Origin of the sequence: Lentzea sp. NPDC004782 (genome assembly GCF_040609115.1) — a bacterium.
In the GTDB taxonomy this organism is placed as follows: domain Bacteria; phylum Actinomycetota; class Actinomycetes; order Mycobacteriales; family Pseudonocardiaceae; genus Lentzea.
Window position 1 is genome coordinate 1 of record NZ_JBEXJN010000038.1, and the last position, 54747, is coordinate 54747.

61 protein-coding genes and 3 pseudogenes (1 of these 64 only partly in view) are annotated in these 54747 nt (G+C 68.8%); 24 read left to right on the forward strand and 40 right to left on the reverse strand.

Annotation, left to right across the window (positions count from 1 at the left end; genetic code table 11):
* Positions 1-125 precede the first annotated feature (125 nt).
* The 9 genes from ABZV40_RS30085 to ABZV40_RS30125 form a co-directional block, all read right to left on the reverse strand.
* The gene (locus ABZV40_RS30085) at positions 126-989 is read right to left on the reverse strand and encodes an aldehyde dehydrogenase family protein (RefSeq protein ID WP_355448840.1); all 864 of its coding nucleotides are present in this window, start codon (positions 987-989) and stop codon (positions 126-128) included.
* Positions 982-2409 (reverse strand): aldehyde dehydrogenase family protein, encoded by a 1428-nt coding sequence (locus ABZV40_RS30090; protein ID WP_355448843.1) that lies wholly within the window; start codon positions 2407-2409, stop codon positions 982-984. The genes ABZV40_RS30085 and ABZV40_RS30090 overlap by 8 nt, the downstream gene beginning before the upstream one ends.
* Before the next feature lie 4 nt (positions 2410-2413).
* On the reverse strand, positions 2414-3370 hold the full coding sequence (gene deoC, locus ABZV40_RS30095) for a deoxyribose-phosphate aldolase (RefSeq protein WP_355448846.1): 957 nt from the start codon (positions 3368-3370) through the stop codon (positions 2414-2416).
* 56 nt (positions 3371-3426) lie between these two features.
* Positions 3427-5565, reverse strand: coding sequence for a bifunctional polysaccharide deacetylase/glycosyltransferase family 2 protein (locus ABZV40_RS30100; protein WP_355448849.1), 2139 nt, complete (start codon positions 5563-5565; stop codon positions 3427-3429).
* Entirely contained in the window at positions 5562-5915 is a 354-nt protein-coding gene (locus tag ABZV40_RS30105; RefSeq protein ID WP_355448852.1) for a hypothetical protein, read from the reverse strand. Before ABZV40_RS30105 ends, ABZV40_RS30100 begins: the two co-directional genes overlap by 4 nt.
* A 154-nt stretch (positions 5916-6069) precedes the next feature.
* Positions 6070-6714 carry a DUF1707 domain-containing protein gene (locus tag ABZV40_RS30110; protein WP_355448855.1) on the reverse strand — a complete coding sequence of 215 codons (645 nt, stop codon included), beginning with the start codon at positions 6712-6714 and terminating at the stop codon, positions 6070-6072.
* Between the two features lie 19 nt (positions 6715-6733).
* Positions 6734-6931: a hypothetical protein gene (locus ABZV40_RS30115; protein ID WP_355448857.1), complete on the reverse strand. Its 198-nt coding sequence runs from the start codon at positions 6929-6931 to the stop codon at positions 6734-6736.
* 81 nt (positions 6932-7012) lie between these two features.
* Positions 7013-8005 (reverse strand): Gfo/Idh/MocA family oxidoreductase, encoded by a 993-nt coding sequence (locus ABZV40_RS30120; RefSeq protein ID WP_355448859.1) that lies wholly within the window; start codon positions 8003-8005, stop codon positions 7013-7015.
* 34 nt (positions 8006-8039) lie between these two features.
* Positions 8040-8651, reverse strand: coding sequence for a maleylpyruvate isomerase N-terminal domain-containing protein (locus ABZV40_RS30125; RefSeq protein WP_355448862.1), 612 nt, complete (start codon positions 8649-8651; stop codon positions 8040-8042).
* A gap of 33 nt (positions 8652-8684) precedes the next feature.
* Between ABZV40_RS30125 and upp the strand changes: the two genes are divergently transcribed.
* Entirely contained in the window at positions 8685-9308 is a 624-nt protein-coding gene (upp, locus tag ABZV40_RS30130) for a uracil phosphoribosyltransferase (RefSeq protein WP_355448865.1), read from the forward strand.
* Positions 9309-9403: 95 nt separating this feature from the next.
* A complete protein-coding gene (locus tag ABZV40_RS30135) occupies positions 9404-10693 on the forward strand; it encodes a glycoside hydrolase family 18 protein (protein WP_355448868.1) in 1290 nt (429 codons plus the stop codon).
* Between the two features lie 23 nt (positions 10694-10716).
* Here the strand turns inward: ABZV40_RS30135 and ABZV40_RS30140 are convergent, their stop codons facing one another.
* The gene (locus tag ABZV40_RS30140; protein WP_355448871.1) at positions 10717-11340 is read right to left on the reverse strand and encodes a TetR-like C-terminal domain-containing protein; all 624 of its coding nucleotides are present in this window, start codon (positions 11338-11340) and stop codon (positions 10717-10719) included.
* Between the two features lie 56 nt (positions 11341-11396).
* Between ABZV40_RS30140 and ABZV40_RS30145 the strand changes: the two genes are divergently transcribed.
* From ABZV40_RS30145 to ABZV40_RS30160, 4 genes are read left to right on the forward strand one after another with little or no spacing between them, the layout of a single operon-like run.
* Positions 11397-11603: a ribbon-helix-helix protein, CopG family gene (locus ABZV40_RS30145; RefSeq protein ID WP_030470728.1), complete on the forward strand. Its 207-nt coding sequence runs from the start codon at positions 11397-11399 to the stop codon at positions 11601-11603.
* Between the two features lie 32 nt (positions 11604-11635).
* Positions 11636-12022 (forward strand): Fic family protein, encoded by a 387-nt coding sequence (locus ABZV40_RS30150; protein WP_112264858.1) that lies wholly within the window; start codon positions 11636-11638, stop codon positions 12020-12022.
* 34 nt (positions 12023-12056) lie between these two features.
* Complete coding sequence (locus ABZV40_RS30155) at positions 12057-12434, forward strand: MerR family transcriptional regulator (protein WP_355448874.1); 378 nt, start codon at positions 12057-12059, stop codon at positions 12432-12434.
* Between the two features lie 47 nt (positions 12435-12481).
* On the forward strand, positions 12482-13402 hold the full coding sequence (locus ABZV40_RS30160; protein WP_355449115.1) for an aldo/keto reductase: 921 nt from the start codon (positions 12482-12484) through the stop codon (positions 13400-13402).
* Between the two features lie 70 nt (positions 13403-13472).
* Here ABZV40_RS30160 and ABZV40_RS30165 read toward each other — a convergent pair.
* A pseudogene (locus ABZV40_RS30165) lies at positions 13473-13730 on the reverse strand (flavodoxin family protein); the annotation flags it as partial.
* A 70-nt stretch (positions 13731-13800) separates the two neighbouring features.
* Here ABZV40_RS30165 and ABZV40_RS30170 point away from each other — a divergent pair.
* From ABZV40_RS30170 to ABZV40_RS30180, 3 genes are all read left to right on the forward strand, one after another.
* The gene (locus tag ABZV40_RS30170) at positions 13801-14019 is read left to right on the forward strand and encodes a hypothetical protein (RefSeq protein WP_355448877.1); all 219 of its coding nucleotides are present in this window, start codon (positions 13801-13803) and stop codon (positions 14017-14019) included.
* Between the two features lie 219 nt (positions 14020-14238).
* On the forward strand, positions 14239-14781 hold the full coding sequence (locus ABZV40_RS30175) for an HK97 family phage prohead protease (RefSeq protein WP_355448880.1): 543 nt from the start codon (positions 14239-14241) through the stop codon (positions 14779-14781).
* A gap of 86 nt (positions 14782-14867) precedes the next feature.
* Entirely contained in the window at positions 14868-15527 is a 660-nt protein-coding gene (locus ABZV40_RS30180) for a pentapeptide repeat-containing protein (RefSeq protein ID WP_355448883.1), read from the forward strand.
* Here ABZV40_RS30180 and amcA read toward each other — a convergent pair whose 3' ends face one another.
* Genes amcA through ABZV40_RS30200 form a run of 4 tightly spaced genes read right to left on the reverse strand, consistent with a single transcriptional unit; the run spans position 15528 to position 17290 of the window.
* Positions 15528-15668, reverse strand: a complete 141-nt coding sequence (amcA, locus tag ABZV40_RS30185; RefSeq protein WP_355448886.1) for a multiple cyclophane-containing RiPP AmcA — start codon at positions 15666-15668, stop codon at positions 15528-15530. It abuts the gene before it with no gap.
* Entirely contained in the window at positions 15610-16797 is a 1188-nt protein-coding gene (gene amcB / locus ABZV40_RS30190) for a cyclophane-forming radical SAM peptide maturase AmcB (protein ID WP_355448889.1), read from the reverse strand. The genes amcA and amcB overlap by 59 nt, the downstream gene beginning before the upstream one ends.
* Positions 16798-16829: 32 nt before the next feature.
* The gene (locus ABZV40_RS30195) at positions 16830-16988 is read right to left on the reverse strand and encodes a hypothetical protein (protein ID WP_355448892.1); all 159 of its coding nucleotides are present in this window, start codon (positions 16986-16988) and stop codon (positions 16830-16832) included.
* Complete coding sequence (locus ABZV40_RS30200) at positions 16985-17290, reverse strand: hypothetical protein (protein WP_355448895.1); 306 nt, start codon at positions 17288-17290, stop codon at positions 16985-16987. Before ABZV40_RS30200 ends, ABZV40_RS30195 begins: the two co-directional genes overlap by 4 nt.
* Before the next feature lie 113 nt (positions 17291-17403).
* Between ABZV40_RS30200 and ABZV40_RS30205 the strand changes: the two genes are divergently transcribed.
* Positions 17404-18501, forward strand: a complete 1098-nt coding sequence (locus ABZV40_RS30205) for a helix-turn-helix transcriptional regulator (protein ID WP_355448897.1) — start codon at positions 17404-17406, stop codon at positions 18499-18501.
* A 29-nt stretch (positions 18502-18530) separates the two neighbouring features.
* On the opposite strand, the gene ABZV40_RS30210 is transcribed toward ABZV40_RS30205, so the two are convergent.
* From ABZV40_RS30210 to ABZV40_RS30220, 3 genes and pseudogenes are all read right to left on the reverse strand, one after another.
* A complete protein-coding gene (locus ABZV40_RS30210) occupies positions 18531-19091 on the reverse strand; it encodes a hypothetical protein (protein WP_355448900.1) in 561 nt (186 codons plus the stop codon).
* 53 nt (positions 19092-19144) lie between these two features.
* Positions 19145-19597, reverse strand: a complete 453-nt coding sequence (locus ABZV40_RS30215) for an NAD(P)H-dependent oxidoreductase (protein ID WP_355448903.1) — start codon at positions 19595-19597, stop codon at positions 19145-19147.
* Positions 19598-20078: 481 nt separating this feature from the next.
* Positions 20079-20279, reverse strand: a pseudogene (locus ABZV40_RS30220) (flavodoxin family protein); the annotation flags it as partial.
* Between the two features lie 86 nt (positions 20280-20365).
* On the opposite strand from ABZV40_RS30220, the gene ABZV40_RS30225 reads away from it, so the two are divergent.
* Together ABZV40_RS30225 and ABZV40_RS30230 are read left to right on the forward strand one after the other, a co-directional pair.
* On the forward strand, positions 20366-20992 hold the full coding sequence (locus ABZV40_RS30225; RefSeq protein WP_355448906.1) for a class I SAM-dependent methyltransferase: 627 nt from the start codon (positions 20366-20368) through the stop codon (positions 20990-20992).
* Positions 20993-21013: 21 nt separating this feature from the next.
* On the forward strand, positions 21014-21349 hold the full coding sequence (locus ABZV40_RS30230; RefSeq protein WP_355448909.1) for a hypothetical protein: 336 nt from the start codon (positions 21014-21016) through the stop codon (positions 21347-21349).
* A 4-nt stretch (positions 21350-21353) separates the two neighbouring features.
* On the opposite strand, the gene ABZV40_RS30235 is transcribed toward ABZV40_RS30230, so the two are convergent.
* Genes ABZV40_RS30235 through ABZV40_RS30245 form a run of 3 tightly spaced genes read right to left on the reverse strand, consistent with a single transcriptional unit; the run spans position 21354 to position 25390 of the window.
* Positions 21354-22955, reverse strand: coding sequence for a phospho-sugar mutase (locus ABZV40_RS30235; protein WP_355448912.1), 1602 nt, complete (start codon positions 22953-22955; stop codon positions 21354-21356).
* The gene (locus ABZV40_RS30240; protein ID WP_355448915.1) at positions 22952-23743 is read right to left on the reverse strand and encodes a purine-nucleoside phosphorylase; all 792 of its coding nucleotides are present in this window, start codon (positions 23741-23743) and stop codon (positions 22952-22954) included. Before ABZV40_RS30240 ends, ABZV40_RS30235 begins: the two co-directional genes overlap by 4 nt.
* Before the next feature lie 9 nt (positions 23744-23752).
* Positions 23753-25390, reverse strand: a complete 1638-nt coding sequence (locus ABZV40_RS30245; protein WP_355448918.1) for a serine/threonine-protein kinase — start codon at positions 25388-25390, stop codon at positions 23753-23755.
* Between the two features lie 101 nt (positions 25391-25491).
* On the opposite strand from ABZV40_RS30245, the gene ABZV40_RS30250 reads away from it, so the two are divergent.
* The 6 genes from ABZV40_RS30250 (at position 25492) to ABZV40_RS30275 (ending at position 33409) form a co-directional block, all read left to right on the forward strand.
* Positions 25492-27300, forward strand: a complete 1809-nt coding sequence (locus tag ABZV40_RS30250; RefSeq protein WP_355448921.1) for a methylmalonyl-CoA mutase family protein — start codon at positions 25492-25494, stop codon at positions 27298-27300.
* Positions 27297-29432 carry a methylmalonyl-CoA mutase gene (gene scpA / locus ABZV40_RS30255; RefSeq protein WP_355448924.1) on the forward strand — a complete coding sequence of 712 codons (2136 nt, stop codon included), beginning with the start codon at positions 27297-27299 and terminating at the stop codon, positions 29430-29432. Before ABZV40_RS30250 ends, scpA begins: the two co-directional genes overlap by 4 nt.
* Entirely contained in the window at positions 29425-30417 is a 993-nt protein-coding gene (gene meaB / locus ABZV40_RS30260; protein ID WP_355448926.1) for a methylmalonyl Co-A mutase-associated GTPase MeaB, read from the forward strand. The genes scpA and meaB overlap by 8 nt, the downstream gene beginning before the upstream one ends.
* 56 nt (positions 30418-30473) lie before the next feature.
* On the forward strand, positions 30474-30764 hold the full coding sequence (locus ABZV40_RS30265) for a hypothetical protein (protein ID WP_355448929.1): 291 nt from the start codon (positions 30474-30476) through the stop codon (positions 30762-30764).
* A gap of 198 nt (positions 30765-30962) precedes the next feature.
* Positions 30963-32135, forward strand: coding sequence for a M20 family metallopeptidase (locus ABZV40_RS30270; protein WP_355448932.1), 1173 nt, complete (start codon positions 30963-30965; stop codon positions 32133-32135).
* Positions 32132-33409 (forward strand): amidohydrolase, encoded by a 1278-nt coding sequence (locus ABZV40_RS30275; protein WP_355448935.1) that lies wholly within the window; start codon positions 32132-32134, stop codon positions 33407-33409. The genes ABZV40_RS30270 and ABZV40_RS30275 overlap by 4 nt, the downstream gene beginning before the upstream one ends.
* Here ABZV40_RS30275 and ABZV40_RS30280 read toward each other — a convergent pair.
* Positions 33382-33558: a hypothetical protein gene (locus tag ABZV40_RS30280; RefSeq protein ID WP_355448938.1), complete on the reverse strand. Its 177-nt coding sequence runs from the start codon at positions 33556-33558 to the stop codon at positions 33382-33384. The genes ABZV40_RS30275 and ABZV40_RS30280 overlap by 28 nt on opposite strands.
* Here ABZV40_RS30280 and ABZV40_RS30285 point away from each other — a divergent pair.
* Positions 33547-33945, forward strand: a complete 399-nt coding sequence (locus tag ABZV40_RS30285) for a hypothetical protein (RefSeq protein WP_355448941.1) — start codon at positions 33547-33549, stop codon at positions 33943-33945. The genes ABZV40_RS30280 and ABZV40_RS30285 overlap by 12 nt on opposite strands.
* An 89-nt stretch (positions 33946-34034) precedes the next feature.
* Here the strand turns inward: ABZV40_RS30285 and ABZV40_RS30290 are convergent, their stop codons facing one another.
* Entirely contained in the window at positions 34035-35744 is a 1710-nt protein-coding gene (locus ABZV40_RS30290; RefSeq protein WP_355449118.1) for a glycerol-3-phosphate dehydrogenase/oxidase, read from the reverse strand.
* A gap of 284 nt (positions 35745-36028) precedes the next feature.
* On the opposite strand from ABZV40_RS30290, the gene ABZV40_RS30295 reads away from it, so the two are divergent.
* Together ABZV40_RS30295 and glpK are read left to right on the forward strand one after the other, a co-directional pair.
* Entirely contained in the window at positions 36029-36772 is a 744-nt protein-coding gene (locus tag ABZV40_RS30295; RefSeq protein ID WP_355448944.1) for an MIP/aquaporin family protein, read from the forward strand.
* A 13-nt stretch (positions 36773-36785) separates the two neighbouring features.
* Positions 36786-38294 (forward strand): glycerol kinase GlpK, encoded by a 1509-nt coding sequence (gene glpK / locus ABZV40_RS30300; RefSeq protein ID WP_355448947.1) that lies wholly within the window; start codon positions 36786-36788, stop codon positions 38292-38294.
* A 124-nt stretch (positions 38295-38418) separates the two neighbouring features.
* On the opposite strand, the gene ABZV40_RS30305 is transcribed toward glpK, so the two are convergent.
* The 4 genes and pseudogenes from ABZV40_RS30305 to ABZV40_RS30320 all read right to left on the reverse strand — a co-directional run bounded on the left by ABZV40_RS30305 (position 38419) and on the right by ABZV40_RS30320 (position 41811).
* A complete protein-coding gene (locus ABZV40_RS30305) occupies positions 38419-38958 on the reverse strand; it encodes a sortase (RefSeq protein WP_355448950.1) in 540 nt (179 codons plus the stop codon).
* 379 nt (positions 38959-39337) lie between these two features.
* A pseudogene (locus tag ABZV40_RS30310) lies at positions 39338-39493 on the reverse strand (NAD(P)H-quinone dehydrogenase); the annotation flags it as partial.
* Positions 39494-39602: 109 nt separating this feature from the next.
* The gene (locus ABZV40_RS30315) at positions 39603-40070 is read right to left on the reverse strand and encodes a sortase (RefSeq protein WP_355448953.1); all 468 of its coding nucleotides are present in this window, start codon (positions 40068-40070) and stop codon (positions 39603-39605) included.
* A 337-nt stretch (positions 40071-40407) separates the two neighbouring features.
* Positions 40408-41811 (reverse strand): NAD(P)H-quinone dehydrogenase, encoded by a 1404-nt coding sequence (locus tag ABZV40_RS30320; protein ID WP_355448956.1) that lies wholly within the window; start codon positions 41809-41811, stop codon positions 40408-40410.
* Positions 41812-41920: 109 nt separating this feature from the next.
* On the opposite strand from ABZV40_RS30320, the gene ABZV40_RS30325 reads away from it, so the two are divergent.
* A complete protein-coding gene (locus ABZV40_RS30325; RefSeq protein WP_189257656.1) occupies positions 41921-42370 on the forward strand; it encodes a gamma-glutamylcyclotransferase family protein in 450 nt (149 codons plus the stop codon).
* 155 nt (positions 42371-42525) lie between these two features.
* Here ABZV40_RS30325 and ABZV40_RS30330 read toward each other — a convergent pair whose 3' ends face one another.
* The 8 genes from ABZV40_RS30330 to ABZV40_RS30365 all read right to left on the reverse strand — a co-directional run bounded on the left by ABZV40_RS30330 (position 42526) and on the right by ABZV40_RS30365 (position 49138).
* Complete coding sequence (locus ABZV40_RS30330; protein WP_355448959.1) at positions 42526-43332, reverse strand: ESX secretion-associated protein EspG; 807 nt, start codon at positions 43330-43332, stop codon at positions 42526-42528.
* Positions 43332-44537, reverse strand: coding sequence for a PPE domain-containing protein (locus tag ABZV40_RS30335; RefSeq protein ID WP_355448962.1), 1206 nt, complete (start codon positions 44535-44537; stop codon positions 43332-43334). Before ABZV40_RS30335 ends, ABZV40_RS30330 begins: the two co-directional genes overlap by 1 nt.
* 2 nt (positions 44538-44539) lie before the next feature.
* Entirely contained in the window at positions 44540-44905 is a 366-nt protein-coding gene (locus tag ABZV40_RS30340) for a transcriptional regulator (RefSeq protein WP_355448965.1), read from the reverse strand.
* A gap of 97 nt (positions 44906-45002) precedes the next feature.
* The gene (locus ABZV40_RS30345; protein WP_355448968.1) at positions 45003-45590 is read right to left on the reverse strand and encodes a DUF3558 domain-containing protein; all 588 of its coding nucleotides are present in this window, start codon (positions 45588-45590) and stop codon (positions 45003-45005) included.
* Between the two features lie 6 nt (positions 45591-45596).
* Positions 45597-46163 (reverse strand): GNAT family protein, encoded by a 567-nt coding sequence (locus ABZV40_RS30350; RefSeq protein WP_355448971.1) that lies wholly within the window; start codon positions 46161-46163, stop codon positions 45597-45599.
* A 32-nt stretch (positions 46164-46195) separates the two neighbouring features.
* Positions 46196-46972: an HAD-IA family hydrolase gene (locus ABZV40_RS30355; RefSeq protein WP_355448974.1), complete on the reverse strand. Its 777-nt coding sequence runs from the start codon at positions 46970-46972 to the stop codon at positions 46196-46198.
* A complete protein-coding gene (locus ABZV40_RS30360) occupies positions 46951-47337 on the reverse strand; it encodes a DUF1707 domain-containing protein (protein ID WP_355448977.1) in 387 nt (128 codons plus the stop codon). The genes ABZV40_RS30355 and ABZV40_RS30360 overlap by 22 nt, the downstream gene beginning before the upstream one ends.
* Positions 47338-47368: 31 nt before the next feature.
* Complete coding sequence (locus ABZV40_RS30365) at positions 47369-49138, reverse strand: acetyl/propionyl/methylcrotonyl-CoA carboxylase subunit alpha (protein ID WP_355448980.1); 1770 nt, start codon at positions 49136-49138, stop codon at positions 47369-47371.
* 151 nt (positions 49139-49289) lie between these two features.
* Here ABZV40_RS30365 and ABZV40_RS30370 point away from each other — a divergent pair, with 151 nt between their 5' ends.
* Complete coding sequence (locus ABZV40_RS30370; protein ID WP_355448983.1) at positions 49290-49928, forward strand: hypothetical protein; 639 nt, start codon at positions 49290-49292, stop codon at positions 49926-49928.
* On the opposite strand, the gene ABZV40_RS30375 is transcribed toward ABZV40_RS30370, so the two are convergent.
* From ABZV40_RS30375 to ABZV40_RS30385, 3 genes are all read right to left on the reverse strand, one after another.
* Positions 49925-51208 carry a dicarboxylate/amino acid:cation symporter gene (locus tag ABZV40_RS30375; RefSeq protein WP_355448986.1) on the reverse strand — a complete coding sequence of 428 codons (1284 nt, stop codon included), beginning with the start codon at positions 51206-51208 and terminating at the stop codon, positions 49925-49927. The genes ABZV40_RS30370 and ABZV40_RS30375 overlap by 4 nt on opposite strands.
* 180 nt (positions 51209-51388) lie before the next feature.
* Positions 51389-51988, reverse strand: a complete 600-nt coding sequence (locus ABZV40_RS30380; RefSeq protein WP_355448989.1) for a nucleoside triphosphate pyrophosphatase — start codon at positions 51986-51988, stop codon at positions 51389-51391.
* Positions 51948-53381, reverse strand: a complete 1434-nt coding sequence (locus ABZV40_RS30385) for a DHA2 family efflux MFS transporter permease subunit (RefSeq protein ID WP_355449121.1) — start codon at positions 53379-53381, stop codon at positions 51948-51950. Before ABZV40_RS30385 ends, ABZV40_RS30380 begins: the two co-directional genes overlap by 41 nt.
* A 35-nt stretch (positions 53382-53416) precedes the next feature.
* Between ABZV40_RS30385 and ABZV40_RS30390 the strand changes: the two genes are divergently transcribed.
* Positions 53417-53803, forward strand: a complete 387-nt coding sequence (locus ABZV40_RS30390) for a hypothetical protein (protein ID WP_355448991.1) — start codon at positions 53417-53419, stop codon at positions 53801-53803.
* Positions 53804-54046: 243 nt separating this feature from the next.
* On the opposite strand, the gene ABZV40_RS30395 is transcribed toward ABZV40_RS30390, so the two are convergent.
* Positions 54047-54274: an acyl-CoA carboxylase subunit epsilon gene (locus ABZV40_RS30395; RefSeq protein WP_355448994.1), complete on the reverse strand. Its 228-nt coding sequence runs from the start codon at positions 54272-54274 to the stop codon at positions 54047-54049.
* Positions 54271-54747, reverse strand: the 3' portion of a protein-coding gene (locus ABZV40_RS30400) for an acyl-CoA carboxylase subunit beta (RefSeq protein WP_355448997.1). The gene runs 1161 nt beyond the window's last position; 477 of the gene's 1638 nt are visible here — the last part of the coding sequence; its start codon lies beyond the right edge, outside the window; it ends in the stop codon at positions 54271-54273. Before ABZV40_RS30400 ends, ABZV40_RS30395 begins: the two co-directional genes overlap by 4 nt.

Sequence of the window (54747 nt, forward strand, 5' to 3'; positions counted from 1 at the left end):
CCGCAGCTCACCCAAACCCAAGACACACAACAAGAAACGGGCCGCCGCTGACACGACGGCCCGCTAAGGAAACTCACCTGACGTTAAAACACCAGGTGGACAAAAGCGCCGTTCATCGTGTCAGGCTAGACGCCCATGGGGTGCCAGACGGTCTTCGTTTCGAGGTAGGCGCGCAGGCGCGACAGGTCCGGCGTGACGGCGAAGTCCTCGCCGGCCCTGTTGCGCAGCACGCGCTTCACCGTGCCGGCCGCCGACCGCTCCAGGTCTGCGCGCAACGACTCCGGCGCACCGGTGAGGTCGAGCGCGTTCACGTCGGCGTGCGACGCGAGCCACGGTGCGATCTCCGCGGTGCGGCCGGTGATGATGTTGACGACACCTCCGGGCACGTCGCTGGTGGCGAGCACCTCGGACAGCGTGATCGCGGGCAGCGGCCGTTCCTGCGAGGTGATGACCACCGCGGTGTTGCCCGAGGCGATCACCGGCGCGATCACGGACACCAGGCCCAGCAACGACGACTGCTGCGGCGCGAGCACCGCGACGACACCCGTCGGTTCCGGCGTGGAGAACGAGAAGTACGGCCCGGCAACGGGGTTCGACGACCCCAGCACGGCCGCGATCTTGTCCGTCCAGCCCGCGTACCAGACCCAGCGGTCGATCGCGGTGTCCACAAGGGACTGCGCCTTCTTCACCGGCACGCCCTCGGAGGCCGCGACCTCGCTGATGAACTGCTCGCGGCGGCCCTCCAGCACCTCGGCCACCCGGTACAGCACCTGGCCGCGGTTGTAGGCCGTGGCACCCGACCAGCCGGGGAAAGCCTTGCGGGCGGCGGAAACCGCGTCACGGGCGTCCTTGCGGGAGCCCTGCGCGGCGTTGGCGAGGAAGGCGCCCTTCGAGTCGGTCACCGGGTAGCTGCGGCCCGACTCGGACCGCGGGAACGCGCCGCCGATGTAGAGCTTGTAGGTCTTCGCGACCGAGACGCGATCAGACATCGAGGTAGGCCTCCAGACCGGTGCGGCCGCCCTCACGGCCGAAGCCCGACTCCTGGTACCCGCCGAACGGTGCGGCCGGGTCGAAGCGGTTGAACGTGTTGGACCACACCACGCCGGCGCGCATCCGTTGCGCCATCCAGAGAATCCGCGAGCCCTTCTCCGTCCAGACGCCCGCGGACAGGCCGTACGGGGTGTTGTTCGCCTTGGCCACGGCCTCGTCGGGCGTGCGGAACGTCAGCACCGACAGCACCGGGCCGAAGATCTCCTCGCGGGCGATCCGCATCGCCTGCGACACGTTGGAGAACACCGTCGGGGCGAAGAAGAAACCCTTGTCCGGCAACGGGCACGACGACGTCCACCGCTGGGCGCCCTCGGCCTCGCCCGACTCGGCCAGCTCCTTGATCTTGGTGAGCTGCTCGCGCGAGTTGATCGCGCCGACGTCGGTGTTCTTGTCCAGCGGGTCGCCGACGCGCAGCGTGTTCACCCGCGCGTGCAGCTTCTCCAGCAGCTCGTCCGCGACGGACTCCTGCACCAGCAGGCGCGATCCGGCGCAGCAGACGTGGCCCTGGTTGAAGAAGATGCCGTTGACGATGCCCTCGACGGCCTGGTCGAGCGGCGCGTCGTCGAACACGATGTTCGCCGCCTTGCCACCCAGCTCCAGCGTGAGCTTCTTGTTCGTGCCCGCCAGCTGCCGCTGGATGATCTTGCCGACGTCGGTGGACCCGGTGAACGCCACCTTGTCGACGTCACCGTGCCCGACGAGCGCCGCGCCGACGTCACCGGCGCCGGGGATGATGTTGACGACACCCGGCGGCAGGTCGCACTGCTGGATGATCTCCGCCAGCACCAGCGCCGTCAGCGGCGTGGTCTCGGCGGGCTTGAGCACGACGGTGTTGCCGCACGCCAGCGCGGGCGCGATCTTCCACGCGGCCATCAGCAGCGGGAAGTTCCACGGGATCACCTGTCCCGCGACGCCCAGCGGCTTCGGGTCCGGCCCGTAGCCCGCGTAACCGAGCTTGTCCGCCCAGCCCGCGTGGTAGAAGAAGTGCGCCGCCGCCGTGGGCACGTCGACGTCGCGCGACTCCTTGATCGGCTTGCCGTTGTCGAGCGACTCCAGCACCGCGAGCTCACGGGCGCGCTCCTGGATCTGCCGCGCGATCCGGTAGATGTACTTGGCGCGCTCGCTGCCGGGCATCTTCGACCACACGCGGTCGTAGGCCCTGCGCGCGGCCTTGACCGCGGTGTCCACATCGGACTGCGACGCGGTCGAGACCTCCGCCAGCACCTCCTCGGTGGCCGGGTTGATGGTCTTGAGCGGCTCGCCGGTGCCCTCGACGAACTTGCCGTCGACGAACATCCGGTAGTTCGGCTTGAGGTTCGCGATGTCCCGCGACTCGGGCGCGGGGGCGTATTCCCACATGTCTTCAGTCCACCGTCACGTAGTCCGGGCCGCTGTAGTGGCCGTCCAACTGGGTCCGCCGCTGCATGAGCAGGTCGTTCAGCAACGTCGACGCGCCGAACCTGAACAGGTGCGGGTCGAGCCACTCGGGTCCGGCCACCTCGTGCACGGCCACGAGGTACTTGATCGCGTCCTTGGTGCTGCGGATGCCGCCCGCGGGCTTCACGCCGCGCAGCTCTCCGGTCTGGTTCTTCCAGTCCCTGACCGCCTGCAGCATCACGTGCGTGACCGGCAGCGTCGCGGCGGGCTGCACCTTGCCGGTCGACGTCTTGATGAAGTCGCCACCGGCCAGCAGCGCGAGCCAGGACGCCCGGCGGACGTTGTCGTACGTCACGAGCTCGCCGGTCTCCAGGATGACCTTGAGGTGCGCGTCCCCGCAGGCCTCCTTCACCTTGACGATCTCCTCGAACACCGCGCCGTAGCGGCCGCTCAGGAACGCACCCCGGTCGATCACCATGTCGACCTCGGTCGCGCCCTGCTCGACGGCGAACCGGGTGTCGGCCAGCTTGATCTCCATCGTGCTGCGGCCGCTGGGGAACGCCGTCGCGACGCTGGCGATGTTGATGCCGGTGCCCTTGAGCTCGTCCGCGGCCGTCTTGACCATGTCCGGGTAGACGCACACCGCCGCGACCCGCGGCACGTCCGGCCGCTCGGGGTCGGGACGCTTGGCCTTGGCGGCGAGCGAACGCACCTTGCCGTGCGTGTCCGCGCCTTCCAGCGTGGTCAGGTCGACCATGCTGATCGCCAGGTCGATGGCGTGCAGCTTGGCGGCCTTCTTGATGCTCCGCGTGCCGAGGCCCGCGGCTCGTTGCTCGACGCCGACCTGGTCGACGCCGGGGAGCCCGTGCAGGAACCGCCGCAGCGACGATTCGTCGCGCACGGCGTCAGCCAGGGCCGACGGCAGTGTCGTTGGAGCAGCCATGACCGCGAGTCTAAGCGGAATGGGACGCCCGTCCTAAGTGAAGCCGTTTGTGCTGGTCAGACGCCCTGTCGCCGCAGCTGGGCGCGGTACAGCGGCACCGTCGTCTCGTCCAGTTCCGGCGCGTCCTGCGTCGCGCTGCCGGTGCGCTTGAGCTTCTGCCACGGCAGCACCGCCCCGGCCAGTGCGGTGATCACGGACTGGATGACGACCAGGTACATGAGCTGCCGGTAGACGACAGGTTGCAGCGCGACGGCCCACAACGGCCGCAGCCGTTCGCCGTCGAGCCGGAACGCGATCACCGCGGGAACCAGCTGCAGCGCCAGGAAACCGAGCCAGGCGAGCGCGCCGCGGCCGGGATCGGTCCACAGGCTCAGCAGCGCGAACACGTCGATCGCGGGCGACAGCACCGGCAACGCCACCTGGTACAGGAAGAGGTACGGCAGCGCGCGGCGGCCGAGCTTGCCGCCCATGCCCCGGTCGAAGATCGCGCCGCGGTGCTTCCACATCGCCTGCAACGTGCCGTAGCACCAGCGGTAGCGCTGCCGCCACAGCTGGCCGAGGCTCGCCGGCGCCTCGGTCCACGCCCGCGCGTCCTCCTGGTAGACCACCGACCAGCCGGCCCGTTCCAGCGCCATCGTCAGGTCGGTGTCCTCGGCCAGCGTGTCCTCCGGCACGCCACCGACCTCGCGCAACGCGCTGACCCGGAACCCGCCGACCGCGCCGGGCACGGTCGGCATGCACTGCATGACGTCGTACATCCGCCGGTCGAGGTTGAATCCGATCACGTACTCGATGTGCTGCCAGCGGCCGAGGAGCCCGGACCTGTTGCCCACCTTGGCGTTGCCCGACACCGCGCCCACCGCGGGGTCGGCGAACTGCTGCACGAGGTTGGCGACGGTCTCCGGTTCCAGCACGGTGTCGCCGTCGACCATCACGACGAGCTCGGTGCGGGTGTGCCGCAGTCCGGTGTTCAACGCGGCCGCCTTGCCCGCGTTGCGCTGGCGCACCAGCGAGACGTTCGGCAGGTGCAGGCTCCTGACCACCTCGGACGTGCGGTCGGTCGAGCCGTCGTCGATCACGATCACCTGCACCGGGTTGGTGCTCGCGAGGATCGTGCGCAGTGTCGCCTCGATGCCGGCTTCCTCGTTGTAGGCGGGCACCAGCACCGTCACCAGCTGCGGGCGCAGCCGCGGCGCGTGCTTGCCGGGCTTGCGCCGCGCGTGGATCGCCGTCGTCACCAGCAGCACCGCGGCGCGGGCGAGCGCCAGCACGCTGGAGATCACGACGAGCCACGTCAGCAGCTCCGTGACGAACCTGGAGAACCGCACGGCCAGCGACACGGCCGTGCCCTCCGCGCGTTCGGTCGCGGTCGCCTGCCGGACGGCGTTGCGGACCCCGAAGGCCTCGCCGGTCGTCTGGAACGCGAACCCGCGCTCCTTCAGGCTCGGGATCAGCTTCTCCAGTGCCGCAACGGTTTGCGACCGGTCACCACCGCCGTCGTGCATCAGCACCACGGCGCCCTTGGCGTCCTTCGGCGTGGCGTTCGCGATGATCGCGTCGGTGCCGGGCCTGCGCCAGTCCTCGCTGTCGAGGTCGGAGAGCACCACCAGGTCGCCGGCCGCGGTGATCCGCTCGATGCCGACCAGGTCCTCGTCGTCGACCGCGTCCGGCTGGTTCGAGTACGGCGGCCGCACCAGCTGACTGGACTTCCCGGTGCCGCTCGCCACGACGAGTCCGGTCTGCCCGAGCTCCAGCCGGGTGCGCGTCTCGCCGACCTTGCCCAGGTCGACGTGGGTGAAGGTGTGCAGTCCCACCTCGTGGCCCTCGGCGTCGATGCGCGCCAGCACGTCCTGGTGCTGCGCCGCGGACGCGCCGGTGACGAAGAACGTGGCCTTGACACCGTTGCGCCGCAACACGTCGAGGATCTTCGGCGTCCACTCGGGATCCGGCCCGTCGTCGAACGTCAGCACCACCGTGCGGTCCGGCGTCTTCCGCGAGCTGAGCCCCGATCCGGTGTTGCCGATCAGCGGCCCGCCCTGGTGCACCGAGTCCGGCACCGTCGTCGCGGGTCCCGCGGTGGGCGCGGCGCCCTGGCCGACCCGTCCGACCACGAACGTGTCCAGCAGCAACGCGCAGAGCAGGATCACCATGCCGAGCGCCAGCAGCACCCAGTGGGCGCGCGGTTGCGGCCTCACGGCTTGCCCTGCCCGGGGCTGGTCGGCCGGTTCGACGCACCCGGCGGATCCGTGCGCTTGTTGCCGTTCTCCGCCGTCGTGGTGGTGGTAGTGGTGGTCGTCGTGGTGGCCGCGGTCGTCACCGGATGTGTCGTCGTGGTGACTCGGGGCGTGGTGGTTTCGTTGCGTGGCAACGATGTTGCTTCCGGTGACGACGACGGGCTGTCCGACGTCGTGATGACCGCGGGCTCCGCGGCCTTGGGAATCGGCAGCAGCGTCGTCGGGTTCACCGGGCCACCGGCGAGCGCCACGACGAGAAGCACCAGGTAGGCGAGCACACCGGCGGCGAACGTGGCGATGGCGATGCGCATCACCTTGCGGCGGCGGCCGCTCGGATCAACGAACACGGGTCTGTCAGAGGGAGTCGTCATGACCTTCGCGGGTGGACGGCATGGGGTCGCAGGAGGGTAACCCCCTGCCCCGTCCAGCGGAAGTCGTTCGTCAGCGCGACAGTCCGGCCCGATCTCAGTCGAGCAGTTCGCGCAGCACCTGGGACTTCTTTTTCTTCGGTCCCTTCACCTCGACGCCGCCCATGATCGCGAGCCCGGTGATGCGCACCGTCGGCGCACCCGGGATGTGCGGCCGCGCCGGCGCCCGGTTCTCGAACGCGCCCATGAAGCCGAAACCGTCGACCTTCACGTTGATGTCGTCCGGCACGCGGATGTCGACACCGCCCCAGAACGCGAAGACGCTGATGGTGACTTCGGCCTCGGCGAAGTTCGCGTTGGTCAGGTCCAGGTCGATGCCGCCCATGACCGCGACGGCGTTGTGCAGCCGAGGGACCACCCACTGGCCCTTGCGGTCGACGCCGGACCAGAACGCGACGGATGTCGCGCTGCCGGGTTCGCCGCCGATGCGGTTGCTCACGGCCTGTTGGTACTGCGGCACGACCGGAGGCTGGGGCAGGCCGCTCAGCACCAGGTCCGCGGTGATGGGCGCGAGCTCGCCGTAGGTCTTCGCGGCGTAGACGGCCGCGAGCCGTTCGTCCAGCTCGTGGATGTCGAGGCGGCCCTCGGCGGTCGCTTTGTGCAGCACCTGGGCGATCCGTTCCCGGTCCGCGTCGGAGGCGCGCAGGTGGCTCTGGTCAGCGGGTACCAGCTCGTCGCTCACCCGATCGAGTCTAGAGCGGTCACCTGCGGTTCGGTGCGCACTTCACCGTGATCGCGAAGGCCAGCACGAGCAGAGCTCCGAGCGCCGAGGCGAGCGCAGGGCTGTAGCCCCACATCATCGGCAGCACCCCGATCACCACGGCGAGTGATGCCGACACGCCCAGGATGAGCAGCGGCGACTCGCACAGCTGCTGGACGGGCTTCTGCTCGATCGTCACCGTTCGCTCCTCCGCGTCTCAACTGGTTGAGAGACATTTCGGAGTCGCTTTGCCGGTTCTTCACTCCCGGATCGGGTGGTGTCAGGCGGTCGGCTGACGCAGCGGCAGTCCGGCCGCCCGGTAGATCGAGTCGATCACGGTCATGTTCTTCACGGCGTCGTCCGCGGTCGTCGGGAACGGCTTGCCGTGCAGCACCGCGTCGGTGAACGCGTCGAGCTGGTAGGCGTAGGTCGGGCGCCGGCCGAACGTCTCGGCGGAGCTCCTGTCCTTGAGCCGCAACGACAACCGGTGGAACACGTGCGGCCCGAGCGGGTTGAGGACGCTCAGCGTGCCGTTCTCGCCGACGGCCTTCATCGAGATCTTGAGCACCGTCGACGACCACAGCGACGCGTGCACGGAACCCGTGTGGCCGGAGGGGAAGCGCAACTCGGCACGCATCGCCCTGTCGATGGACGGGCCTTGCCGCAACGCCCGCGCCGACCGCACCTCGGGTTCTTCACCGCCCAGCAGGCGCGCCATGTGCACCGCGTAGCAGCCGGCGTCCATCATCGCGCCGCCCGCGAGCGAGTAGTCGTAGCGGATGTTCGAGAACATCGGCAGCGGGAAGCAGAGCGAGGCCTCCACGTGCCGCAACGGACCCAGCACGCCGGAGCGCATGATCTCGTCCACGCGCTGCGCCAGCGGGTGGTACCGGTAGTGGAACGCCTCCATCACCACCAGGCCGGAAGCGTTTGCGGCGGCCGCGACGGTGGCGGCCTCGGCGGCGTTGGCGGTGAACGGCTTCTCGCACAGCACGTGCTTGCCGGCCTCCAGCGCGGCCAGCGTCCACCTGCCGTGCAGGCCGTTCGGCAGCGGGTTGTAGACGGCGTCGACGGCGGGATCCGCGAGCAGGTCCTCGTAGGAACCGTGCACGCGCGCGATGCCGTGCTTGCCGGCGAAGGCCTGGGCTCGCTGCGGCGATCGCGCGGCCACCGCCACGACTTCGGCGACGGTCGAGGAGCGGGCCGGGCGGATGACAGCGGGCGGCGCGATCATGGCCGCGCCGAGCACTCCGATGCGCACGTGGTCTGTCACCCGGCCGACCCTACACCTCTTCAGTTAACAGCGTTCACTCGGTCAGGTCCGTGGCACGGCACGGGAAGAACGGGATCTTCTCGATCGGTGCCGGGCCGGACCAGCGCCACGACTCCATCTGGCGGCGGGAGCGCCTGCCGAAGAACGCCCGCCACAGCTCGTAGCCCTCGACCTCCAGCGTGATCGGGCCGTCGCCGAACTCGCCGAAGTCCGTCTTCGCGGTGATCTCCGGCAGGCGGCGCACGGACATCCACGTCAGCGTGGGCTGCCACACCGCGTCCGGCAGGCGTTCGCGACCGAGTGCCCCGCGCAGGTCGGCCTCGTGCGTGATCGCGTCCATGGCCAGCTGGAACGGGATCTGCTCCAGCTCGTCGATGCGGTCGCCGTCGGCGTTCCACTGCTCCAGGAGCTCGACGACGGAGAGGTGCTCGCGTTCGGCGACGTGCCGCGCGGTCCACTCTTCCGACGGCGCGCCCTCCATCCGTCCGGTGGTGAAGTCCGAGGCCCCGCCCGCGAGGTGCGCGATCAGCTGGTGCACGGTCCACTCAGGACAGGCGGGCACCGTGCGGGCCAGTTCCTCCGCACTCAGTCCCATCGCGAGCCCGACCGTGCGCTGACGGGACTCCCGGTAGATCTCTTCGAACACCCCTAGCTCCTCCCAGCGGTTACGGTGTCGAGCATGGACGTTCTCGTCGTCGATCATCCACTCGCCAAGGCGAGACTCACAACCATGCGCGACGCGCGCACGGACAACGCCGCTTTCCGCGCCGCGTTGCAGGAACTCACCGTCATGCTGGTCTACGAAGCCATGCGTGAGGCGCCCCTGACGGAGGACCGGACGCACACCCCGGTCGCCCGCACCACCGGCTACCGGCTGTCGAACCCGCCGCTGCTCGTGCCGGTGCTGCGGGCCGGGCTGGGCATGGCGGACCAGGCGCACAAGCTGATCCCGGACGCCCAGATGGGTTTCGTGGGGCTGGCGCGCGACGAGGAGACGTTGCAGCCGACGCCGTACATGGAGTCGCTGCCGGAGGACCTCGCCGGACGCCCGGTGTTCGTGCTCGACCCGATGCTCGCGACCGGTGGCTCGATGGCGTACACGATCCGGTTGCTGACCCAGCGCGGCGCGACGGACGTGACGGCGGTGTGCGTGCTGGCGGCGCCCGAGGGCATCAACCACCTCGAGGACTCGAAGCTGCCGGTGCGGCTCGTCACCGCTTCGGTGGACGAGCGGTTGAACGACTCCGGCTACATCGTGCCTGGCCTGGGCGATGCCGGTGACCGTCTGTACGGGGCGGTTTAGGACATACCTCCGATCGGCCGTAGCAGTGGTCTAGACCTCAGAGCTAACGTGCTCTGGACCACACCGCCGCTGCCGCGAACGGATTGAGGAGAACCATGTCCAGACGGAGATGGGGTGTCGCCGCACTCGCGGTCGGCGCCCTGTCCGCGTCGCTGGCACACGCGCCCGCGAACGCCGACGTCGAGACCAGTGGGCACCACGGGTACTCGAAGACCCGCACGGTCGGGTACTTCATCCAGTGGGGCGTGTACGGCCGCAACTTCCGGGTCAAGAACCTCGTCGACAGCGGGGCCGCCGCGCGGCTCACGCACCTCAACTACGCGTTCGGTTTCCTCGACGAGTCGGGCAAGTGCGTCAGCGCCGACCCGTGGGCCGACTGGCAGATGCCCTACACCGCCGAGCAGTCCGTGAACGGCAAGGCCGACGAGCCCGGGCAGCTCGCGGGCAACCTGAACCAGCTCCGGCAGCTCAAAGCCAAGTACCCCAAGCTGAGGATCAACATCTCGCTCGGTGGCTGGACGGGCTCGCGTTACTTCTCCAACGCCGCGCTGACGCCCGAGTCGCGCGCCGCGAGCGTGAAGTCGTGCGTCGACATGTGGATCAACGGCAACCTGCCCGGCCTGCCCGAAGGTGCCGCCAAGGGCATCTTCGACGGCGTCGACATCGACTGGGAATGGCCTGCGAGCAACGGAAACACGGAGCCGCCCAACGTCGTGCGTCCCGAGGACAAGCAGAACTTCACCAAGCTGCTCGCCGAGTACCGCAGGCAGCTGGGCTGGAACCGCGACCTGACCGCGTTCCTCCCCGCCGACCCGGTGCAGGTCGACCGCGGCTTCGAGGCGGCGAAGGTGTTCTGCTACCTCACTTTCGGCACGCTGCAGGGCTACGACTACCACGGCGCGTGGGAGCCGCCGGCGAACCAGCAGTCAGCGCTGCGCGTGCCCCAAGGCGACCCGTCGCCGTCCGAGTTCAGCTCCCAGGTGACGGTCGACGCGTGGCTCTCGCGGGGTGCGCCGCGCTCGAAGACCGTGCTCGGTGTGCCGTTCTACGGCCGCGGCTGGACCGGCGTCGCACCCGGCACGCGCAACGGGCTGTTCGGCACGGGCACGCCGGCGCCGGCCACGTACGAGGCGGGCTACGAGGACTTCCACGCGCTCAAGCCGAAGCTGGCCGAACCCAAGTACAAGCTCTACCGCGACGAGCGCGCCGGCTTCGCGTGGATCTACGACGGCACGACGTGGTGGACCTACGACGACGCGGTGGAGATGAAGCGCAAGGCTCGCTTCATCAACGACCGTCGTCTGGGCGGAGCGATGATCTGGTCGCTCGACGGTGACACCGCCGACGCCGAACTGATCAAGGCCCTGCACGGTGCCTTGAAGTAGACGGACTGTCCGGATCGGACAGTTCAGCGGGTCCGGGGAGGTTTCGCGGCGGCCGCCTCCCCGGATTCCGCCAGCCAGCCCCTGCCGTGCGCGCGCAACGCCAGCTCGTAGGTGGCGGCGGCGTCGATGCCGGGCGGCAGGTTGCCGCCCAGCTCCAGGCTCACCAGGCCGTGCGCGATGCCCCACATCGACATCGCGATCTGCTCCGGGTCCTCGTCGAGGAACACCTCCTGCTCGACCGCCCGCCGCACCGCGGTGATCACCGGTGCGAACGTCCTGCCCGCCGCGCGGCTCATCGCCTTCGTCGGCTCGACGACCTTCGAGTAGAGCACCGAGTAGAACTGCGGGTCCGCGAGCGCGCTGCGCCGGTACGCCAGTCCGATCTGGACCAGGTCCTCCGCGGGGTCGGCGGTGACCGGCACCGCCGCGAGGTGCGCGCCGAACCGGTTGAACGCCTCGTCGTAGAGCGCTTCGAGCAGCGCCGGCTTGCCGCCGAAGAGGGAATAGACCGCCGTGGTCGAGGTGTTGACGTCGGTGGCGACCCTGCGCAGGCTCACCGCCTCGGGACCTTCGGTGCTGAGCAGCTCGCCCGCCCGTTCGAGCAGACGCCGTCGCAGAGCGTCGTCGTGGGTCTTGGGCCGGGGCATCACGCAATCCTAACGGCCGCTGGTCTGAGTGGTATCACATTGGTACCGTCGCTGGCATGGCGATGACCTTGCGGTTGACCGAAGAGGAGAACCTGCGGCTCGCTGAACTGGCGCAGGCCGAGGGTCGCTCCAAGCAGGAGGTCGTGCGTCTCGCGATCGCGGACCGCTACCAGCGCATGCAGCAGGAGGAGAAGCTCGGCGAGGTGCTCGGGCGGGTCCTGCCGAAGTACCGAGGTCTTTTGGATAGGCTCGGATCTTCCTGAAACTGTCAGACCTCTGTGATCAACTGGGTGCCGTGATCTCCTACCTCGACGCCGGGGACCTCTTAGTGCTGGCCACGGCCGTGACCGGCGGCGACCTCGTCGTCCGGGACATCGGCCTGCTGGACACGGCGGCCTACCGTCCTCGCGCCACCGTGCTCGGCGTGGAGGCTTACGACACGCTGTGGTTGAAGTCCTCCGCTTTACTCGACTCGATCGTGCGAACCCGGCCCCTGGTCGAGGGAAACTGGCGGCTCGGCTGGGTCTCCGCCGTCACGATGTGTGACATCAACGGGTACTGGATCGACGCGGACGAGGACGACGCGCTCGGACTCGTGCGCGCCCTCGGTCGTGACAAGATCGACGTCCCGGAGATGGCGGGCCATCTCGAAGCGTGGGGACTCCCGAAGGATTCCGCTTGACCTAGAGCGCGCTCTAGGTCATAGCGTCGAGCTCGTGAGTTACTCGATAGCCCAGGCCGCGCAGCGCAGTGGGTTGTCCATCGACACCTTGCGCTACTACGAACGAATCGGGCTCGTCGACCCGCCCGCGCGTGACTCGGGTGGTCGCCGCAGCTACTCGGAGGAGGACCTCGGCTGGCTGGCCTTCGTGACGCGCCTGCGCACGACCGGCATGCCGATCCGCATGATGCGCGAGTTCGCGCAGCTCAGGCACCGCGGCGACCTGACCGCGGGCCGCCGCAAGCAGATCCTCGTCGAGCACCGCAACGACGTCCGCTCCCGCATCGCGGAGCTGCAGACGTGCCTGGAGGTGCTCGACTACAAGATCGACCACTACGCGGTGGTCGAGCGTGACTTGGAGGCGACGGCGTGAGCCGTTTCTTGGGACAGCTGGAAGTCGGGCCGCAGGGGCTCGGCTGCATGGGGATGTCGGAGTTCTACGGCGCCGGCGACGAGGCGGAGTCGATCGCGGTGATCCACCGGGCCCTGGAGCTCGGCGTGACGCTGCTCGACACCGCCGACATGTACGGCCCGCACGTCAACGAGGAGCTGGTGGGCCGGGCGATCGCGGGCCGTCGTTCGGACGTCGTCCTGGCCACGAAGTTCGGCATCGTGCGCGAGCCGGGCGGCACCCGCAGCGTCCGCGGTGACCGCGAGTACGTCCGGTCCTCGGTCGAGGGTTCCCTGCGCAGGCTCGGCACCGACGTGATCGACCTGTACTACCTGCACCGGGTGCCCGCGGACACGCCGATCGAGGAGACGGTCGGCGCGATGGCCGAGCTGGTCACCGAGGGCAAGGTGCGGTTCCTCGGCCTGTCCGAGGCCGGCGCCGAGACCCTCCGCCGGGCACACGCCGTGCACCCGATCACCGCGCTGCAGAGCGAGTGGTCGCTGTGGTCGCGCGACATCGAGGCCGAGATCGTGCCGACCGCCCGCGAGCTGGGCATCGGCCTGGTGCCGTACTCGCCGCTGGGCCGCGGCGTCCTGACCGGCCGCTTCACCTCGGCCGCCGACTTCGGCGAGGGCGACTTCCGCGGCGTCGCGCAGCCGCGGTTCACCGGCGCGAACCTCGACACGAACCTGAAGATGGTCGAGGAGCTGCGCGCGCTGGCCGCCGAGCGCGGCGTGACCGCGGGCCAGCTGGCGCTGGCGTGGGTGCAGCACCGGGGCGACGACGTCGTGCCGATCCCGGGCACCAAGCGGATCAAGTACCTGGAGGAGAACGTCGCGGCGGCGTCCTTGTCGCTGTCCGCCGACGACCTGGCCGCGATCGAGGCCGCGGTGCCCGCGTCGGCGGTGGCCGGTGACCGCTACCCGGACATGAGCGCAGTGGGCCGCTAGAACATACGTTCGAGGATATCCCCAGGGTTGTCCACAGGTTGGGGACAAGAACCTGTGGACAACCCTGGGTTCATGTGGACAACTGGGCCGCGACCGTGGCGCCGAGCTCCCAGCACGCCTCCAGCTCGGCCTTCCCCGGCTCACCCGTGACCACCACGTGCTGGGCCGCCTTCTCCCACCCCAGCCCGGTCGTGGCCGTCTCCACGCTGCGCACCGCACCCGTCGTGTCGTTGTTGCCGTGCACGTAAAGCCCGAACGGCCTGCCGCGCGTGGAGTCGAGACACGGGTAGTAGACGGTGTCGAAGAAGTGCTTCAACGCACCTGATACCGCGAAGAAGTAGTGTTGTGTGGAGTCGGCTGGTTCGCCGACGACTGGTGTTCGGCGGTCGCTGCTGGGTGTGCCCGTCTACACGACCAAGTACGTCCCGGCGACTGACGCCGTGGTCTACGACCCGTCAACGATCTGGGCTGTCGTCCGGAAGTCGGCGGCGTTCCGCATCTCCGATCAGACGGCGTTCTTCAACGACGGTCTTGGCGTTCGCTGCATCCTCCGCGCGACGATCGCGCCTGTGCAGCCAAAGGCGATCTGCCGTCTGGCTGGCATCGCTGCTCCGTGAGCGGGGGAGCCGGTCCAGAAGTTCAGGACCACCGCTCTGCCTGAACACCCCGTCCCCTCTTCTCACGCGCCCTGAGTGCGAGCGCGATTTTTCCCGTGCGTCACAGCAGGTTCCGGCCGTTGCGCGAGTGATTCCGCAGGTCGTGAACAGGTCGTTAAGACGCGCTGAGGGCATCGGAACGCTCGTGAACAGGCAGTAAGCAGCAAGGAAGCGCTGCCCTTGGCTCTTGAACTGGAACGCCGTGACCAACTGGCCACGGTTCGTCTCCACGTTGGCGACAGCGGCCCCGTGCTCCGGGGTACCGCCATCGTCTACAACTCGCTCTCCTCCGATCTCGGAGGCTTCCGCGAGATCATCACGCCTGGCGCTGGCCGCAGGGCACTCAACTCCGGACGCATCGTCGCGACCTTCAACCACAACCCCCATGCTCCGCTCGCGCGCCAAGGTGCGGGGCTGAACCTGTTTGAGGATGAGCGCGGCGTGCACTACACGATCGCTCTCCCAGATACCCAGGTCGGTAGAGACGTAGCCGAGCTGGTCGGGAGAGGCGTCCTCGCAGGTTCCTCGTTCACGTTCCACTCCGCTCGTGAGCACTGGACACGCGACGCGGACGGCAACCACGTCCGCACCCTCTCCGGGTTCGAAGTGGTGGAGCTGGGACCGGTGCTCACGCCCGCGTACGGCGAGACCACTGTTGCGATGCGCAGTCTTGCCCGAGTGGGCCGGGCGCGAGAATTCGTCCCGCTGATCTACCTGCTTTAGAAAGCGCAGCTGAGCCCTCCGTGCGACATTGTTCGCGCGGAGGGATTTTTTGTGTCCAACTTCGTTGAGTGCGCTACTGTGTATGCATGGAGTTCCTGAAAGTCGCGGGCAAGACAATTCAGCGGCCGTCGTTCGAGGAAGAAGACCTTGCGGACGAAGTGGCCGCGTTCCGTGGTGACTTCGAGCTCGAAACAGTTCGGGTCCAGCAGGGTGATCAGTCGGGCGTCGCTGGGGAGGGATCCATTTCTGTCGCGCTCGTGGCGGATGTAGACCTGTCCGAGTCGCGCCTTGCTCCGCTCGAACTTTCGGATGTCAGGTTCGAAGAAGTGAACTTGGCGAACGCGGTTCTTGCTGACGTGACCGCGCGGAGGGTGGACTTCCTTCGCTGTCAGGCGATCGGGCTTCGAGTCTCATTGGGACAAGCTTGGGATATCTACGCGGAGGACTGCCGGTTCGACTACGCGACCTTCAGGATTGATCAGGTCAAGAACGCGGTCATATTCCGTCGATGCTCATTTCGTGAAGCCGTGTTCGCTGGAGATCTTTCCAACGTGGTTTTTGATGAATGCGAGATGCCTCAAGTTGAGTTTGAGGCCACTCGCGCGGGTGGTTGCGACCTCACGACCTCCAGGCTTAGCGATGTCAGCGGGCTGTTGACGCTGCGAGGCGCGAGGATCGAAGCCGTGCAGGCCAGCTTCCTCGGTGCGCAGTTCGCCAAGGAGGCTGGCCTGACCGTCGCGGGCTAGCTATTTCTTGTCCCAGTTGTCCCACGTGGGCCGATTGTCGAAGCCGCCGCCTCCGGTCACGTTGTCCCACGTGGGGTCATTGTCAAAAGCGTTGATCCGCGTAGGTAGCTGACCGGTCCTGGTCAGCAGGTCCACGAGCATCGTTCGACACTCCAGGATCCTGGTCTCCAGTAGCTGTTGATTGGTCAAGGCGCAGCACTCCCTCCAGTAGCGAAATCTTGCTGTTCCGGCAGTAGTTGGTCGTAGTTCCGTCCATGCGGCCGTGCTCGAAGTAACGGTTCGCCGGATGCCCGCCACCACAGAAGTCGAAGTACTGGCATGTGAGCTGGCAGGTCTTGACTCCCTGGGAAAACTCGGAGATCCAGGAGTCTTCGGTTGCCGATCGCGCGATGATCTCGTTCAGTGTGCTTTGCAGTACGTTTCCGCTGGAGAATGTGCCGCGCTTCGAGTTGAAGCCTGCGAGTTCAGGCGAGATCAGGGTTACCGAGCCGTCGTAGCCAACAGTCGGCAGGGGATCGAACAGTGCGCCATCGCGGTGCGTGGCGCTGTCACGCCTAAGCACCGCACCTGCATAGCTGAGAGCCCGCTCAAGCTCTCGGACGCGGACAGCGGGGTTCTCGCGCCAACTCGCCGCGAGCGTCGTCCAGAAGTCAGTTACGACGTCTTGGCGGTGGGCGTTGGTGGAGACGTTGACGCCTTCCTGCTCTTCGATGTTGACGCCGAGATGCGCGATTCCGCACTCCACAGCGAAGGCGTAGAGCCTGCGGGCACGCTCGGGCGTGGGATCGGACACCACCGCGATGGCGTGCACCTCGTGACCGTGAGCGCGGAGAAGTTCTATGCCGCGCAATGCCTTCGCCTGCGTGGGCAGCTGCCGTCGGTCTACACGGCTCGCGTTGTCGGCGGGCGGGCCGTCGATGCTGACGCCCACGTGTACGTCCCGCTCTGCGAAGAACTCACACCAGGCCTCGTCGATCAGCGTCGCGTTCGTCTGAACCACGTGTTTCACGTCGATCCCCGCGAACGCGTCCATCAGCCGCCCGAGGTGGGCGCGACCGGTCGCCAGCGGCTCTCCGCCGTGCCAGCACACTTCGACCGTGCCGGACGTTGCCCACGGGCGGACTGATTCGGCTACGGCTTGTGCGACCGCGAGCGCCATGGTGTTCCGCTCGTGCCGGAACGGCAGGTAGCAGTAGGTGCAGTCAAGATTGCACAGCGTCTCCGGCTGCATGATGACCGAGGTCGGCCGAAGGAAGAGTTGCTGATCCATGATTCCCCCTCGTTCGTGACTTGGTCCGAGCGCTATCGGCGCCTCGGTCGCCGCCTCCACCACGTCCACGGGAAGCGATAAACGAACGGCCATCGGTCTTTGAGCTGATCCCAGATGACGACGCCGATGATGAAGGCGAACGAGAGTGCGGCGAGGATCGCGCCGATGGTCTGTTCCAAGCCCCAGTTCATGCCGACACCACTCCTCGGGCGGTGGGCATCTCGGGCCACGTGAGCGCGATCCGGGCGACTACCTCAGCAACTGACCCGTAGGTCTGCAACGCCACAGAACTGCCGACCATGCGGACTGCTTCGCACTCGTCCGGCCCGACGACGCGGACCAGGTCGCGGATGTCCACCTTGAGTTGGCGGATGTAGACCAGGCTCTCCGGCTCAGCGTCGAACTCGCCGAGCCGTCGACCCACGAACCCCATCGCTGTCAGTCGGCTCACCGCGACCGACTCAGGCGAGAACGGGTTGTAGATCGTGCTCATGGCGGGTGAACCTCCCCGGTGGATCTGGCTGCCTTCTGTTCCTACCGGGATCAAACGGTGTTTATGCTGATCAACGCGTTTACAAGAGTTGACAACGCGGACCAGGAGCGGGCGTGTCGGAGCTGAGTGATGCCCTCAGGGCAGCGCGCGAGGCGGCCGGACTCAGCCTGTCCCGGATGTCTCAGCTCACCCACTACAGCAAGCCGTACCTGAGCCTGATCGAGAACGGCAAGCGCCGGCTGCTCCCGGACGACGTCACCGCCTACGAACAGGCTCTTGGCGTGCCGCTGGGCAGCGATCCTGTGCGCCGTGCGCACGAGTGGCTTGTCTCGGATTCTCCGATTGCCGTGCAGAGCCGTTCCGGCCGCAGGGTTGGTGACTCCCTTGCGGACGCCGTAGAGGCTCGTGTGGTCGAGCTGCGGCACCTGGACGACGTGGTTGGAAGTACGGACCTGTTGCCCGCTGTGCGGCAGGAGCTTTCCGAGACGGAGTCGTTGGTACGTAACGGTTCCTACTCCGAAGTCACGGGGCGGAGGTTGCTGACCGCGACGGGTGAACTCGCCCAACTCGGTGGGTGGGTCGCATCGGACGCGGGGAAGTACGCGGAGGCTCAGCGGCTCTACCTCGGTGGGGTGTCCGCGGCTTCCGAGGCGGGCAACGATTCCCTTGGCGCACAACTCTTTTCCTCACTGAGCTACCAGATCGCGAACGTGGCCGACCCGCACGATGCGCTGTTGCTGGCGCGGTCTGCGGTGAAGGGTGCACGAGATGCCACGCCTGTGGTTCGGGCGCTGCTGTTGGAGCGGGTGGCGTGGGCGAGTGCCAAGACGAAGGACCACGACGGAACGCGCCGTGTGCTCGATGCCGTGGACGACGCGTACGAACAGCGGTCGCCTGGCATTGAAGAGCCTGAGTGGGTTTATTGGCTCAACAGAGCCGAAATCGACGTGATGGCCGGGCGCTGCATGATCGAGCTGGGCGACCCCGGCAAGGCTGAACCGCTGTTGTCGGCGGCCGTCGCCACCTACCCGGAGGAGCACTCACGCGAAGTGGCGCTCTACCTCTCGTGGCTCGCGGAGTCGTACGCACGAGTCGGTGCGCTCGACGCCGCGCGAGACACGCTCGGTCGGGCCAGAGGATTCGCATCGCGAATGCCATCCGCGAGGACGGATGACCGCTTCAGCCTCCTGGAGAGCCTGCTGCGGCCGTGACGGTCACGGTGCGCCCGGCTTGGTTATGGCTACCACTGATGCCGCTCGATCTCTTTGGAGAACTTGTTCGCGGGCAGGCCGAGATCGTTTCTGACTGACCGAACTAGCTCGTTCCGTGCTTCAGTCATCCCTTCGAGATACTGCACGATCATGCCACTCTTGTTGTTGGCTCCGCCTGCTGGCCGCGCTGTCCAAGTTGCAGAACGTACGATTCCTCGGATTTTGAATGCTGCTTCTACACTCTTGCTGCCAACCACAAGCTCCAGTTCTGAGATGCGCGCAAGAAGCATGTTGTCTAGGTCGGTGACCTCGTCATGTGCGGCTGACTGCCGCGCCCTGGCTTCAGTCTCTCCGGTTTCTCCTTGGTGTAGCCGAAGCTCGTACTCGGCTGTAACCTTCGACAGTTCGTGCATCTTGACGATTATTAGGTCAAGGTGGTCGAGGAATTTAGCGACTTTTTCAACAGTTGTCGTTCGTTTCCACTGACTCTTTTGGGTCCTGCTAGCGATGATTGCCGATGTAGCGGCTCCACCGAGTGAGAAGAAGGCGGCAGTGAATGCGGCGACGGTGGTTAGCGTGTCAGCAGCCATCGCGTCATGTTGTCATCTGAAGGTCCGCTTCTTCGGCAGGCACGCTGGTGCTGCTAGCTGGAGAGGTGGGCTGCCACAGTCGCTCCAAGTTCCCAGCAAGCGCGTAGGTCGTCCTTCGAAGGCTCACCGGTCACGCTGACGTTCGGAGTCACCTTCTCCCACGCCAAGCCCGTGGTGATCGACTCGATGCCGCGAATCGCTCCGGTCATGTCGTTGTTGCCGTGGACGTACAGGCCGAACGGGCGTCCTCGCGTGGCGTCCAAGCACGGGTAGTAGGCGAGGTCGAAAAACACCTTGAGCGCGCCGCTCATCATCCCCAGGTTGGCAGGTGTCCCGAGGATGTAGCCGTCCGCTTCGAGTGCGTCCGATACGGACGCTGACAGGGCTGGTCGACGTACGACCTCCACGCCTTCGATCTCTGGGGTCGTCGCTCCATCTACGACTGCCTCGAACATCGCCTGCATGTTTGGCGACGGCGTGTGGTAGATGATCAGCAGGCGCGGCATGTGCTCACGCTGACGGGTGAATCGTAGATCCGCAACTGCGATGAGCACTGACATCAGGCGGCTCTGTCAATAGAGTCACCCGTGCGAAGAGCGCCAGAATCAACTGGAGCGGCGCGAGCCTTCTCGGACTTACCACCCGACGTGAGCAGAGGGCAGCGTTGTCCTGGCCACGCTCTTGGTGATTGATGAACTGCATACGGCCTCACAACGACCCGCTGTGCTCACCGGTGGGCTTCTTCGTTGTGGAGTCGTCATGTCAGTGTGGTGGGCTGCGGCAGCCGTGGCGGTACCGGCCATGTCTCGGCTTGTCTGGCGTTGGATCGAGCTGCGCTTTCTCCATCGCGTCTACGAGCGCGGGGGCGCGAAGGACCTCAAGGTCGCCGCCGAAGCACTGCGGATGACTCGATCTAGGACCCCTGCCACGAAGCTCCCAAGAGGTCGTGACCAGGGCGAACGGTGAATGCTATTTCGTCGCGTTGCCACCGCTCATGTAACCGAGGTTCGCGGGCGTGCCGAGCAGGTAGCCGTCGGCCTCCAGCACATCCACAGCGGTTGTGGACAACGCGGCCCGCCGGACCACGTCGACACCCTCGATCTCGGGCGTGGTCGCACCGGCGACGACCGCCTCGAACATCGCCTGCAGGGCGGGCGACGGGGTGTGGTGGACGATCAGCAGCCTCATGAGGCCCCTTAGTACCACTCGCCGTCGGGATCGGTCGTCCTCCAGGTCACGCCGCGTGTACTCCACGAGCGGCACCATGGACGACCATGACCCGCGCCTCCTACGACATCGTTGCCGCCAGCTACGCCCGCCTCATCCCGGACGCGCACGACGGCCGCCCGCTCGACGCCGCGATCATGCGGGCGTTCGCGGAGCTGGCGGAAGGCCCGGTCGGCGACCTCGGCTGCGGCACCGGGCGGATCACCCAGCACCTGCACGAGCTCGGCCTCGACGCGTTCGGCGTCGACCTGTCCGGCGGCATGCTCGAACAGGCGCGAAAGCTCTACCCGCACCTGAACTTCGACCAGGGCGACATCACGAACCTGGATCTCGAAGACGACAGCCTCGGCGGCGCGGTCGTCTGGTACTCCACGGTCCACATGCCGGCGGAAACCGTGCCGTGGCAGGAGTTCCACCGGGTCGTCAAACCCGGCGGGTACCTGTTGCACGCCTTCAAGCTGGGGGATCGGAAGCGGCACCTCAGCCACGCGTACGGACACGACGTGGATCTCGACGTGTACTGGCACGACATCGACGAAACCGTGCGCAACGCCACCGAAGCCGGGTTCAACGAAGTGGCACGGCTGCAACGTCAGAAGGGTGCAGACGAAGGCGGACCGCAGGCGTTTCTGTTGCTCCGGAAGCGGAACCCCGAGGTTCGTGAGACGTCCTAGTGGGTGTACACAGGAGGGACCATGAAGACCACCGCCCTTATGACAACCAGTCCTCGTCAGCGTCGCATCACCTGGGGTTTCGGCCTTGCGATCGCCATCGGGATGATCGGGATCGGGCCCCTCTTCGCGTCGCTGTGGCCGGGGTTCGACCACAGCCCGTGGGACGTCAACACGATGTTGCTCGGACTCGGCGTGGGGCTTTGCACGATCGCGTACATCTTCGGGCGGATCGCCGTCGCGGCGGTCACCGAGGGGCGCCGCAGGGCGGTCGCCCCGCCGACCAGCAGAGCTTTCTGGGTGGCCGGCGGGGGCTTCGCGCTCGCCGTGGTCTGCCTGATGATCGCCGTGTCGGGCTGACCGTCTAGCTGACCAGTTCGGTAACCCTTTCCCGCAGCACGTCGAGCCGTCGCCGAGCTGACTCACGGGCGGACTCCAGTCCGTCCGTGACCGGCTCGACGACTTCCAGGTACGCCTTGAGCTTCGGTTCGGTGCCGGACGGGCGCACGATCACGCGCACGCCGTCGGCCGTCCAGCGCAGCACGTCCGCGCCGGGCAGCAGGTCCTCCGAGGCGAAGTCGTCGGGAGGCGTGGCGCGCAACCGGGCCATCGTGGCGCCGATCAGCGACAAGTCGGTGTACCGCAAGGAGACCTGGTCGGTCAGGTGCAGGCCGTGGTCGAGCGCGAGCTGGTCCAGCGCGTCCAGCAACGTGCGGCCGGAGGCCTTCAGACCGGCGGCCAGGTCCGCGGCCACGACGGCGGCCGAGATGCCGTCCTTGTCCGCCACGAACTCCGGGTCGACGCAGTTGCCGAGTGCCTCCTCGTAGGCGAAGACCAGGCCTTCGCCGGCCCGTGCCAGCCACTTGAAGCCGGTCAACGTCTCCGCGTACCGGGCACCGTGCGCGGCAGCGATCGACTTCAGCAAAGAAGAAGACACGATCGTCGTTGCCACCAAAGGGTCCGCGGACTCGGTGGTCGACAGCACCAGCGACCCGAGCAGCACGCCGGTCTCGTCGCCGCGCAACATCCGCCACGACGAGCCGTCGCGAACACCCAGCGCGCACCGGTCGGCGTCCGGGTCCAAAGCGATCGCGAGGTCCGCTTCCACCGACGCCGCAAGGGAAAGCAGCTCGTCGGACGCGCCGGGCTCCTCGGGGTTCGGGAACACCACGGTCGGGAAGTCCGGGTCCGGCACCGCCTGCGACCGCACCACGTGCACGTCGGTGAAACCCGCGCGCCGCAACGCTTCCACGGCAAACGCGCCACCCACGCCGTGCATCGGCGTCAACGCGATCTTCAGTCCACGCGCGTTCTGGCGGGGCAACGACGCCACCCGCTCCAGGTAGGCGTCGATGTCGGCCTCGGGCACGACCGAACAGCGGCCGGACCTGGGCACCGACACGGCCGCGGGAACGGCTTCGATCGCCTTCTCGATCTCCCCGTCCGACGGCGGCACGATCTGCGAACCACCGGCCAGGTAGAGCTTGTACCCGTTGTCCGCGGGCGGGTTGTGCGACGCGGTGATCTGGATCCCGGCCACCGCGCCGTGCTTGCGCACCAGGAACGCCAGCACCGGCGTCGGCAACGGCCCGGGCAGCATCCGCACGTCGAAGCCCGCGGCCGCCATCACCTCGGCGGCGGCGGTGGCGAACTCCTCCGACCCGTGCCGGGCGTCGCGCCCGACGAACACCAGCCCGGACGTCCCGAGCCACGACGCCAGCCCGGCGGTCGTGCGGACCACCGTGGCCACGTTCATGCCGTTCGTGCCCGCCCGGACCGGTCCGCGCAGCCCGGCGGTGCCGAACGTCAGCGGCCCGGCCATCCGGTCCTGGAGGTCCTCCACCGCGGCGGGGTCGCCACCCATCGCGCGCGCCAGCACGCCCTGCAACTCGGTCCGAGTCGCGTCGGAGGGGTCGTCGGCGATCCACCGGAACGTCGCGTCACGCAGTGCCGGCGTCAAACTCATGCCCGGTCCACCAGCTCGCGCAGCAGGGTGCCCATGCGTTCTGCGGCGGCGGCACCGGCGTCCAGCACCTCCTGGTGGTTCAGCGGCTCGCCGGTGATGCCCGCCGCGAGGTTCGTGACCAGCGACAGCCCGAACACCTCGACACCCTCGGCGCGTGCGGCGATGGCCTCGTGCACGGTCGACATGCCGACCAGGTCCGCGCCCATCGTGCGCAGCATCCGGATCTCGGCGGGCGTCTCGAAGTGCGGGCCGGGCAGCCCCGCGTACACGCCCTCTTCCAGCGACGGGTCGATCTCCTGCGCCAGCTTGCGCAGCCGCGGCGAGTACAGGTCCGTGAGGTCCACGAACCGCGCGCCGACCAGCGGCGACAGCGAGGTCAGGTTGAGGTGGTCGGAGATCAGCACGGGCTGCCCGACCGACATGCCCTGCCGCAGGCCACCGGCGGCGTTGGTCAGCACGATCGTCGACACGCCCGCGGCCGCGGCGGTGCGCACGCCGTGGACGACCTTCTGGACGCCCTTGCCCTCGTAGCCGTGGGTGCGGCCGAGCACGACGAGGACCTTCTTGCCGCCCACCTCGACCGAACGGATGGTGCCGCCGTGGCCGAGCGCGGTCGGCGCCTCGAAGCCCTCCAGCTCACCGACGGGGATTTCGGTGATCGGCTCACCGATCACGTCGGCGGCGGGCCGCCAGCCGGAGCCGAGCACGATCGCGATGTCGTGCTTCGCCACGCCGGTGCGGCTCTGGATCTGTTCCGCGGCCTTGCCGGCCAGCTCTTCTGGAGTCACCGCGAGAGCTTAAACCGGGGCGAACGTGGAGGCGATCGCGTCGAACAGCCGCACGCGTGCCTCGTCCTCCTGCTCTGTGGGCACCACCACTTCCACCACCCACAGGTCGTTGCCGAACGGCAGCACGCGGGAGAAGTGCGACCTCCTCAGCGCGTTGGCTTCGTCACCCTCCACCGTCTTGTAGATGAACTGGATGCTGTCCTCGGTGCGCGGCCCCGCGAGGTTCGGCGTCAGCACCTTGTCGCCGCCGAAGAACCGGTTCGGCCACCGCGCCTGGACGCTGGCCGTGTAGGCGCCGATGGACCGCTTCGGGTAGAAGTCGGGGAACCGCTGCACCGTGACCTCGTACGCACCGGTGTCCGACACGAAGTGCACGACCGAGGACGCGGGCATCAGCTTGTCGGCCGCGCGTTGCTCGGCGTAGGTCGACCAGCTCGCCTCGACGTTCAGCTTGAACTTCCCGCCCTGGTCGCCGATCGCCGTCACGGCGGACGCGGTGCGCGGCTCCAGCGTCGCGGACGTGGGCAGGGTCGGCAGCGTCTGCACCGTCTGCTGCGTGGGTGGCAGCACCGACGCCCCGGCCGCCAGCCGGATCAGAGCGAATCCGCCACCCGACCCCGCCACGAACAGCAACAGTGCCGCGACCAGCAGAAACACCGTGGCAACCGGACCTCGCCGACGCTGCGGCGCGATCGGCTTGGTGATCATGAACGGCAGCGGTCCCGGATCCTCGGCCAGCGGCGCGTCCGGTTCGATCTTCGGCTTCGGCCGCACGACCACGGGCAGCGGCACTGCCTCGCGCACCTCGAACGCGTCGGTGCCGGGCTCGGGCAGCAGCTGGTAGACCTTCCGCCGCACGTCGACCAGCGACATGCGTTCCGACGGCTCCTTCTGCATCAACCCGCTGATCACGGGCGCGAGTCGCCCGGCGCCCGCGGGCACCGGCACCTCGCCGTTGATCACGGCGTTGATCGTCTGCATGACGTTCTTGCCCACGTACGGCGGCTCACCGGCCATCGCGGACCACATCGTCGCGCCCAGCGACCACCGGTCGGCCGCCTCGGAAACGTCACCGCCCTGGGCGACCTCGGGCGCGATGTAGGCGGGCGTGCCGAGCGTGATGCCGCGCGCGGTCATGGTGGCCTCGGCGACGTTGCGCGCGATGCCGAAGTCCGTGAGCTTCACCCGCCCGTCGTCGGCGATCAGCACGTTGCCCGGCTTCACGTCCCGGTGCGTGATCCCGGCCCGGTGCGCCGCCGCCAGCGCCGCCGCGACCGCGTCCAGCACCGCCGCGCCCTGCTTCTCGGTGAGGCAGCCCTGCTCCTGCAGCACCTCGCCCAGGCTGCGCGACGGCACCAGCTCCATCACCACGTACGGGTCGCCGTCGTGCTGGACGACGTCGTAGAGCGTCACGAGGTTCGGGTGGGAGAGCGCGGCGATGGCCCGTGCCTCGCGCATCGTCCGTTCCCGCAGTTCGTCGGCGGCGCCATCGGGCATGCCGGGGGTGTGCAGGATGCCCTTCACGGCGACCTGCCTGCCCAGCACCTCGTCGTGCGCGGCCCACACAGTGCCCATCGAGCCCTGACCCAGCACGTGCAGCAGGCGGTACCGGTCCGCGATCAGGCGCTTCAGGTCACCTTCGTCCACGCTCCGATTCTTCCTGACACACTGAAGCGAGCCCCACTGCATCGTTAACGGCGGTGAACCTCACATAGCCGTGCCGGTACTGGTCGGTAACACTGCAACGCATGATGGAGTTGGCCTTGCCCGCCGAATTCCGCCCGAACGAGTTCCCCGCAGCGACGCGGGAACAGTGGCGCGAGATGGTCGACGCCGTCCTGAGCAAGACCGGCGCGAGCTTCGAGTCGCTGATCACGAAGACGTACGACGGCATCGAGCTGCAGCCGCTGTACACCCTCGACGACGCGCTGCCGGTGCCGTACGCGCTCGCGCCCGTCAAGCAGGGCTGGGACGTTCGCCAGCGCCACTCCGTGCCCGACCCGGTCGCGCTGATGAACGACCTGGAGGGCGGCGTCACGTCCCTGTGGCTCGCGGTCCCGGCGTCCTCGCTGGAACGGTTGCTCGACGGCGTCTACCTCGACCTCGCACCGATCGTGCTCGACGGGGACGTCGAGGCCGCGCGCACGATGCTGCGGATCTACGACCAGGCGCCGCTGCTGGCCGACGAGGTGCGCGGCAACCTCGCCCTCACCCCTTCCGGTGATGCTCTCGACGTCATCAGGCGGGCCAGCGAGCAGTTCCCGAACCTGCGGACCGTCGTCGTCGACGCGCTGCCGTTCCACGACGCGGGCGGTTCGGACTCCGAGGAGCTCGGCGCCTCGATCGCCCTGGCCGTCTCGCACCTGCGGGCGCTGACCGATGCCGGGCTCGGGATCGCGCAGGCGTTCGCGCAGCTGGAGTTCCGCTACGCCGCGACCGCCGACCAGTTCATGACCATCGCCAAGCTGCGCGCCGCGCGCCGGCTGTGGGCGCGGGTCGCCGAGGTGTCCGGTGCGGACGTGCCGCAGGTGCAGCACGCGGTGACGTCCAGCGCGATGATGACCCGCCGCGACCCGTGGGTGAACATGCTGCGCACCACGGTGGCGACGCTGGCCGCCGGCCTCGGTGGCGCCGACTCGGTGACGGTGCAGCCGTTCGACGCGGCGATCGGCCTGCCGGACGAGTTCGCCCGCCGGATCGCGCGCAACACGCAGAACCTGCTGCTGGAGGAGTCGCACCTCGGCGAGGTGATCGACCCCGCGGCCGGGTCCTGGTACGTGGAGAAGCTGACCGACGAGCTGGCCGCTGCCGCGTGGTCGTGGTTCCAGGAGATCGAACGCGCCGGTGGGTTCTTCGCCGCGCGGGAGCTGGTCGCCTCCCGGATCGCGGCGACGTGGGCTGCGCGCTCGGCTCGGCTCGCCGACCGGAGCGACCCGATCACGGGCGTCAGCGAGTTCCCGAACCTGGCCGAGAAGCCGGTCGTCCGCGAACCCCTGGTCCGGGAGCCTGCCGCTGCCGGGCCTGTCGCTGCCGGGCACGCCTCCGGAATCGATTCGGATTCGCAGGCCCCCAGGGGGGATGCACCCCCCATCCCAATCCTCCCAAGCGGGTCTGACAGTTTCGGCCTGCCGCGGGTCCGGTACGCCCAGGCCTTCGAGGAGCTGCGCGACCTCGCCGACGCACAGCCCGAACGGCCGCAGGTCTTCCTCGCCACCCTCGGCCCGGTCGCGGCCCACACCGCCCGCGCCACCTTCGCCGCCAACCTCTTCAACGCCGGCGGTTTCGCCACCCCGAACGCGGGCCCGACCAAGTCCGCGGAGGACGTGGTCGAGAAGTTCAAGGCGTCCGGAGCCAGGATCGCGGTCATCTGCGGCAGCGACACCAGCTACGCCGACCAGGCCGTTCCGACGGAAGAAGCCCTGCGCAAAGCGGGCGCAGAACGGGTACTCCTGGCGGGCGGGAAGACCGATGCGAACGTGGACGGCTTCGTGTACCTGGGCTGCCCCGCGCTGGAAATCCTCAACGACACCTTCGACCTCCTGGGAGTGGAGCGATGATCCCCAACTTCGCGGACATCGACCTCGGCCCGCTCCCGTCGGCGAAGTACGAGGCCGACCTGCCGGTGTGGGAGACGCCGGAGGGCATCGCGGTCAAGCCGGTGTATGGACCGTCCGATGTGGACGGACTGGACTTCCTGCGGACCTACCCCGGCATCGCGCCGTTCCTCCGGGGCCCGTACCCGACGATGTACGTCAACCAGCCGTGGACGATCCGGCAGTACGCGGGCTTCTCGACGGCCGAGGAGTCGAACGCCTTCTACCGCCGCAACCTCGCGGCCGGTCAGAAGGGGCTGAGCGTCGCCTTCGACCTCGCCACCCACCGCGGCTACGACTCGGACCACCCGCGCGTGGCCGGTGACGTCGGCATGGCGGGCGTGGCGATCGACTCGATCTACGACATGCGCACGCTGTTCGACGGCATCCCGCTGGACAAGATGTCCGTGTCGATGACGATGAACGGCGCGGTGCTGCCGATCCTCGCCCTGTTCGTCGTGGCGGCGGAGGAGCAGGGGGTGAAGCCGGAGCAGCTCATGGGGACCATCCAGAACGACATCCTCAAGGAGTTCATGGTCCGCAACACCTACATCTACCCGCCGCAGCCGTCGATGCGGATCATCTCCGACATCTTCAGCTTCACCTCCCAGCACATGCCGAAGTTCAACTCCATCTCGATCTCCGGCTACCACATGCAGGAGGCCGGGGCGACGGCTGACCTGGAGCTGGCCTACACGCTCGCGGACGGCGTCGAGTACATCCGCGCGGGCAAGGCGGCAGGCCTGGACGTGGACGCGTTCGCGCCGCGGCTCAGCTTCTTCTGGGCGATCGGCATGAACTTCTTCATGGAGATCGCCAAGATGCGGGCCGCGCGCCTGCTCTGGGCGAAGCTCGTGCAGACGTTCGAACCGAAGTCCGCGAAGTCCCTCAGCCTGCGCACCCACTGCCAGACGAGCGGGTGGTCGCTCACCGCGCAGGACGTGTTCAACAACGTCGCGCGCACGTGCGTCGAGGCGATGGCGGCGACGCAGGGCCACACGCAGTCGTTGCACACCAACGCGCTCGACGAGGCGCTCGCGCTGCCCACCGACTTCTCCGCGCGCATCGCCCGGAACACCCAGCTGCTGCTGCAGCAGGAGTCCGGCACCACGCGTGTCATCGACCCGTGGGGCGGCAGCGCGTACGTCGAGCGCCTCACCAACGAGCTCGCGAAGAAGGCCTGGGAGCACATCACCGAGGTCGAGAAGGCGGGCGGCATGGCCCGCGCGATCGACGAGGGCATCCCCAAGCTGCGCATCGAGGAGGCCGCCGCTCGCACGCAGGCGCGCATCGACTCCGGTCGGCAGCCCGTCATCGGCGTCAACAAGTACCTGGTGGCCAACGACGAGCAGATCGAGGTCCTCAAGGTCGACAACGCCGGCGTGCGCGCACAGCAGCTCGAAAAGCTCCGCAGGCTCAGGGAGGAGCGCGACCAGTCCGCTGTGGACAGTGCACTCCAGCAGCTGACCAACGCCGCGACCGGCGGCGGCAACCTGCTGGAGCTGGCGATCAACGCCGCCCGCGTCAAGGCGACCGTCGGTGAGATCTCCGAGTCGCTCGGCAAGGTGTGGGGCCGGCACAGCGCGCAGATCCGCACCATCACCGGTGTCTACCGCCAGGAGGTCGGCCAAGTGTCCAACGTGGACGCCTGCCGCGAGGTCGTCGAGGCGTTCGCGGAGGAAGAGGGACGCCGTCCGCGCATCCTGGTCGCCAAGATGGGGCAGGACGGGCACGACCGCGGCCAGAAGGTGATCGCGACGGCGTTCGCGGACCTCGGCTTCGACGTCGACGTCGGCCCGCTGTTCCAGACGCCGGAGGAGGTCGCGCGCCAGGCCGTCGAGGCCGACGTGCACATCGTCGGCGTGTCGTCGCTGGCCGCGGGTCACCTCACGCTCGTGCCCGCGCTCAGGGAGGAGCTCGCCAAGCTCGACCGCGCGGACATCATGATCGTCGTCGGTGGCGTGATCCCGCCGCAGGACTTCGACGAGCTGTACGCGGCGGGCGCTTCGGCGATCTTCCCGCCCGGCACGGTGATCGCGGACGCGGCCAAGGACCTTCTGGTGAAACTCGCAGGCCAGCTCGGGCACCATGGGTAGGGTGATCGACGTCGCCGAGCTCACCGAAGGCGTCCTCGAAGGCAATCGAGGCGTCCTGGCGAGGGCGATCACGCTCGTCGAGTCCACGCGAGCGGACCACCGCGCGAAGGCGCAGGAGCTGCTGATCGAGCTGCTGCCCAAGTCGGGCAACGCCATCCGGGTCGGCATCACCGGCGTTCCCGGCGTGGGCAAGTCGACGTTCATCGACGCGCTGGGCACCATGCTCACCGAGAAGGGCCACCGGGTGGCGGTGCTCGCCGTCGACCCGTCGTCCACCCGCACCGGCGGCAGCATCCTGGGCGACAAGACGCGCATGGCCCGGCTGTCGGTCAACCAGGAGGCGTTCATCAGGCCCTCGCCGACGTCCGGCACGCTCGGCGGCGTCGCGCAGGCCACCCGCGAGACGATCGTGCTGGTCGAGGCGGCCGGGTTCGACGTGGTGCTGGTCGAGACGGTCGGCGTCGGGCAGTCGGAGGTGGCCGTCGCGAACATGACGGACTGCTCGCTGTTCCTGACCCTGGCGCGCACCGGCGACCAGCTGCAGGGCATCAAGAAGGGCATCCTGGAGCTCGCGGACGTGATCGCGGTCAACAAGGCCGACGGCGAGCACGAGCTGGACGCCCGCAAGGCCGCGCGGGAGCTGGCCGGAGCCCTCAGACTGCTCCGTCCGCCGGACGCGTTGTGGCACCCGCCGGTGCTGACGTGTTCCGGACTCACCGGGGCCGGGCTGGAAGAGCTGTGGTCCCGCGTGCTGGAACACCAGTCCACTTTGAGGGACGCCGGTGAACTGGACGAACGCCGTCGGCGTCAGCAGGTCGAGTGGACTTGGATGATGGTCCACGACGAACTGTGGCGGCAGGTGCGGGAAAGCACGAAGGTGCGCGCGCTCGCGCCCTCCCTGGAGGAGAAGGTCAGGTCGGGAGAGCTGACCGCGACGCTGGCCGCGGAGCAGCTTTTGCAGGCGTTTCAATCGGACGCTCGGTAGCGCTGTAACTAGTTTGGGTGACCTTCGATCGTGGTATTCGAGGTAGAGTTCAGGCCATGTCGAGGTTGCTGCTGGCCTGCGTGTTCGCGCTGATGAGCGTTCTCGGGATCGCCGGGGTGGCGTCCGCGCAAGAGGCGCCGAACGCGCCGGTGGCGGCAGCTGCGCAGACGGTGAATCCGGGTCCGAGCGTGAACGCGCCGCAGGAACCGGCGCCTGAAGTACGCCAGGAGACCAAGCGCAAGCTGTGGATCGGCGGGATCGCGCTGGTCCTGTTCGTGCTGGTCTACTACCGCAACAAGAAGCGGTGGGCGAAGTGGCGCAAGGAGCGGGCGGCCAAGAAGGGCTAGTCGTTAACACTGGACGACGTGTCCCACGTGGTGGGACGTAATAGTCAAAATTAAGCGTGCTTGCCGACCATTTGCGTCATCGTTGATCGGTCAGACCGATAACTCGCTCGCCGCTCGGCGCAGCGCTGCGACCGGCCAGCCGGTTGATCATCATCAGCGCACCGCGCCTCACAGGTGGTGATGCAGGATGGTGAGCAAATGAGTACCGACTTGAAGATCAGCACACGCTCGACCGTCGAGCGGTACTCCGACGCGCTGCTGGACCTCTCGCACTCCCTGCACGCCGAGCCTGAGCTGGCGTTTCAGGAGCACCGCAGCGTCGAGAAGATCACCTCCCTGCTGGCCCGCGAGGGTTTCAAGATCGACCGCGGGGTGGCCGACCTCGACACGGCGTTCGTCGCCACCTACGGCGACGGCGAGCTGGTGCTGGGACTTTGCGCCGAGTACGACGCGTTGCCCGAGGTCGGACACGCGTGCGGGCACAACGTCATCGCCGCCGCTTCGGTCGGTACCGCACTCGCTCTGCGTGACATCGCAGACCGACTGGGTATCACCGTGAAGGTGATCGGCACTCCGGCGGAAGAGGTCGGCGGCGGCAAGGTGCTCCTGCTCGAACGGGGCGTGTTCGACGATGTCTCGTTCTCGATGATGGTGCACCCCGCGCCGTACGAGTCGTGCGCCGCGAAGTCGCTCGCCATCACCGACCTCGAAGTGCACTACACGGGCAAGCCGTCGCACGCGGCCGCCGCCCCGCACCTCGGCATCAACGCCGCGGACGCGGTGACGGTCGCGCAGATCTCGATCAGCCTGCTGCGGCAGCACCTGGAGCCCGGCCAGATGGTGACGGGGATCGTCACCAACGGCGGCACCGTGCCGAACGTAATACCCGCCCGCGCCTCGGCGATGTTCGATGTGAGGGCGGAGAACCTGGAATCGTTGCAGCGCCTGGAGAACCGGATCCGGGACTGTTTCCGAGCCGGCGCGCTCGCGACCGGCTGCACCCATGAGGTCGTGCAGGTCTCACCGATCTACGCCGAGCTGACTCCTGACCCGTGGCTCGCGGACGCCTACCGGCGTGCGGCCACTGAGCTGGGACGACGACCGCTCTCACCCGATCAGGAACAGCGGGAGAAGATCGGGAGCACCGACATGGGCAACGTCACAAGAGTGTTGCCCGCCATCCACCCGACCATCGCCATCGACTGCGGAGACGCGGTGAACCACCAACTAGAGTTCGCGACCGCCTGTGCCTCGGCGTCGGCCGACCGTGCGCTCCTCGACGGAGCACTTGCCATGGCCTGGACGACGATCGCGACAGCCACCGATTCCCAGCAGCGCGCACGGCTGCTGGCCCGCGGAGGTGCGGCATGACGGTTCTGGACTCACGTCCTTCCGGCTCTTCCTCCGTGCAGACGTCCACCGAGATGCTCGTCGACCCCACCGGGGTGAGCATGTCACCTGTGGATGATCTGGGAGAGGGCCGCGGCCCCGCCTGGCTCGACGACTGGCTGAAGGCGCACGCCTCCGACGTCGTCGCCTGGCGCCGCCACATCCACGCGAACCCGGAGCTGTCCCGGCGCGAGTACAACACGACCGAGCTCGTGGCCAAACTGCTGCGCGAGGTCGGCCTCAAGCCCCGCGTGCTGCCCGGCGGCACGGGCCTGATCTGCGACATCGGCAACGGTCCTCGCTGCGTGGCCCTCCGCGCGGACATGGACGCGTTGCCGCTGCACGAGAACACCGGCCTGCCGTTCTCGTCCACTGTGGACGGTGTGTCGCACGCGTGCGGTCACGACGCCCACACGACGGTCCTGCTCGGCGCGGCTCTCGCGCTCGCGTCGGCGACCGAGCTGCCCGGCCGCGTCCGCCTGGTCTTCCAGCCTGCCGAGGAGGTCATGCCCGGCGGCGCGCTCGACGTGCTCGCGGCCGGTGGCCTCGACGGCGTGGAGCGGATCTTCGGCCTGCACTGCGACCCGCGCCTGCAGGTCGGTCGCATCGGCACCCGGATCGGCGCCATCACCTCCGCCTCGGACCTGCTGGAGCTGCGGCTGAACTCGCCGGGCGGCCACACCTCGCGCCCGCACCTGACCGCGGACCTCGTGCACGCGCTCGGCACGGTCATCACCGGCCTGCCGACGATGCTCTCCCGCCGCGTCGACCCCCGCTCCGGCACCGTCCTGGTGTGGGGTGCCGTCCACGCGGGTGAGGCGCCCAACGCCGTCCCGCAGGACGGTCTGCTGCGCGGCACGCTGCGCACCGGCGACCGCGACATCTGGGCCGAGCTCGAACCGCTGGTCAAGGACCTGGTCACCGGCCTGCTGGCCCCGACCGGCGTCGGTTTCGACCTGCACCACCGCCGCGGCGTGCCGCCGGTGGTCAACGAGCGCGAGTCGACCCAGATCCTGCGCGCCGGCATCGAGGCCGCGCTGGGCGACGACGCGCTCGCGGGCACCGAGCAGTCGTCCGGTGGTGAGGACTTCGGCTGGTACCTGGAGCACGTCCCCGGCTCGTTCGCGCGCCTCGGCGTGTGGAACGGCCAGGAGAAGCAGCGCGACCTGCACCAGCCGACGTTCGACCTGGACGAGCGCGCGCTTCTCGTGGGTGTCCGCGTGATGGTTCACACGGCCCTGGCAGCGCTGGCCTGAGCACCGATTCGACCGAAGGCGCGCTGTCCGAGATCGAGGCAGCGCGCCTTGCGGCGCAGCAACTGGTCGGCGAACCGTGGCTCGACGTCGTGCGGAACTGCGACATGGGCTGCCTGCACTTCGGCGCTTTTCGCGAGGTGGTCGACCACCGAGGCCAACCGCGCGAGGTCACCGAGTACGCGCTGCACGTGCAGTGCCCGTGGCGGGTGTTGCAGGGCGACCAGTACGTCGTCGGGTCGTCCGACATGTTCCGCCCGAGGCCGGGCTGGACCGGCGAAGGTGACTTCGACTGGGACGTGCAAGGCGCCAACAGGTTCGACGTCCGGGTCGCACGGCTGAACGAGCTCCTGGCCGACGGACGGGTCGCGGTGACATCTGTCGACGTCACCGCATGGGCCGACCTGACCATTTCGCTCTCGTACGGCTTCCGGATCGAGGTGCTCAGACTGACCTCTTCGGTGCGGACGGAGCTCTGGCGGTTCTTCAGGCTCCACCGTGACGAGCCGCACGTGGTCGTGTTCACACCGCCGGACTAGTGGCGCGTCTCGGAACGTTGGCGAGGTGATCCACGCTCAGCAGGACGTCGTCGGGTAACTGGTCGCCGGACGCGACACCGTGCTCGAAGTCAGCTCACCGGTTCGACCAACTGGGCCCGCGCTTCCGGTGCCGCGGCACGAACGGCGTCGGCCGCCTGGTCGTCCGGCTTGGTCTGGGACGCGCGTTCGGCGTCGACCCGCGCGTTGTAGATCTCGACCTCGCGCTTGATCGCGTCGTCGTCCCAGCCCAGCACCGGCGCGATCAGCCGCGCCACCGCCTCCGCCGACTCGACGCCGCGGTGGGCGTACTCGATGGAGATGCGGGTGCGGCGGGTCAGCACGTCCTCCAGGTGCAGCGCGCCCTCGTGCGACGCCGCGTACACGGCTTCGACCTGCAAGTAGTCCGGCGACGCTGGAATGGGCTTGAGCAGCTCCGGGTTGTCCGCGGCCAGCGACAGCACCTCGTGCACCAACGAGCCGTAGCGGTCCAGCAGGTGCCGGACGCGGTACGGGTGCAGGCCGTGCTTGGCCGCCAGCTGGTCCGCCTGGTTCACCAGCGCGTGATAGCCGTCGGCGCCGACCAGCGGCACCTTGTCCGTGATGGACGGCTGGATCCGGCCGGGCAGGTCCACGTGCGCCGCGTCGACCGCGTCCGCGCCCATCACCCGGTACGTCGTGTACTTGCCGCCCGCGATCGCGACCAGTCCGGGAGCGACCCTGGCGACCGCGTGTTCCCGCGAAAGCTTCGAGGTCGAATCGGACTCGCCTGCCAGCAACGGCCGCAAACCCGCGTACACGCCCTCGATGTCGTCGTGCGTCAACGGGGTCGCGAGCACCGAGTTGACGTGTTCGAGGATGTAGTCGATGTCGTGCTTGGTCGCCGCCGGGTGCGCCAGGTCGAGGTTCCAGTCGGTGTCGGTGGTGCCGACGATCCAGTGGTTGCGCCACGGGATCACGAACAGCACGGACTTCTCGGTGCGCAGGATCATCCCGGACTCGGCGACGATCCGGTCGCGCGGAACGACGATGTGCACGCCCTTCGACGCTCGCACCCGGAAGCGGCCGCGCGAACCGGAGAGCCGCTGCAGCTCGTCCGTCCACACACCCGTCGCGTTGATCACGGCGTGTGCCCGGACGTCGACCTCGCGACCGTCCTCGACGTCCCGCACGCGCACACCCGAGACGCGGTCTGCCTCGCGCAGGAACCCGACCACCTGGGTCGAGGTGCGCACGACGGCGCCGTAGTGCGCGGCGGTGCGGCCGACCATCATCGTGTGCCGTGCGTCGTCGGCTTGTGCGTCGTAGTAACGGATGCCGCCGATCAACGCGTCGCGCTTCAGCGCCGGAACCAGCCGGAGCGCGCCCGCGCGGGTGAGGTGCTTCTGGCCCGGCACGGACCGGGCGCCGCCCATCGTGTCGTAGAGGAACAGACCGGCCGCCGTGTACGGCCGTTCCCACAGGCGGTTCGACAGCGGGTAGAGGAAGCTCACCGGCTTCACCAGGTGCGGCGCGATGCGCGTCAGCATCAGCTCGCGTTCGCGCAGCGCCTCGCGGACCAGACCGAACTCGAGCTGCTCCAGGTACCGCAGGCCGCCGTGGAAGAGCTTGGAGGACCGGCTGGACGTGCCCGACGCCAGGTCGCGGGCCTCGACGAGCGCCACCCGCAGGCCGCGCGTCGCGGCGTCGAGTGCCGCGCCGACACCGACCACACCACCGCCGATCACCACGAGGTCGAACGTCTCGGCCCCGAGCCGCTGCCACGACTCCTCGCGCTCGGCGGGGCCCAGCCTGCCGGTGATCGGCGGGGCGGCGGGGGTTTGCGGTGCTGCAGCTGCGTTCTTGCGCGTGGCCACGACAGACGCCTCCCTGTGACGACTCGCGGATCACGTTACCTGCAGCAACGGGTGTTCGCCCACGGGCGCGAAGACCAGTTGCCAACGGCCTGAAAATGGCCCGACCAGGGGCACTTGGCGTAGACAACTGATCAGCACGGTAATAGCGTCCGAGCACGTTGTGGGCGGGCGGCGCGGCCTGACCTCCGGGTTTGCGCTCCCTCCTTGCCGCAGACTGCAGGAGGTCGACGATGAGTGCAGGCTCGATCTTCGTCTGGGAGGTGCTGGGGACCGCGGTCCTCATCCTCCTGGGCACCGGTGTCGTCGCGAACCAGGTGCTCAAGAACACGCTCGGCAACAGCACCGGCTTCCTGTTCGTCAACGTCGGCTGGGCCTTCGCCGTCTTCACCGGCGCGAGCATCGCGAACCCGAGCGGGGCGCACCTCAACCCGGCGGTGACGCTGGGCCTCGCCATCGCGGACAAGACGCCGTGGCGCGACGTTCCCGTCTACGTCCTCGGACAGATGGTCGGTGCGATCCTCGGCGCGATGCTCTGCTGGGCGACGTACAAGCTGCAGTTCGACACGCACGACGAGCCGCAGAACACGCTCGGCATCTTCTCCACCGGGCCGACCGTGCCGAACGTGCCGTGGAACCTGGTGTCCGAGATCATCGGCACGTTCGTGCTCGTCGCGTGGATCCTGCTGTCGCCGGGCGCGAAGGTGGCGACCGACGGGATCCCGCAGTTCGGCAACTCGGCGCTCGGCTACGCGGGTGTCGCGTTCGTCGTGCTGGTGATCGGTACCTCGCTCGGTGGCCCGACGGGCTACGCCATCAACCCGGCGCGCGACCTCGGCCCGCGCATCGCCTACGCGTTCCTCATGCCGATCCGCAACAAGGGCAACGCCAACTGGGCCTACTCGTGGGTCCCCGTCGTCGGCCCCCTCGTGGGTGGCGCGCTCGCCGCGCTGCTCTACCTGGTTCTCCCGGTCTGAAAGGACTTCTCGAATGACCCAGTACGTGGCCGCGATCGACCAGGGCACCACGTCGACCCGTTGCATGATCTTCGACCACTCGGGTCGGGTGGTGTCGGTCGACCAGAAGGAGCACGAGCAGATCTTCCCGAAGGCGGGCTGGGTCGAGCACGACCCGATGGAGGTCTGGCAGAACACCCGCCAGGTCGCCGCGGGCGCGCTCGCCAAGGCCGATCTGACCACTTCGGACATCGCCGCCGTCGGCATCACCAACCAGCGCGAGACCGCGGTCGTGTGGGACCGCAACACCGGCGAACCCGTCTACAACGCCATCGTCTGGCAGGACACCAGGACCGACAAGATCGTCGCCGAGCTGGGTGCTCTGGGCGGTGGGCAGGAGCGCTACCGGGCCAAGGTCGGCCTGCCGCTCGCGACCTACTTCTCCGGTCCCAAGATCCGCTGGATCCTCGACAACGTCGAAGGTGCGCGCGAACGCGCCGAAGCCGGCGACCTGCTGTTCGGCAACATGGACACGTGGGTGCTGTGGAACATGACGGGCGGGGTTGACGGCGGCGTGCACGTCACCGACCCGACGAACGCCTCGCGCACCATGCTCATGGACCTCGACACGCTGCAGTGGGACTCGTCGATCGCCGCCGACATGGGCATTCCGATGTCGATGCTGCCGGAGATCCGTTCCTCGTCGGAGGTCTACGGCCAGGTGCGCGAACGCGGCGCGCTGGCCGGGGTGCCGATCGCGGGCATCCTCGGCGACCAGCAGGCGGCGACGTTCGGCCAGGCCTGCCTCTCGCCGGGCGAGGCCAAGAACACCTACGGCACCGGCAACTTCATGCTGCTCAACACCGGTACCGAGAAGGTGATGAGCGAGAACGGGTTGCTCACCACCGTCTGCTACAAGATCGGTGACGCGGCTCCCGTGTACGCGCTGGAGGGCTCGATCGCCGTCACCGGCTCGCTGGTGCAGTGGCTGCGCGACAACCTCGGCATGATCGGCTCCGCGGCCGAGGTCGAGGAGCACGCGCGATCCGTGGAGGACAACGGTGGCGCGTACTTCGTGCCCGCGTTCTCCGGCTTGTTCGCACCGTACTGGCGTTCCGACGCCCGTGGCGCGATCGTCGGCCTGACCCGGTTCGTCAACAAGGGGCACCTCGCGCGGGCCGTGCTGGAGGCCACCGCCTTCCAGACGCGGGAGGTGCTCGACGCCATGAACGCCGACTCGGGCGTCGACCTGAAGGCGTTGAAGGTCGACGGCGGCATGGTCGTGAACGAGCTGCTGATGCAGTTCCAGGCGGACATCCTCGGCGTGCCGGTGATCCGGCCGGTCGTCGCCGAGACGACCGCGCTGGGTGCGGCCTACGCGGCCGGTCTCGCGGTCGGGTTCTGGAAGACCGAGGACGACATCCGCGAGAACTGGGCGCAGGACAAGAGGTGGGAGCCGCAGATGGACGAGGAGCGCCGCAGGTCCGAGTACGCGAACTGGAAGAAGGCCGTCACGAAGACCTTCGACTGGGTGCAGGACTGATGTTCATGAACGGCGCATTTGTCCACCTGAGGTGAACGAATGCGCCGTTCATCGACGTGGGCCGGGGCTGTGTCGACTCCTCGGGAAGCCTGCCGCTGCCTCGTCCTGATTGGGCTTCGCCGAATCAGGACGAGGCAGCGGCGTGCACGATCACGTTGTCGGGAGTGCCGCACGTGATCAGCCGCAGCCCCTGCTCGTCCGGGTCCCGCGCGACCGCCTCGGCGAAGAAGTTGTCGCGGATGATCCTCTCGCTGCGCGAGACGGTGAAGCGGGCGACCGAACCGTCCTTCTTGGACACTTCGAGGGTGTCGCCCTGCTGCAGGTCGTTCAGGCGGTAGAAGACGCCTCTGGCCTTGTTGCTCTCGATCCGGCCGACGATGATCCACTGCTTCGGGTGCGTCTGGTGCCACCCGGCCTGCATGCCCTCGTTGACCGGCGGCAGCTGGACCAGGCCCTGAGCGTCGAGGCCGAGCTGGACCAGCGACGACCGCACGCCGATGCGCTCGATCCGCAGTTCCATCGGGTCGGAGTCGCCGAGCGGCGAGACCACCGGCGGCGCAGCGGCATCGCTCGTCGCCGCCGACGGCTTCGGTGCCGGCGCCTGCGCACAGGCGGCGGTGGCCAGCGCCGCGGTCAGCACCGCGATCAAGACACGAGTCCCCACGAAGCCATTGACGCACATCTGGTGCGTTCGTTGCTCGACCAGATGAGATCCGAGGCACTTCTTCGATCATGCCGGGCCGCCGCCGGCTTGCGGGGCGTCGTCCGGCGGGCCTGGTGCGGTCCCTGGTGAGCGGCAGGTGACCGTCGCTTGTCCTTCGGCGTTCTCTTCGGACAGCGCGAAGGTGCTGGTCTCGGCTTTGCCGGTGCCGAAACCGTCAAGGCCGACGGTAACTCGGACGCTTGCGGCGAAGCGCGGCCCGTCAGCGCCAAGGCCACCAGCAGCACACCGGCGAGGACGAGTTTCACCGCGCCGCGCCAGTGGTGTGCTTGCGCTTCATCTTCTTCTCTCCAAGTGCGGTGTTACCCAGTCGAGATCGTCGTCGCATCAGCCGGCGGCCCGACTCGGTGATGGAGCCCGACAGCGAAGGATAGACCGAGAACGTCGTGGCGAGGTGCTCGGCGGTCAGCTGGTTCTGCACGGCCGGCGCGATCGGCAGGATCAGCTCGCTCGCGTTCGGCGCGACCACCACACCGCCGGTGAACTCGGACTCGGTCGCGAAGGCGTTGCCTCCGACGAGAACTTCGGCGTGACCTGATCATGGATGTCTCTCCCTCGGACATGGGTTGCTGGCGGAGAGCTCTTCTTCAGACCAGCGTCGCGTAGACGATGACGTTGTCCCGGTAGCTGTGCGCGGCCCGGTCGAAGCTGCCCCCACAGGTGATCAGCCGCAGCTCGGGTTCGGCGGTGTCGCCGTAGACGGCCTCGGTGGGGAAGCCGGACTTGGCGATCTGCTCGGTCTTGCGCACGCGGAACCTGGCCGTGGTGCCGTCCTTTCTGGGCACCTCGATCTCGTCACCCGCGACAAGCTCCTTGAGGCGGAAGAAGATTCCCGGCTTGTTCAGCCCGTCGACGTGGCCCAGCAGGATCGCCGGACCGGCCTCGCCGGGCGTGCGGGCGAGCTCGTACCACCCCGCAGCCGGTTGCGCCGCGGAACCGGACGTTTGGGCCGTGGAACCGGTCGGGGGCGCCGTCTGCGGGTCTGCCGCGAGTGGTGCGGCACAGGCGCCGAGAAGCGCCAGTGCCGCCACGACCGCGATGGCGAGTCGCTGCATCAGGCCGTGCCTCCGCCGCCGGTCCGCGGCGCGCCCTTCGCCTTCGCCACGAACTGCTCGAACTCCCCGACCTCGCCGTGGCCGACCCGCTGGGTTCCGCGCTGGACCAGCACGACGTCACCACCTCGGTCTGGTCGAGCGAGTAGGTGCCGGGCGTTTCGATGACCGCGAAGGCCTGGCTCTCCCGTGCGCCCGCGGCATGTGCGAATGCGAACGCGGCTCCGTGCGCGACGACGGTTGCGGAAACACGCTTCATTTCTGTTTCTCCCCCAGATCTGACTTGCACCCCGAACACGCCCCGCAGGGCGTCTCGGTTGCCAGGGGAGTGCGGTGTTACCTAGTCGAGATCGTCGTGCCGCATCAGCTGGCGGCCTGACTCGGTGATGGAGCCCGACAGCGAAGGGTAGACCGAGAACGTCGTGGCGAGGTGCTCGACGGTCAGCTGGTTCTGCACGGCCAGCGCGATCGGCAGGATCAACTCGCTCGCGTTCGGCGCGACCACCACACCGCCGATGACGACACCGGTCGCGGGGCGGCAGAACAGCTTCACGAAGCCCCGGCGCAGGCCCTCCATCTTGGCCCGCGGGTTCGTGGCGAGCGGCAGCATGATCGTGCGCGCGGGCACCTCACCCGAGTCGATCGCCTGCTGGCTGATGCCGACGCTCGCGATCTCGGGGTTGGTGAAGACGTTCGCGGCGACGGTCTTGAGCTTGATCGGGCTGACGCCCTCGCCCAGCGCGTGCCACATGGCGATGCGGCCCTGCATGGCGGCCACGGACGCGAGCAGCAGCACACCGGTGCAGTCGCCGGCCGCGTAGACGCCGCTGACGTTGGTCCGGCTGACCCGGTCGACCGGGATGTACCCGCCGCGCCCGAGCTCGATGCCGATCTTGTCCAGGCCGATGTCGGCGGTGTTCGGCACCGAACCGACCGTCATCAGCGCGTGGGATGCCTCGATCGTGCGACCGTCTTCCAGGTGGATCAGCACACCGTCACCGGTGTTCTCGACCCGGTCCGCGCGGGCGTGCTTGACGACGGCCGTGCCGCGCTCGGCGAACACGTCCTCCAGCACCGCGGCCGCGTCGGCGTCCTCGTGGGGCAGCACCCGGTCCCTGGACGAGACCATGGTCACCTTCACGCCCATCTCGGTGTAGGCGGAGGCGAACTCGACACCCGTCACACCCGAACCGATGACCGCGAGGTGCTCGGGCAGTTCGGGCAGGTCGTAGATCTGCCGCCAGGTGAGGACCCGCTTGCCGTCCGGCTCCGCGCCGTCGAGGACCCGCGGCGTGGCGCCCGTTGCGATGAGCACCACATCGGCGTTGAGGGTCTCTTCCTCGCCGCCTGCGCCGATGGCGACGACCTGGTGCTGGGCGAGCCCGCGCGAGCCGTCCGCGAACCTGGCGCGCCCGTTGATCAGCCGCACGCCCTCGCGCTGCAGCCGCGCCCGGACGTCCGCGGACTGCGCGAGCGCGAGGCCCTTCACCCGTCCGTGGACCACCGGCAGGTCGACCGCGGCCTGGTCGTTGTTGGTCTGAATGCCCAGCTCACCGGCGTTGCGGAAGGCGCTGCGGGCACCCGCGGAGGCGATGAAGGTCTTGGACGGAACGCAGTCGTACAGGACGCACGCGCCACCGGCGCCGTCGTTCTCCACCACGGTCACGTCGGCGCCGTGTTGCGCCGCGACCAGGGCTGCCTCGTAACCTGCGGGTCCGCCGCCCATGATGACGATGCGGGTCACGATCAGTTCCCTTCTGCGCGCTTGCTGGCCGGCACAACCGTACGCGTTGGCCGAATCGCCCGTGTCGTCAGTACCGAAAGCTGATCGCCGGGTCGCTACGCTGTCGGACGTGCCGCTCTATGCCGCGTACGGGTCGAACATGGATCCGAACCAGATGATGGAGCGAGCCCCGTACTCCCCGCTCGCGGGGACCGGCTGGCTCGTGGGTTGGCGCCTGACCTTCGGCGGCGAGGATCTCGGCTGGGAGGGCGCGCTCGCGACGATCGTCGAAGATCCCGACGCGCAGACGTTCTGCGTGCTCTACGACGTCTCGCCCCGCGACGAGTCGCGCCTCGACCGCTGGGAGGGGGCGCTCGGCCTCTACAAGAAGATCCGGCTGCGGGTGCAGACCCTGGAGGGGTCCGTGGTGGCCTGGCTGTACGTGCTGGACGCGTACGAGGGCGGGCTGCCGTCGGCTCGGTACATCGGGGTGGTCGCGGACGCGGCCGAGGCTGCCGGGGCGCCCGATGACTACGTGAACGACCTGCGGACGCGACCTTGCCAGGGCATCGGGCCCTGAGTTCTCCGGCTCGCGCTCACGACCGCCGGCTGGTGGATGAAGGGCTCCTTCATCCACCTGTGGTCGATGAAGGAGCCCTTCATCGACCGCGACGAGCGGGCGGGGTCGCGCCGGAAGCGTTGCCGGGCGGGTGCGTGTGACCGCATGTACGCGGTCTAAGAACCCGCCGCCTCCTCCAGCAGTTCCACCAGGTGGTGGTGCAGGCGGCGGTAGTCCACGGGCGTGATGGTCGACCACGGCGGCTGGCCCGGCGTGGCGCGGCGCATCTGCAGGTAGCGGCCCTTCGGGGTGTCGTAGAAGGCGACGACGCGATCCGGGCGGACGCGTTTGCCCCACTTGTCGCGGGCGGCGGCGCCGAACTGGCCTCGGTTCGAGACGTCACGGACCATTTCGGCCAGGGTGTCGGCGTCCGCAGGGCGGATCACGCCGCGCAGGGCTGCTGCCAGGTCTTCCGGCGTGGCCGCTGAGGCGGCTGCCGCGTCGAGGTCCGCGGAGGGGAGGGTGATGGAGTGGCCCTCGCCTGCCGGGGCCGCCGGGAGGGCGGTGAGGGCCTCGCGCGGCAGGCCGCCGGCTTCGGCCGGGCGCAGGACCAGTTGGCCGCTGTCCAGGACGGCCAGGACGCCTGCCTGGCCCTTGCCTGCGGCGAGGACGCGGACGCTGCGTTCGTGCAGCCACAGGCGGCCGTCGACTTCCTGCTGCGGGCGGTTCAGGACGTGCAGCAGGTCTTCCAGGGTCGGGTCCAGGGAACGCGGGCCGCCCAGGCCTCGTGCGCCGAGCTGACGCCAGACCTGGTCCTCGACGGCCCTGCGTTCCTCGCGGGTCTTGCCCGGTGACGGGACCTTGAGCACCAGGGGCATCGTCTCCAGCCCCAGGTGTTCCCAGAGGACGTCGAACTCCAGCGTGGAGATGATCACCGGGTCGCGCGTGTCGCTCGTCCCCATGTCCAGGCCCAGCACAGTCATCAGTCGGTCGTGCTCTCCCCGATCACGGGCAGCGAGTAGCTGCCCACGCCGTAGATGTCGTCGCGTTCGCGCAGGTAGTCGGCGGCCTTGTGCTCCAGGTCCTCCTCTTCCTCGCCCTGGCGCGGGCCGCCCATGCCGCCGAACGGGTCGTACTGCTGCGACATCGGCACGGCCCGGCGGTGCACCTGGTCGCCATCGGACGCGGCCGCGCCGACCGTGCCCAACGGGCCCATGGCGGAACCGGCGGACGAACCCACACCGGCGGGGCCGCCGTGGTTCATCATCTGGCCCACCGCGGCCGACGACGCGGCGGTCGCGCCCTCCTCCATCTCCTTGGACGAGGAGGAACCGGAACGGCCGGAGCGCGGGCCCGGCACGCCGACGCCCGCGGTGCCCGTGGTGGACGGGCCGGACGTGCCTGCGGACGAGAGCGAGGTCGTCGAGCCCTTCGACGAGGACGACGAACCGGCCGGCACCGACGTGCCGGAGGTGCGCGTCGAGGAGCCGGGAGGCGCCTGCGTGCCACCACGAGGCGGGGGAGCGGCGGAGACCCGCGAACCCGTGCCCGTGCGACTGCGCGTGACGCTGCCACCGGTGGTGCCCTGCGGACCGACGATCCAGGTGCCGGGCGTGCCCACCTGGGCGCCGCCGCCGTGCGTCACGCCGGTGGTGCTGATCTGCAGCTGCGGCGGCTGGCTGAACTGGCCCAGGGTCGAGGTGTTCGCGGTCGTGGACGACGCGTAGGTGGACATGACCTCACGGGCGCGGCGCTCGGCCGCGTCCTGGGCCGCCTCCTGCTTCTCGTGGTCGGTCTGGCCGACGAAGAGGTGCGTGAGGCCGGTGATCAGGGCGCCCGGCTGCTCCGAGGTCACCTCGACCGGGGCCGGCATGTCCGCGCGGGCCTTCGAGATGTTGTTCGCCTGCAGTTCCGCCGAGCAGCGCATGACGTCGGCGCCGGTGCGGGCGCTGTCGGCCCAGGCCGCGATCGGGTTCAGGCCGGCCTGCGCCATCTCGGCGGCCTTGCCGGTCCACTTCGCGCCGGACAGCGTGATGCCCTTGTGCAGGTCGTCGTTGATCTCGGTCAACGCGGTCGACACGCCCTGCCAGCGCTCCATCGACGCGAACGACGCGGACGGGCCGGGGCCGGCGTGGATGCGTTCGTACAGCTCCTTGTGGCTGTAGCCCTCCCAGCGGTGGTCTGCCATCTTCAGCACCCGCTCTTGTTCATCATGCCGGTGTTGTCGCCCTCGACCACCCGGTACTGCCGCTCGATCTGGTTCAGGTTGTCCATCGCGGTCTTGAGCTGGCGCTGGTAGTTCAGCAACGCCTGCAGCGCCGAGTCGTTGTCGGTGATCGACCTGTCGTTGAACTTCTCGGCCGCCTCCTGGCTGACCGGGTCACCCGCCCACGGGCGGACGCGGAACTCGGTGATCGCCATCTCGATCTGCTTGTCGAGCTTGGTCAGCGCGGCGGAGAAGGTGTTGCGCAACGCCGGGATCGCCTCCGGTTCCACGCTCAGTTCGTGGCTGACGGGTGGCGAGGTGTCGGCCCCGCTGCGTCCCCCTGGCGGCATGGTGCGACCTCCGGCGGTTGTGCGTACAAGCGCTTCGTCACTCTAACCACCGAAGGTGACGCTGTGGAGTGCGATCAGTGACTTCCGCCCGTGTGGGTCAGCGCTTCTGGAGCAAACTGGCCATGGCCGCCTCGGCCACCCGCTGTGCGCCCAGGCAAAGATGATCTTGTTGCACCGCAGTGGAATTCCCGCCGTCGCGGAACATGACGTCGAGGAACTGGCCGTCCGCCACGTCGATCTCCACGTTGCAGACGTCGTCGATGCCGGGTGTGCGGACAGTAATCGCCGCGAAACCCTCGATCGTGCTGACCTTGTAGTCCACCTGGGCGTTCTCGGAGAGCCACACCTCGGCCCCGGACGCCAGCACCAGCGCGAGCCGCGCCACGTTGCCGCTGGTCGTGCTGCGCATCGTGCACGCCTTCGCACCGCCGAAGCTCGTCTCGACGTACGCGCTGGGCGGGTTGTCCAGGCTCAGCGAGGTGCGCTGGTCAGGCGTCAGCACGGCGCACGGGTCGACGTCGTCGAGAGGCACGGCGCGCGGTCGCTGCGGGAAGTCCAGGTGCGAGGCCGTGGTCGACGGCGTCGAGGGAGGTGTTGGTGGCGTGCTGCCCAGGGAGCTGTGGGCGGGTCCGGCCGTGCACCCGGCCAGCGCCACCGCGACGATGAGGAGCGCCGTGGTCCGCATGGCCGGTCACCGTAGCTGCTCGGGGTGGGGGTCTGTCGCCAGCCGCGCCCACAGCAGCTCGTCAACGCGCTGGTCATCGATGATCGTCTCGTCGCGAAGTCGACCCTCCAGGGTGAATCCGCACTTCTCCGCGACGCGCTGTGACGCCGTGTTGAACACCGAGTGCTTGTAGACGACCCGGTGCAGGTCCATCGCACCGAACGCCCAGCCCAGCACGGCGTTGAGCGCGGTCGGCAGCACGCCCTTGCCTCGGTGCGCCGGGTGGGTCCAGCAGGTCACCTCGGCCGATCCGAACTGGAGGTCGAGGTTGTTGAGGATGATCCCGGCGACCAGGTCCGCGGTGACCGCCTCGCACACAGCCCACGACCAGCGGTAGTTCTTCGCCCAGCCGCTGGTCATCAGCATGATGAACAGCTCGGCGGTCGCGGGGCTGTCGACGGTCAGGCGGTTCATGTACCGCTTGGTCTCGGGATCCGCGTAGATCTCGACCAGCGCCGGCACGTCGTTGACGCGGTCGTCGTTGCGGAAGGCGCGCAGGTAGTACTCGCCTGCGTTGATCTCGACTGGCTCCACGGCAATGAGGCTAACCGCCGCAGCGGCCGCGCCTAGGGCTCGCCGGTGAAACCTTCGTGCCGTTCCGCCACCTCGTCGAGCCGGTCGCGGTGCGCGGACGCGGGCGTGCCGTCCGGTGCCGTGGTGAGCTCGATCACCCAGTCCACGTCCTCGGCGTCGTCCTCGCCCGCCAGCATGTCGCGGTGCACCGCGCACGGTCCCCAGCCGTCCGCGAGCAGCTCCTGCGCCAGCTCCTCGGCCTCGTCGCGGTCGGGCAGGATCAGCAGCACGGTCGGCGGGATCAGCCCGCGCACCGCCAAAGCCGTCCGCAACGCCGCCGTGTCCGGCACGTGCACGCCGTCCAGTCCCGCCTCGCGGGCGGCCGAGACGTTCTCCTCGGTGTCGTCGCAGAACACCGCGGTCTGGTGGCCGAGCTCGTCCAGCACCCGCCGGAAGATCACCGGATCGGGTTTCGCGACCCCGAGCCGCGCCGAGTTGAAGATCGCGTCGAACTCGGCGTCCAGGCCGAGCCGGGCGAGGTCCGCCTCCAGCCGCGTGGTCGCGTTGGACAGCAACGCCACGAAGCAGTGCCTGCGCGCGGCCCGCACCAACGTCAGCGCCTCGGTGATCACCTCACCTGGCGTGGCCTCGAAGCCCGGGCCGACCTCCTGCCGCCACTGCTCGTCGGTGATCTCACCGGTGACGGCGCGGTGCAGCAGCGTCGGTTCGAAGGCGATCTCGGCGATCTCGGGCGGCAGGGGCGGCAACGCGCGCAGCACCCCGTCGAGATCGAGCAGCAGCAACGGTTTCAGCGCCGGCGTCCGTTCCACTGGCCCCACAGGACCGCCGCGAGGGGGATGAGCGCGAAGATCAGCGGGTTCCTGACCACCGTGAAGAACAGGATCACCGCGGCGATGCCGACCACGGGCACGACCGCGCCCTCCCAGCGGCGTGCCGGTGCCCTGGACGGCTGGGGGAACATCGGCATCGGGGTCGCGAACTGCGGACGCGGGTCCGGCAGGTCGTAGAACAACGCCATCAACTCGCCGCGGGTCTTCGCGGTCGTGATCTTCGCGGACCGCTCGCCGTACTCCTCGATGTCGATGCGTCCCGCGCTCATGTGCTCGCCGAGCACCTCCAACGCCTGCTGGCGTTCGGTGTCACCGATGCGGATGTCCCTCGACGGGTCGCTCACGTACGCAATCGTAGGTGAGCGACCCCTGCGGTCAGTCCTTGATCTCGCAGATCACGGTGCCCTGGGTGATCGGGTCGCCGGGAGCGGCCGCGAGACCCGTCACGGTGCCCGCCTTGTGCGCCGTCACCGGGTTCTCCATCTTCATGGCCTCCAGGACCACGATCAGCTCGCCCGCCTCGACGGTCTGCCCGTCCTCGACGGCCACCTTCACGATCGTGCCCTGCATCGGCGCGGCCACCGCGTCCCCGGACACCGCGGCGGAACTGCCGCCCGCGCGCTTCGGCTTCGGCTTCCTCGCGGCGGCAGCGGCCGGACGCGCGGCACCGACGGCGAGGTCACCCGGCAGCGACACCTCCAGGCGGCGCCCGCCGACCTCGACCACCACGGTCTGCCGCGGCGTCTCCTCGCCGGCTTCCGCAGCACCGCCGGTGAACGGCGCGATCTGGTTGTCGAACTCGGTCTCGATCCACCGCGTGTGGACGGTGAAGCCCTCGGGCTTCTCGGCGGTGAACGCCGCGTCCCGCACGATCGCGCGGTGGAACGGCAGCACGGTCGCCATGCCGTCCACGACCATCTCGTCGAGCGCGCGGCGGGCACGGGCGAGCGCCTCGTCGCGGTTCTCGCCGGTGACGATCAGCTTGGCCAGCAACGAGTCGAACTGCCCGCCGATCACCGAGCCGCTCTCGACACCGGCGTCCACCCGGACACCGGGACCGGACGGCGCGACGAACGTCGTGACGGTGCCCGGCGCCGGGAGGAAGCCGCGACCGGCGTCCTCACCGTTGATGCGGAACTCGATGGAGTGCGCGCGCGGCGTCGGGTCCTCGGTGTGCTTGAGCTTCTCGCCCGCGGCGATGCGGAACTGCTCGCGCACCAGGTCGATGCCGGTCGTCTCCTCCGACACCGGGTGTTCGACCTGCAGGCGCGTGTTGACCTCCAGGAACGAGATCGACCCGTCGAGGCCGACGAGGTACTCCACCGTGCCGGCGCCGTGGTAGCCGGCCTCCTTGCAGATCGCCTTGGCGGAGCTGTGGATCGTCGCGCGCTGGTCGTCGGTCAGGAACGGCGCGGGCGCCTCCTCGACCAGCTTCTGGTGACGCCGCTGCAGCGAGCAGTCGCGGGTGCCGACGACGATCACGTTGCCGTGGGTGTCGGCGAGGACCTGCGCCTCGACGTGCCGCGGCTTGTCCAGGTACCGCTCGACGAAGCACTCGCCGCGGCCGAACGCCGTGACGGCCTCGCGGACCGCGGAGTCGAACAGCTCGGGGATCTCCTCGATCGTGCGCGCGACCTTCAGCCCGCGACCGCCACCGCCGAACGCGGCCTTGATCGCCACCGGCAGTCCGTGCTCCTGCGCGAACGCGATGATCTCGTCCGGTCCGGAGACCGGGTCCTTGGTGCCGGGCACCAGCGGCGCGCCCGCGCGCATGGCGATGTGCCGCGCGGTCACCTTGTCGCCGAGGTCGCGGATCGCCTGCGGGGTCGGGCCGATCCAGACCAGGCCCGCGTCGATCACGGCCTGCGCGAAGTCGGCGTTCTCGGACAGGAAGCCGTAACCGGGGTGTACCGAGTCGGCACCGGACTGCGCGGCGGCGGCCAGCACCTTCTCGAACGACAGGTAGCTCTCGCCCGGCGTGTTGCCGCCGAGCGCGAACGCCTCGTCCGCGAGCCGGACGAACGGTGCGTCGCGGTCGGGGTCGGCGTAGATCGCGACACTGGCCAGGCCGGCGTCACGGCAGGCGCGGATGACCCGGACGGCGATCTCACCGCGGTTGGCGATGAGGACCTTGCGCAGCGACACGGCGTCGTACCTCCTGCTGGACCGGTAATTACGGCTCTGGCTGGTGCCGCAGTCTACGGAAATCGGTGAACTCCGAGAGGGAGAGACGGCTCACTTCACATCCATCCTGAGCCCATCCGCCACAATCTGCGATGTGGGTGGGTCCAGATCGGTGCAGGTGACTGCCGTCGCGGCGGCCGCCGTGGTCGTCGCGGGGCTGGTGTTCGCCTATTTCCAGCGCCCGCACAACACCGATTCAGCCCAATCCGGTACCGACGCCGGAATGCGCTGCGGTACCACCGTCTGCCAGGTCGTGATCGGCAAGTCGGTCGGCAAGGACCTCGTCGAGCTGCTCAGCGGCACCGGCGGCGGGCGGATCAGGGTGACCGGCGAGTCCGGCCCGTTCATCTTCGAGATGACCATCGCCGAGTCCGGTGCGACGGTGAACGACAAGTCGCTGCAGTGCGCGGAGGCGGCGGTCAGCGTGTGCCTGGTGCGCGGAGCGCGCGGCAGCGAGATGCTCGGCGAGGTGCTGGTCCGCAAGAACGGCACGTGGTCGCGCGCGCAGGACAACTACCTGGCCAGCGCCGGATATCTCGGGCTGCACGACGTCAATGACGACGGCACCGCGGACATCATCGCCGCCCAGCACGCGTGCGAAGGCCAGTGCAACAACGCGTTCCTGCAGGTGTTCTCGCCGCTCGGCCCGAACCTCGGCTGCACGCAACCGGCACCGGCGCGGGAGCAGCTCGCGGGCTGGCCCACACCGGTGCCGAAGATGTCGCAGCTTCGTCCGTGCGCTGATTCCTAGGCGGTCACGAGCTCACGGTCGGCCGCAGGCTCCTCCTCGATCAGGTTCTCGCTGCGCGCCACCAGCACCGGCACGGTGATCTGGCCGGCCACGTTGGTCGCGGTGCGGATCATGTCGAGGATCGGGTCGATCGCGTAGACCACGGCCACACCGGTCGCGATGACCTGCGGCGGCAGGCCGACGACGCTCAGCGTCAGCGTGAGCATCGTGTACCAGCCGGTCGTGCCCGCGGTGGCCAGCGCGCCGAACACGGCGACGAGCACGATGCCGACGTACTGCCACACCGAGAGCTGGATGCCGAAGAGGTTCGCGATGAAGATCGTCGCGATGGCCGGGTAGACCGCGGCGCACCCGTCCATCTTGGTCGTGGTGCCCAGCGGCACGGCGAAGTTCGCGTACTCCTGCGAGACGCCGAGCTCGGTGGCCGCCTTGCGGGACAACGGAAGCGTGGCGCCGGAGGAGCGCGAGACGAACGCGAACTGGATGGCCGTGCCGGCCTTGCGGAAGAACTCGACCGGTGAGGTCCTGCCGACGAACTTCAGCAGGATCGGGTAGACGACGAACAGCACCAGCAGCGTGCCGGCGTAGACCGCGAGGATCAACGAGAACAGCGGTCGCACGAACGAGTTGCCGTACGACGCCACGGCGTTGCCGATGAGACCGAAGATGCCGATCGGCGCGAGCAGGATGATCCAGCCGACGACCTTCTGCACGATGTCGAAGAACGACCGGACCAGGTTCGTGAACGGCGCGGCCTTCTCACCGAGCGCGTAGGCGGCGAAACCGACCAGCACCGCGATGAAGACGACCTGCAGCACCTCGCCCTCGGTGAAGGCGCTGAAGATGTTGCTGGGCACCAGGTTGTCGAGCAACGCGCTCCACGAACCGGACGTGCGCTTGGCGAGCTTGTCGACCGCGCCGGCGGCGGGCTCGATGTGCACGCCCTGGCCGGGCTTGACGATCGCGCCGACCGCGAGACCGATCAGCACGGCGATGAACGACGTGGTGGCGAACCACAGGAACGTCTTGCCGCCGAGCCGGGCGGCGGTGCGGCCGCCGCCGAGGTTCCGCAGCGACGCGATGCCGACGACGATCGCGGTGAACACCAGCGGGATCACGGTCAGCTGCAGCAGCGAGGTGAAGACCGAACCGGTCTTGGCGAGCACGGGCGCGAGCCACGTGCCCTTGCCGAGCCAGCCGGCGAGCGCGCCGAGCACGAGCGCGCCGAGCACGGTCAGGCCGAAAACCTTGGGCTTGCGATAGGTCTGGACGAACGACACCGGGACATCTCCGTTTGCAGGGATGAGCGAAAGGGGGCGGGAGCGTCAGCTCCGACAGCCCGTGCTCGTCCTGCGGCCGTGGTCGATGTGCCGGCGGCGCGTCAAAAACTCGTTCATCGCACTGCCCCCAACGCGTGTGCCGGGAGCAGTCTTCCCTGATCAAGCCAAGTGTGACCAGCACTACCAGAGCGTGGACACCGCGACGCCCACCTGACCCAGCAGCCGCCGCGTGAGCGGCAGGCTGATGCCGATCACCGACGTGTGGTCGCCGTCGATGCCGTCGATGAACCAGCCGCCGAGCCCGTCGATCGTGAAGCCGCCCGCGACGTGCAACGGCTCGCCCGTCGCGATGTACGCCTCCAGCTCCTCCTCCGACGGCGTGCCGAACCGCACGGTCGTCGACTCGGCGGCGGAGGCCCTGTCGACCACCTCGCCACCGGAGACCCTGAGCACGGTGTGCCCGGTGATCAGCACGCCGCTCTTGCCCGCCACCCGCAGCCACCGCTCCCGCGCGACCTCGGCCGTGCCCGGCTTGCCCATGAGCTCGCCCTCGAACAGCAGCATCGAGTCGCAACCGACCACGACGCACTCGTCGTCGTGCTCGATCGCCTCCGCCTTCGCCGCGGACAGCGCGACGACGGTCTCCTCCGGCGTGGGGTTGGCGAGCGACGCGACGAGCGCGTCCTCGTCGACGCCGGACACGCGGACGACGGGCTCGACGCCCGCGGACCGCAGGACGCTAAGACGGGCGGGTGACTGGGAGGCCAGGATCAGACGCACGCCCGGAGTCTTGCACGCCGGTTTCGCGCTTCATCAGCACCGCCGCGGTCACGCCGACGAGGGTGGACGTGACCAGCATGAGCAACGCGCCGCGCGTGGCTGAGGTGAAGTCGCCCGTGGCGGCCAGCACGATCTGCAGCACGGCACCGGTGCCCGCGCTGCCGAGCACGCCGCCGAACTGCCGCGAGGTGTTGTAGATGCCGGCGCCCGCGCCCATCAGCCGCGGGTCGAGCGTCTTCGTGGCGATGTTGGTGAGCGGCGAGTAGACCATCCCCATGCCGCAGCCCACCACGACGAGCGCGGGCAGCAGGGTCCACGGCGATCCGCCGAGCTGCAGCGTCATCACGGTGATGCCGAGCCCGAGCATGGTGAAGCCGGTGATCGGCAGGTACTTCGCGCCCGGCCCGTTCGACCACCGTCCCGCGAAGAACGCCACCACCCCGGACGCCAGCGAGGTCGGTGCCGTGAGCAGACCGGCCTCGAACGCCGACAGCTTCGGCACGGTCTGCACGAACAGCACGAGCGGCACGAACAGCCCGGTGACCGAGAAGCCGATCATCACGTTGGCGATGTTGCCGAGCGAGAAGTTCCGGTTGCCGAAGATCCGCAACGGCAGCAGCGGCTCGCCGTTGCGCGCCGCCGCCTGCCACAGCACGAACGCCACCAGCAGCACCACACCCGCGACGATGATCTCGGCGATCGTGACCGGGCCGGCGACCCTGCCCCAGCCGTAGTGCTCGCCGTTCTGCACGCCGAACACGACCAGCCCGAGCCCGAGGCAGCACAGCACGACGCCGAGCACGTCGAACCGGTGCGACCGGCCCGGCTGCCAGTCCGGGACCCAGCGCAGCACCAGCACCGCGGCGACCACACCGATCGGCACGTTGACGAAGAAGATCCACTCCCAGCCGAGCTGCGTGACCAGCACCCCGCCGAGCAGCGGCCCGGACACCGTCGCGAACCCCGCGACCGACCCCCACACGCCGAGCGCGGCACCGCGCCGGTGCGGCGGGAACAGGTGCGTGATGAACGCCATCGTCTGCGGGGTCATGGCCGCGGCACCCAGCCCCTGCACGGCGCGGGCGGCGATGAGCAGTTCGGCGCTGCCGGACAGGCCGCAGGTCAGCGAGGCCAGCACGAAGATCGTGAGCCCGGCGAGGTAGACGCGCTTCGGCCCGAACCGGTCGCCCAGCCTGCCCGTCAGCAGCAGCGGCACCGCGAACGACAGCAGGTACGCGCTGTTGACCCAGATGATGTCGTTGAGCGACGCCCGCAGCCCCGAGATCATCGCGGGCATCGCGACGTTCACGATGGTCGTGTCCAGCAGGATCATGAAGAACCCGACGCAGAGCGCCGCAACGGCCCGCCAGGCGGTTCGAGTAGTACTACTGATGCGCGCTCGCCTCCTCCATGGGCACCCTCGACAGGGTGAAACGCTGGGTGCTTGTCCTCACCGAACGCGGTTCCGATCGCGAAGGCAAGCGCAGACGGATCGCGGCACTGCTCATCGTGCTCGGCGGCCTCGTCGGATCGTGGGCCGTCGGCAGCGTGCTCGCCAGCGACCCCATCGGGTACGGCGTGCCGATCTGGCCGTTCGCCGACCGCCTGGACCGCGCGGAGAACGCGCTGCTGGGCCAGGTCATCCCGGCGGTGCGCGACAACCTGCCCCTGAACCCCGCCGACGCGCAGGTGCTCCGCAAGACCGATGCGTACGGCAGCGTGTTCTGGACGTTGAAGCTCAAGGTCGACGGCGAAACCCGCTGCCGCGAAGTCTCCGTAGGCCTCACCATCACCAGCCGCCGCGTCCCCTGCTGACTGCTCGCACGCGGGGACGCCGCGTGTGCGAGGAGCGAACGAAAGCTCCCCGCGTGCACCTCGGATCAGCCGCCGAGTCGCCTGCTGTCGGACTGCACGTGGGGGCCCCGCGTACTCCAGGAGAGTACGAAAGCTCCCCGCGTACTCCTGGCAGCCGGGAAATGCCGAGTCGCCTGCTGACTGCGGGAACGCGGGGGCCCGGCGTTCCCCAGAAGGAAACGCGGGGCCCCCGCGTTCCCGGAATCAGGTGGGGAGGCCAGAGGCTCGCCAGGCGCCGGGGCCGTGTTGGAGCGGGCGTCGGACCTTGCGGGCGTGGTTGGCCCACTCCGAGCGGGCAGCGGGCTTGTCCTCAACGGGTGCGGCCGCGGCCAGGCCCGCGATGACCGCGGTCAGGGCCGCCAGTTCGTGGTCGTCCGGGGTGCCCTTGACCACCCGGAGCAGCGGCTTTTCCTGGGGCTGGTCGGCGCTCACAGCGGGATGTTCCCGTGCTTCTTGGGCGGCAGCGTCTCGCGCTTGTCCCGCAGCATCGACAACGCCCGCGCCACGTACCCCCGCGTGTACGACGGCGGGATCACCGAGTCGACGTACCCGCGCTCAGCCGCGACGTACGGGTTGCACAGCGCGTCCTCGTACTCCTGCTGCAGCTGCGCGCGCAGGGCGTCGACGTCCTCTCCGGCGGCGGCAGCGGCGGCGAGAGTCTTGCGGTGCACGATGTTCGCGGCACCCGACGCGCCCATGACCGCGATCTGCGCGGTCGGCCACGCCAGGTTGATGTCGGCGCCGAGGTGCTTGGAGCCCATGACGTCGTACGCGCCGCCGTACGCCTTGCGCGTGATGACGGTGACCAACGGCACCGTGGCCTCGGCGTAGGCGTAGATCAGCTTGGCGCCGCGCCGGATGATGCCGTTCCACTCCTGGTCGGTGCCGGGCAGGAAGCCGGGCAC

What these genes read in the sequence shown, in the direction of transcription:
- ABZV40_RS30085 (WP_355448840.1), bottom strand. Translation starts at nt 989, where the DNA reads ATGTCTGATCGCGTCTCGGTCGCGAAGACCTACAAGCTCTACATCGGC.
- ABZV40_RS30090 (WP_355448843.1), bottom strand. Translation starts at nt 2,409, where the DNA reads ATGTGGGAATACGCCCCCGCGCCCGAGTCGCGGGACATCGCGAACCTC.
- deoC (WP_355448846.1), bottom strand. Translation starts at nt 3,370, where the DNA reads ATGGCTGCTCCAACGACACTGCCGTCGGCCCTGGCTGACGCCGTGCGC.
- ABZV40_RS30105 (WP_355448852.1), bottom strand. Translation starts at nt 5,915, where the DNA reads ATGCGCATCGCCATCGCCACGTTCGCCGCCGGTGTGCTCGCCTACCTG.
- upp (WP_355448865.1), top strand. Translation starts at nt 8,685, where the DNA reads ATGGACGTTCTCGTCGTCGATCATCCACTCGCCAAGGCGAGACTCACA.
- ABZV40_RS30135 (WP_355448868.1), top strand. Translation starts at nt 9,404, where the DNA reads ATGTCCAGACGGAGATGGGGTGTCGCCGCACTCGCGGTCGGCGCCCTG.
- ABZV40_RS30140 (WP_355448871.1), bottom strand. Translation starts at nt 11,340, where the DNA reads ATGCCCCGGCCCAAGACCCACGACGACGCTCTGCGACGGCGTCTGCTC.
- ABZV40_RS30145 (WP_030470728.1), top strand. Translation starts at nt 11,397, where the DNA reads ATGGCGATGACCTTGCGGTTGACCGAAGAGGAGAACCTGCGGCTCGCT.
- ABZV40_RS30160 (WP_355449115.1), top strand. Translation starts at nt 12,482, where the DNA reads ATGGGGATGTCGGAGTTCTACGGCGCCGGCGACGAGGCGGAGTCGATC.
- ABZV40_RS30180 (WP_355448883.1), top strand. Translation starts at nt 14,868, where the DNA reads ATGGAGTTCCTGAAAGTCGCGGGCAAGACAATTCAGCGGCCGTCGTTC.
- amcA (WP_355448886.1), bottom strand. Translation starts at nt 15,668, where the DNA reads ATGCTCGTGGACCTGCTGACCAGGACCGGTCAGCTACCTACGCGGATC.
- amcB (WP_355448889.1), bottom strand. Translation starts at nt 16,797, where the DNA reads ATGGATCAGCAACTCTTCCTTCGGCCGACCTCGGTCATCATGCAGCCG.
- ABZV40_RS30195 (WP_355448892.1), bottom strand. Translation starts at nt 16,988, where the DNA reads ATGAACTGGGGCTTGGAACAGACCATCGGCGCGATCCTCGCCGCACTC.
- ABZV40_RS30200 (WP_355448895.1), bottom strand. Translation starts at nt 17,290, where the DNA reads ATGAGCACGATCTACAACCCGTTCTCGCCTGAGTCGGTCGCGGTGAGC.
- ABZV40_RS30210 (WP_355448900.1), bottom strand. Translation starts at nt 19,091, where the DNA reads ATGGCTGCTGACACGCTAACCACCGTCGCCGCATTCACTGCCGCCTTC.
- ABZV40_RS30215 (WP_355448903.1), bottom strand. Translation starts at nt 19,597, where the DNA reads ATGCCGCGCCTGCTGATCATCTACCACACGCCGTCGCCAAACATGCAG.
- ABZV40_RS30225 (WP_355448906.1), top strand. Translation starts at nt 20,366, where the DNA reads ATGACCCGCGCCTCCTACGACATCGTTGCCGCCAGCTACGCCCGCCTC.
- ABZV40_RS30230 (WP_355448909.1), top strand. Translation starts at nt 21,014, where the DNA reads ATGAAGACCACCGCCCTTATGACAACCAGTCCTCGTCAGCGTCGCATC.
- ABZV40_RS30235 (WP_355448912.1), bottom strand. Translation starts at nt 22,955, where the DNA reads ATGAGTTTGACGCCGGCACTGCGTGACGCGACGTTCCGGTGGATCGCC.
- ABZV40_RS30250 (WP_355448921.1), top strand. Translation starts at nt 25,492, where the DNA reads ATGATGGAGTTGGCCTTGCCCGCCGAATTCCGCCCGAACGAGTTCCCC.
- scpA (WP_355448924.1), top strand. Translation starts at nt 27,297, where the DNA reads ATGATCCCCAACTTCGCGGACATCGACCTCGGCCCGCTCCCGTCGGCG.
- meaB (WP_355448926.1), top strand. Translation starts at nt 29,425, where the DNA reads ATGGGTAGGGTGATCGACGTCGCCGAGCTCACCGAAGGCGTCCTCGAA.
- ABZV40_RS30265 (WP_355448929.1), top strand. Translation starts at nt 30,474, where the DNA reads ATGTCGAGGTTGCTGCTGGCCTGCGTGTTCGCGCTGATGAGCGTTCTC.
- ABZV40_RS30270 (WP_355448932.1), top strand. Translation starts at nt 30,963, where the DNA reads ATGAGTACCGACTTGAAGATCAGCACACGCTCGACCGTCGAGCGGTAC.
- ABZV40_RS30275 (WP_355448935.1), top strand. Translation starts at nt 32,132, where the DNA reads ATGACGGTTCTGGACTCACGTCCTTCCGGCTCTTCCTCCGTGCAGACG.
- ABZV40_RS30295 (WP_355448944.1), top strand. Translation starts at nt 36,029, where the DNA reads ATGAGTGCAGGCTCGATCTTCGTCTGGGAGGTGCTGGGGACCGCGGTC.
- glpK (WP_355448947.1), top strand. Translation starts at nt 36,786, where the DNA reads ATGACCCAGTACGTGGCCGCGATCGACCAGGGCACCACGTCGACCCGT.
- ABZV40_RS30315 (WP_355448953.1), bottom strand. Translation starts at nt 40,070, where the DNA reads ATGCAGCGACTCGCCATCGCGGTCGTGGCGGCACTGGCGCTTCTCGGC.
- ABZV40_RS30330 (WP_355448959.1), bottom strand. Translation starts at nt 43,332, where the DNA reads ATGACTGTGCTGGGCCTGGACATGGGGACGAGCGACACGCGCGACCCG.
- ABZV40_RS30335 (WP_355448962.1), bottom strand. Translation starts at nt 44,537, where the DNA reads ATGGCAGACCACCGCTGGGAGGGCTACAGCCACAAGGAGCTGTACGAA.
- ABZV40_RS30340 (WP_355448965.1), bottom strand. Translation starts at nt 44,905, where the DNA reads ATGCCGCCAGGGGGACGCAGCGGGGCCGACACCTCGCCACCCGTCAGC.
- ABZV40_RS30345 (WP_355448968.1), bottom strand. Translation starts at nt 45,590, where the DNA reads ATGCGGACCACGGCGCTCCTCATCGTCGCGGTGGCGCTGGCCGGGTGC.